56 protein-coding genes and 1 tRNA gene (1 of these 57 only partly in view) are annotated in these 56,364 nt (G+C 70.6%); 15 read left to right on the top strand and 42 right to left on the bottom strand.

Annotated elements, in window-relative coordinates; translation table 11 throughout:
• From IF89_RS0118600 to IF89_RS0118530, 15 genes are all read right to left on the bottom strand, one after another.
• Positions 1-507: the start of an MraY family glycosyltransferase gene (locus tag IF89_RS0118600; RefSeq protein ID WP_030768896.1), read on the bottom strand. It extends 828 nt beyond the left edge of the window; the window shows 507 of its 1,335 coding nt (coding positions 1-507); the start codon lies at positions 505-507; its stop codon lies off the left edge, out of view.
• A 116-nt stretch (positions 508-623) separates the two neighbouring features.
• On the bottom strand, positions 624-1,853 hold the full coding sequence (glyA, locus tag IF89_RS0118595; protein ID WP_030768893.1) for a serine hydroxymethyltransferase: 1,230 nt from the start codon (positions 1,851-1,853) through the stop codon (positions 624-626).
• 96 nt (positions 1,854-1,949) lie between these two features.
• Complete coding sequence (locus IF89_RS0118590; RefSeq protein WP_030768890.1) at positions 1,950-2,582, bottom strand: low molecular weight phosphatase family protein; 633 nt, start codon at positions 2,580-2,582, stop codon at positions 1,950-1,952.
• The gene (locus tag IF89_RS0118585; protein ID WP_030768887.1) at positions 2,579-3,226 is read right to left on the bottom strand and encodes an L-threonylcarbamoyladenylate synthase; all 648 of its coding nucleotides are present in this window, start codon (positions 3,224-3,226) and stop codon (positions 2,579-2,581) included. The genes IF89_RS0118590 and IF89_RS0118585 overlap by 4 nt, the downstream gene beginning before the upstream one ends.
• A 58-nt stretch (positions 3,227-3,284) precedes the next feature.
• Complete coding sequence (gene prmC / locus IF89_RS0118580; RefSeq protein WP_030768882.1) at positions 3,285-4,130, bottom strand: peptide chain release factor N(5)-glutamine methyltransferase; 846 nt, start codon at positions 4,128-4,130, stop codon at positions 3,285-3,287.
• A 47-nt stretch (positions 4,131-4,177) separates the two neighbouring features.
• Positions 4,178-5,257 carry a peptide chain release factor 1 gene (prfA, locus tag IF89_RS0118575; RefSeq protein WP_030768879.1) on the bottom strand — a complete coding sequence of 360 codons (1,080 nt, stop codon included), beginning with the start codon at positions 5,255-5,257 and terminating at the stop codon, positions 4,178-4,180.
• Between the two features lie 127 nt (positions 5,258-5,384).
• On the bottom strand, positions 5,385-5,603 hold the full coding sequence (gene rpmE / locus IF89_RS0118570) for a 50S ribosomal protein L31 (RefSeq protein WP_030008686.1): 219 nt from the start codon (positions 5,601-5,603) through the stop codon (positions 5,385-5,387).
• 172 nt (positions 5,604-5,775) lie between these two features.
• Positions 5,776-6,876, bottom strand: coding sequence for an LCP family protein (locus IF89_RS0118565; RefSeq protein ID WP_030768878.1), 1,101 nt, complete (start codon positions 6,874-6,876; stop codon positions 5,776-5,778).
• A gap of 300 nt (positions 6,877-7,176) precedes the next feature.
• Positions 7,177-9,294, bottom strand: a complete 2,118-nt coding sequence (gene rho / locus IF89_RS0118560) for a transcription termination factor Rho (RefSeq protein ID WP_030768875.1) — start codon at positions 9,292-9,294, stop codon at positions 7,177-7,179.
• A gap of 430 nt (positions 9,295-9,724) precedes the next feature.
• Positions 9,725-10,651: a homoserine kinase gene (gene thrB / locus IF89_RS0118555; protein WP_030768872.1), complete on the bottom strand. Its 927-nt coding sequence runs from the start codon at positions 10,649-10,651 to the stop codon at positions 9,725-9,727.
• A gap of 335 nt (positions 10,652-10,986) precedes the next feature.
• Positions 10,987-12,057 carry a threonine synthase gene (thrC, locus tag IF89_RS0118550; RefSeq protein WP_030768870.1) on the bottom strand — a complete coding sequence of 357 codons (1,071 nt, stop codon included), beginning with the start codon at positions 12,055-12,057 and terminating at the stop codon, positions 10,987-10,989.
• 6 nt (positions 12,058-12,063) lie between these two features.
• On the bottom strand, positions 12,064-13,353 hold the full coding sequence (locus tag IF89_RS0118545; protein WP_030768859.1) for a homoserine dehydrogenase: 1,290 nt from the start codon (positions 13,351-13,353) through the stop codon (positions 12,064-12,066).
• Positions 13,354-13,481: 128 nt separating this feature from the next.
• The gene (gene lysA / locus IF89_RS0118540) at positions 13,482-14,873 is read right to left on the bottom strand and encodes a diaminopimelate decarboxylase (RefSeq protein WP_030768856.1); all 1,392 of its coding nucleotides are present in this window, start codon (positions 14,871-14,873) and stop codon (positions 13,482-13,484) included.
• Between the two features lie 19 nt (positions 14,874-14,892).
• Positions 14,893-15,873, bottom strand: coding sequence for an ArgS-related anticodon-binding protein NrtL (nrtL, locus tag IF89_RS0118535; RefSeq protein ID WP_030768853.1), 981 nt, complete (start codon positions 15,871-15,873; stop codon positions 14,893-14,895).
• A gap of 729 nt (positions 15,874-16,602) precedes the next feature.
• Positions 16,603-17,100: a response regulator gene (locus IF89_RS0118530; protein WP_199820523.1), complete on the bottom strand. Its 498-nt coding sequence runs from the start codon at positions 17,098-17,100 to the stop codon at positions 16,603-16,605.
• A gap of 82 nt (positions 17,101-17,182) precedes the next feature.
• Here IF89_RS0118530 and IF89_RS0118525 point away from each other — a divergent pair.
• Positions 17,183-17,254: transfer RNA gene (locus tag IF89_RS0118525), tRNA-Arg, on the top strand.
• A 163-nt stretch (positions 17,255-17,417) separates the two neighbouring features.
• Positions 17,418-17,948: an HNH endonuclease gene (locus IF89_RS42160; protein WP_078628387.1), complete on the top strand. Its 531-nt coding sequence runs from the start codon at positions 17,418-17,420 to the stop codon at positions 17,946-17,948.
• A gap of 200 nt (positions 17,949-18,148) precedes the next feature.
• Here the strand turns inward: IF89_RS42160 and IF89_RS0118515 are convergent, their stop codons facing one another.
• From IF89_RS0118515 to IF89_RS0118450, 14 genes are all read right to left on the bottom strand, one after another.
• Positions 18,149-18,703 (bottom strand): hypothetical protein, encoded by a 555-nt coding sequence (locus IF89_RS0118515; protein WP_158717884.1) that lies wholly within the window; start codon positions 18,701-18,703, stop codon positions 18,149-18,151.
• A 125-nt stretch (positions 18,704-18,828) separates the two neighbouring features.
• On the bottom strand, positions 18,829-20,295 hold the full coding sequence (locus IF89_RS0118510; RefSeq protein ID WP_030768838.1) for a tyrosine-type recombinase/integrase: 1,467 nt from the start codon (positions 20,293-20,295) through the stop codon (positions 18,829-18,831).
• Positions 20,292-20,483, bottom strand: a complete 192-nt coding sequence (locus IF89_RS0118505) for a helix-turn-helix transcriptional regulator (RefSeq protein ID WP_078628386.1) — start codon at positions 20,481-20,483, stop codon at positions 20,292-20,294. The genes IF89_RS0118510 and IF89_RS0118505 overlap by 4 nt, the downstream gene beginning before the upstream one ends.
• Positions 20,484-20,803: 320 nt before the next feature.
• Positions 20,804-22,351, bottom strand: coding sequence for a YfjI family protein (locus tag IF89_RS0118500; protein ID WP_030768835.1), 1,548 nt, complete (start codon positions 22,349-22,351; stop codon positions 20,804-20,806).
• The gene (locus tag IF89_RS0118495; RefSeq protein ID WP_030768832.1) at positions 22,348-23,274 is read right to left on the bottom strand and encodes a bifunctional DNA primase/polymerase; all 927 of its coding nucleotides are present in this window, start codon (positions 23,272-23,274) and stop codon (positions 22,348-22,350) included. The genes IF89_RS0118500 and IF89_RS0118495 overlap by 4 nt, the downstream gene beginning before the upstream one ends.
• A gap of 84 nt (positions 23,275-23,358) precedes the next feature.
• Positions 23,359-23,865, bottom strand: coding sequence for a hypothetical protein (locus IF89_RS0118490; protein ID WP_030768830.1), 507 nt, complete (start codon positions 23,863-23,865; stop codon positions 23,359-23,361).
• Between the two features lie 11 nt (positions 23,866-23,876).
• Positions 23,877-24,326 carry a hypothetical protein gene (locus tag IF89_RS0118485; protein ID WP_030768827.1) on the bottom strand — a complete coding sequence of 150 codons (450 nt, stop codon included), beginning with the start codon at positions 24,324-24,326 and terminating at the stop codon, positions 23,877-23,879.
• Between the two features lie 12 nt (positions 24,327-24,338).
• Positions 24,339-24,533: a hypothetical protein gene (locus IF89_RS0118480; protein ID WP_030768821.1), complete on the bottom strand. Its 195-nt coding sequence runs from the start codon at positions 24,531-24,533 to the stop codon at positions 24,339-24,341.
• A 23-nt stretch (positions 24,534-24,556) separates the two neighbouring features.
• On the bottom strand, positions 24,557-24,808 hold the full coding sequence (locus IF89_RS0118475) for a hypothetical protein (protein WP_030768817.1): 252 nt from the start codon (positions 24,806-24,808) through the stop codon (positions 24,557-24,559).
• Positions 24,809-24,948: 140 nt separating this feature from the next.
• Positions 24,949-27,174, bottom strand: coding sequence for a cell division protein FtsK (locus IF89_RS0118470; RefSeq protein WP_234327803.1), 2,226 nt, complete (start codon positions 27,172-27,174; stop codon positions 24,949-24,951).
• Between the two features lie 92 nt (positions 27,175-27,266).
• Positions 27,267-27,650, bottom strand: coding sequence for an RRQRL motif-containing zinc-binding protein (locus IF89_RS0118465; protein WP_030768811.1), 384 nt, complete (start codon positions 27,648-27,650; stop codon positions 27,267-27,269).
• Positions 27,650-28,738 carry a hypothetical protein gene (locus IF89_RS0118460; protein WP_030768808.1) on the bottom strand — a complete coding sequence of 363 codons (1,089 nt, stop codon included), beginning with the start codon at positions 28,736-28,738 and terminating at the stop codon, positions 27,650-27,652. The genes IF89_RS0118465 and IF89_RS0118460 overlap by 1 nt, the downstream gene beginning before the upstream one ends.
• The gene (locus tag IF89_RS0118455) at positions 28,738-29,382 is read right to left on the bottom strand and encodes a GGDEF domain-containing protein (RefSeq protein WP_030768806.1); all 645 of its coding nucleotides are present in this window, start codon (positions 29,380-29,382) and stop codon (positions 28,738-28,740) included. Before IF89_RS0118455 ends, IF89_RS0118460 begins: the two co-directional genes overlap by 1 nt.
• On the bottom strand, positions 29,379-29,681 hold the full coding sequence (locus IF89_RS0118450; RefSeq protein ID WP_030768804.1) for a hypothetical protein: 303 nt from the start codon (positions 29,679-29,681) through the stop codon (positions 29,379-29,381). The genes IF89_RS0118455 and IF89_RS0118450 overlap by 4 nt, the downstream gene beginning before the upstream one ends.
• A gap of 270 nt (positions 29,682-29,951) precedes the next feature.
• On the opposite strand from IF89_RS0118450, the gene IF89_RS38090 reads away from it, so the two are divergent.
• From IF89_RS38090 to IF89_RS49355, 4 genes are all read left to right on the top strand, one after another.
• The gene (locus IF89_RS38090) at positions 29,952-30,329 is read left to right on the top strand and encodes a winged helix-turn-helix domain-containing protein (protein ID WP_158717883.1); all 378 of its coding nucleotides are present in this window, start codon (positions 29,952-29,954) and stop codon (positions 30,327-30,329) included.
• Between the two features lie 233 nt (positions 30,330-30,562).
• The gene (locus IF89_RS42155) at positions 30,563-31,981 is read left to right on the top strand and encodes a helix-turn-helix domain-containing protein (protein WP_043194109.1); all 1,419 of its coding nucleotides are present in this window, start codon (positions 30,563-30,565) and stop codon (positions 31,979-31,981) included.
• A gap of 37 nt (positions 31,982-32,018) precedes the next feature.
• Complete coding sequence (locus IF89_RS49360) at positions 32,019-32,702, top strand: RibD family protein (protein ID WP_030768789.1); 684 nt, start codon at positions 32,019-32,021, stop codon at positions 32,700-32,702.
• Positions 32,699-33,151: a deaminase gene (locus IF89_RS49355; protein ID WP_030768785.1), complete on the top strand. Its 453-nt coding sequence runs from the start codon at positions 32,699-32,701 to the stop codon at positions 33,149-33,151. The genes IF89_RS49360 and IF89_RS49355 overlap by 4 nt, the downstream gene beginning before the upstream one ends.
• 96 nt (positions 33,152-33,247) lie before the next feature.
• Here IF89_RS49355 and IF89_RS42150 read toward each other — a convergent pair whose 3' ends face one another.
• The 4 genes from IF89_RS42150 to IF89_RS0118425 all read right to left on the bottom strand — a co-directional run bounded on the left by IF89_RS42150 (position 33,248) and on the right by IF89_RS0118425 (position 38,340).
• Positions 33,248-35,188, bottom strand: coding sequence for a DUF3732 domain-containing protein (locus IF89_RS42150; protein ID WP_078628385.1), 1,941 nt, complete (start codon positions 35,186-35,188; stop codon positions 33,248-33,250).
• On the bottom strand, positions 35,185-35,691 hold the full coding sequence (locus IF89_RS46015; protein WP_158717882.1) for a three component ABC system middle component: 507 nt from the start codon (positions 35,689-35,691) through the stop codon (positions 35,185-35,187). The genes IF89_RS42150 and IF89_RS46015 overlap by 4 nt, the downstream gene beginning before the upstream one ends.
• The gene (locus IF89_RS46010) at positions 35,688-36,872 is read right to left on the bottom strand and encodes an ABC-three component system protein (RefSeq protein ID WP_158717881.1); all 1,185 of its coding nucleotides are present in this window, start codon (positions 36,870-36,872) and stop codon (positions 35,688-35,690) included. Before IF89_RS46010 ends, IF89_RS46015 begins: the two co-directional genes overlap by 4 nt.
• An 805-nt stretch (positions 36,873-37,677) precedes the next feature.
• Positions 37,678-38,340 carry a hypothetical protein gene (locus IF89_RS0118425; protein ID WP_030768782.1) on the bottom strand — a complete coding sequence of 221 codons (663 nt, stop codon included), beginning with the start codon at positions 38,338-38,340 and terminating at the stop codon, positions 37,678-37,680.
• Between the two features lie 211 nt (positions 38,341-38,551).
• On the opposite strand from IF89_RS0118425, the gene IF89_RS0118420 reads away from it, so the two are divergent.
• Together IF89_RS0118420 and IF89_RS0118415 are read left to right on the top strand one after the other, a co-directional pair.
• On the top strand, positions 38,552-39,550 hold the full coding sequence (locus IF89_RS0118420; protein WP_030768778.1) for an XdhC family protein: 999 nt from the start codon (positions 38,552-38,554) through the stop codon (positions 39,548-39,550).
• Between the two features lie 67 nt (positions 39,551-39,617).
• Positions 39,618-40,013 (top strand): DUF6479 family protein, encoded by a 396-nt coding sequence (locus tag IF89_RS0118415; RefSeq protein ID WP_030768775.1) that lies wholly within the window; start codon positions 39,618-39,620, stop codon positions 40,011-40,013.
• 102 nt (positions 40,014-40,115) lie between these two features.
• On the opposite strand, the gene IF89_RS0118410 is transcribed toward IF89_RS0118415, so the two are convergent.
• Together IF89_RS0118410 and ligD are read right to left on the bottom strand one after the other, a co-directional pair.
• Positions 40,116-41,030 carry a DNA ligase gene (locus IF89_RS0118410; RefSeq protein WP_030768773.1) on the bottom strand — a complete coding sequence of 305 codons (915 nt, stop codon included), beginning with the start codon at positions 41,028-41,030 and terminating at the stop codon, positions 40,116-40,118.
• Positions 41,030-41,926: a non-homologous end-joining DNA ligase gene (gene ligD / locus IF89_RS0118405; protein ID WP_030768771.1), complete on the bottom strand. Its 897-nt coding sequence runs from the start codon at positions 41,924-41,926 to the stop codon at positions 41,030-41,032. The genes IF89_RS0118410 and ligD overlap by 1 nt, the downstream gene beginning before the upstream one ends.
• A gap of 31 nt (positions 41,927-41,957) precedes the next feature.
• Here ligD and IF89_RS0118400 point away from each other — a divergent pair, with 31 nt between their 5' ends.
• Positions 41,958-43,103 (top strand): Ku protein, encoded by a 1,146-nt coding sequence (locus IF89_RS0118400; RefSeq protein ID WP_030768769.1) that lies wholly within the window; start codon positions 41,958-41,960, stop codon positions 43,101-43,103.
• Between the two features lie 637 nt (positions 43,104-43,740).
• Here the strand turns inward: IF89_RS0118400 and IF89_RS0118395 are convergent.
• A complete protein-coding gene (locus IF89_RS0118395; RefSeq protein ID WP_030768768.1) occupies positions 43,741-44,538 on the bottom strand; it encodes a nuclease-related domain-containing protein in 798 nt (265 codons plus the stop codon).
• A gap of 195 nt (positions 44,539-44,733) precedes the next feature.
• Between IF89_RS0118395 and IF89_RS0118390 the strand changes: the two genes are divergently transcribed.
• The 3 genes from IF89_RS0118390 (at position 44,734) to IF89_RS0118380 (ending at position 47,764) form a co-directional block, all read left to right on the top strand.
• Positions 44,734-45,366, top strand: a complete 633-nt coding sequence (locus IF89_RS0118390) for a hypothetical protein (RefSeq protein ID WP_030768766.1) — start codon at positions 44,734-44,736, stop codon at positions 45,364-45,366.
• Between the two features lie 257 nt (positions 45,367-45,623).
• Entirely contained in the window at positions 45,624-46,508 is an 885-nt protein-coding gene (locus IF89_RS0118385) for a hypothetical protein (RefSeq protein ID WP_199820522.1), read from the top strand.
• Positions 46,505-47,764 (top strand): sensor histidine kinase, encoded by a 1,260-nt coding sequence (locus IF89_RS0118380; protein WP_043194108.1) that lies wholly within the window; start codon positions 46,505-46,507, stop codon positions 47,762-47,764. Before IF89_RS0118385 ends, IF89_RS0118380 begins: the two co-directional genes overlap by 4 nt.
• A 228-nt stretch (positions 47,765-47,992) precedes the next feature.
• Here IF89_RS0118380 and IF89_RS0118375 read toward each other — a convergent pair whose 3' ends face one another.
• From IF89_RS0118375 to IF89_RS0118365, 3 genes are all read right to left on the bottom strand, one after another.
• Entirely contained in the window at positions 47,993-48,265 is a 273-nt protein-coding gene (locus IF89_RS0118375; RefSeq protein ID WP_030768759.1) for a hypothetical protein, read from the bottom strand.
• 10 nt (positions 48,266-48,275) lie between these two features.
• Positions 48,276-48,989, bottom strand: coding sequence for a TetR/AcrR family transcriptional regulator (locus IF89_RS0118370; protein WP_030768756.1), 714 nt, complete (start codon positions 48,987-48,989; stop codon positions 48,276-48,278).
• Positions 48,990-49,220: 231 nt separating this feature from the next.
• Positions 49,221-50,150 carry an AurF N-oxygenase family protein gene (locus tag IF89_RS0118365; protein WP_030768753.1) on the bottom strand — a complete coding sequence of 310 codons (930 nt, stop codon included), beginning with the start codon at positions 50,148-50,150 and terminating at the stop codon, positions 49,221-49,223.
• 168 nt (positions 50,151-50,318) lie between these two features.
• Here IF89_RS0118365 and IF89_RS0118360 point away from each other — a divergent pair, with 168 nt between their 5' ends.
• Positions 50,319-51,431: a ferritin-like domain-containing protein gene (locus IF89_RS0118360; protein WP_030768751.1), complete on the top strand. Its 1,113-nt coding sequence runs from the start codon at positions 50,319-50,321 to the stop codon at positions 51,429-51,431.
• A gap of 89 nt (positions 51,432-51,520) precedes the next feature.
• Here the strand turns inward: IF89_RS0118360 and IF89_RS0118355 are convergent, their stop codons facing one another.
• Together IF89_RS0118355 and IF89_RS0118350 are read right to left on the bottom strand one after the other, a co-directional pair.
• A complete protein-coding gene (locus tag IF89_RS0118355; protein WP_030768749.1) occupies positions 51,521-52,990 on the bottom strand; it encodes a penicillin-binding transpeptidase domain-containing protein in 1,470 nt (489 codons plus the stop codon).
• Complete coding sequence (locus tag IF89_RS0118350; RefSeq protein WP_030768747.1) at positions 52,987-54,357, bottom strand: FtsW/RodA/SpoVE family cell cycle protein; 1,371 nt, start codon at positions 54,355-54,357, stop codon at positions 52,987-52,989. Before IF89_RS0118350 ends, IF89_RS0118355 begins: the two co-directional genes overlap by 4 nt.
• A 106-nt stretch (positions 54,358-54,463) precedes the next feature.
• Here IF89_RS0118350 and IF89_RS0118345 point away from each other — a divergent pair, with 106 nt between their 5' ends.
• A complete protein-coding gene (locus tag IF89_RS0118345) occupies positions 54,464-54,871 on the top strand; it encodes a DUF6325 family protein (RefSeq protein WP_037850027.1) in 408 nt (135 codons plus the stop codon).
• On the top strand, positions 54,871-55,311 hold the full coding sequence (locus IF89_RS0118340) for an SHOCT domain-containing protein (RefSeq protein WP_030768743.1): 441 nt from the start codon (positions 54,871-54,873) through the stop codon (positions 55,309-55,311). Before IF89_RS0118345 ends, IF89_RS0118340 begins: the two co-directional genes overlap by 1 nt.
• A 57-nt stretch (positions 55,312-55,368) precedes the next feature.
• Here the strand turns inward: IF89_RS0118340 and IF89_RS0118335 are convergent, their stop codons facing one another.
• The gene (locus tag IF89_RS0118335; protein ID WP_030768736.1) at positions 55,369-56,010 is read right to left on the bottom strand and encodes a hypothetical protein; all 642 of its coding nucleotides are present in this window, start codon (positions 56,008-56,010) and stop codon (positions 55,369-55,371) included.
• Between the last annotated feature and the right edge of the window lie 354 nt (positions 56,011-56,364).

Genomic DNA, 56,364 nt, shown 5'->3' with positions numbered 1-56,364 from the left:
GGCGGCGAGGCCGTCGAGACCGTCCACGAAGTTCACCGCGTTGATGGTGATCACCACGAGCGCCACGGTGAGCAGGTTGCCCTGCCACTGGGTGAGCGGGACGGTGCCGATGAAGGGCACGGGAATCCACAGGATGGTCAGACCCTGCATGACCATCACGCCGGCGGAGATCATCTGCGCGCCGAGCTTGATCAGGGCGTCGATCTCGAACTTGTCGTCCAGTACGCCGATGAGCCAGATCAGGGCGGCTCCGGAGAGCAGGGCGCGCGGCTCGTTCGACTTCTCGAAGACCGCGTTGAGGTTCTGCAGGTGGTCGGCGACGAGCAGGCCCGCGCACAGGCCGCCGAACATCGCGATCCCGCCGAGGCGCGGCGTCGGCTCCCGGTGCACGTCGCGGGCGCGGATCTCCGGCATGGCCCCGGCCGCGATCGCGAACTTCCGCACGGGCCCGGTCAGCAGGTAGGTCACCGCGACCGTGACGCAAAGCGTCAGCAGATATTCACGCACTGGCTGCCCCAGATGTATCGCCGGCCATCTCAGCCCCACACATTAGCTGCGATGTCCCCACTCCCGAGGACGCGAGGGGCCGGCATACCGGTTCCACTACAGCCCTGTTGTCCGCTTTACTCCCCGTAAGGGGGAAATCCATCCGTGAGCTCGGCGACCTCCGTACGTGTCTTCGCCGCGTCGCCGTCCAGGGCGGCGGCGAAGAGCTCCGCGATCCGGAGCATCTGCTGCTCCCCCATCCCCTGGGTGGTCACGGCCGCCGTGCCCAGCCGGACGCCCCGCTGGTCCCCGTACGGCAGCACGCAGGTGTCCAGCACGATCCCGGCGGCGGCCAGCCGGCCGCGGGCCGTCGGGCCGTCCACGCCCAGCGCCGCCGGATCCGCGGTGATCATGTGCGTGTCGGTGCCGCCGGTGGTGATCGTGAACCCGCGCTCCTCCAGCGCCTGCGCCAGCACCCGCGCGTTGGCGACCACGCGGTGGGCGTAGGTGGCGAAGTCCGGCCCGGCCGCCTCGCCGAAGGCGACGGCCTTGGCCGCGATGGTGTGCATCTGGGCCCCGCCCTGGGTGAAGGGGAACACCGCCCGGTCGATGCGCTCGGCGAACTCGGCCCCGCACAGCACCATCCCGCCCCGCGGCCCGCGCAGCACTTTGTGCGTGGTGGCGCAGACGACGTCGGCGTACGGCACCGGACTCGGCGCGGCACCGCCCGCCACCAGCCCGATCGGATGGGCGGCGTCTGCGATGAAGTAGGCCCCGACCTCGTCGGCGATCTCCCGGAAGGCCGAGTACTCCATGTGGCGGGCATAGGAAATGGACCCGCACACGATCGCCCGGGGCCGGTGCGCCCGGGCGAGGTCCTGCACCTGCCGGTAGTCGATGAGACCGGTCCGGGCATCGACCCCGTAGCCGACGAAGGTGAACCACTGCCCCGAGAAGTTGGCGGGCGAGCCGTGGGTGAGGTGGCCCCCGTACGGGAGCCCCAGCGCCAGCACGGTGTCCCCCGGCCGCAGCAGCGCCGCGTACGCCGCCAGGACGGCCGAGGAGCCCGAGTGCGGCTGCACGTTGGCGTGCTCGGCCCCGAACAGCGCCTTGACCCGCTCGACGGCCACCTGCTCGGCGAGGTCGGCGTACTCGCACCCCCCGTGGTAGCGGGCGCCGGGATAGCCCTCGGCGTACTTGTTGGCCAGCGGGGACCCCAGGGCTGCCAGGACCGCCGTCGAGGTGAAGTTCTCCGCCGCGCTCAGCTGCAGCGTGGCGGCCTGCCGGCGGGCCTCCCCGGCCAGTACGTCGGCCATCTGCGGGTCCTGCCGGCGCAGCAGGTCCGTGGGCTGGGTGATGACGCTCATGGCGCGACTCCAGGGGTACCGGGTACCAGCCACTGTAGGCCCGCGGCCCCCGCGGCGCCCCACAACCGCCCCGCGGACCCGCCCGCGGGCCTGCGGTCAGCGGCGCGCCGCGACGCCCGTCAGCGCCGTGACCACCGGGTCCAGCGCCTGGTTGATCTCGTCGCCGATGGAGCGGAAGAAGGTGATGGGGGCCCCGTACGGGTCGTACACCTCGTCCGCGTCGGGCGACGGCGCCAGCAGCCATCCGCGCAGCGCCGCCGCGGCCCGTACGAGCGCCCGCGCCCGCTCGGCCATGCCGTCGTCCAGCGGCGGCAGCGTGGCCGGGTCTATGGCGCGCACCAGCCGGGTGAACTCCTTCAGCGTGAAGGTCCGCAGCCCCGCCGAGTGGCCCATCGAGATGACCTGCGCACGGTGGTCCCGCGTCGCGGTCAGCACCAGGTCGGCGCGGATGACGTGCTCGTCGAGCAGCTCCCGGCCGGTGAACCCGGACGCGTCGGCCCCGAAGTCCGCGAGGACGGCGGCCGCGTTCGCCTCCATGGGGGCACCCTCGTGGCCCCAGGTGCCGGCGCTCTCCACGATGAGGTCGCCGTCGACGGGGCCGCCGAGGCGGTGCGAGAGGGCGTGTCGGGTGAGCCGCTCGGTGATGGGCGAGCGGCACACGTTGCCCGTGCTGACGTGGAGTATGCGGAAAGTGCTTCCCCCTGCTATGCCACGCCCCTCAGGGCTCACGGGGCCACCTCGAGGTCGGGTACGACCTCCCGCAGCCGGTCGGCGCCCAGCGCTCCTTCGCGCAGCAGCACGGGAACCTTGCCCGTGACGTCGACGATCGACGACGGTTCGATGCCGGGCGTCGGGCCGCCGTCCAGGTACACGGACACCGCGTCGCCGAGCATCTCGCGCGCCGCGTCGCAGTCCTCGGGCGCCGGGTGCCCGGAGAGGTTGGCCGAGGACACCGCCATCGGGCCGACCTCGGTCAGCAGCTCGATGGCGACGGGGTGCAGGGGCATGCGCACGGCGACGGTGCCGTGGGTGTCGCCGAGGTCCCACGCCAGCGAGGGCTGGTGCTTGGCGACCAGCGTCAGCGCGCCCGGCCAGAAGGCGTCGACGAGCTCCCATGCCTGCTCGGAGAAGTCCGTGACCAGGCCGTGCAGGGTGTTCGGGGAGCCGATGAGGACCGGGGTGGGCATGCCGCGGCCTCGGCCCTTGGCGGCGAGGAGGTCGTGGACGGCCTCCGGGCTGAAGGCGTCTGCGCCGATCCCGTACAGGGTGTCGGTGGGCAGCACGACGAGCTCGCCGCGGCGCACGGCGGATGCGGCTTCACGCAGGCCCGTCTTGCGGTCCGTCGCGTCGTTGCAGTCGTATCGCCGGGCCATCAGCGGGCCTCCTCGTGCAGCAGGGGGGTGGCGGGGGTCGTCGCGCCGGTCGGGGCGGTCACGGCAGGGCCTTGCGGGCCGTGGCGAAGCGGGGACGCCGGTTGAGGTCGGGGTGGTCGGCCGCGTCGGCCCAGCCGCGCTCCTCGGCGAAGATCCACGGGACCTGGCCGCCCTGGGTGTCGGCGTGCTCGACGACCACGATGCCGCCGGGCCGCAGCAGCCGGTGGGCCGTGCGCTCGATGCCGCGGATGGTGTCGAGGCCGTCCTCGCCGGAGAAGAGCGCCATCTCCGGGTCGTGGTCGCGGGCCTCGGGGGCGACGTACTCCCATTCGGTCAGCGGGATGTACGGCGGGTTGGAGATGACCAGGTCGACCTGGCCGTCGAGCTCGGGCAGCGCGCTGAGGGCGTCGCCCCGGTGCACGGTGACCCGGGAGCCCTCGGCGTTCTTGCGGGTCCACCGCAGGGCGTCCTCGGACAGCTCGACGGCGTGCACGCGCGAGCGCGGCACCTCCTGCGCCATGGCCAGCGCGATCGCGCCGGATCCGGTGCACAGGTCGACGATCAGCGGTTCGACGACGTCCATCGCCCGGACGGCCTGTATGGCCCAGTCCACCACCGACTCGGTCTCCGGCCGGGGCACGAAGACGCCGGGTCCCACCTGGAGCTCCAGGTAGCGGAAGAAGGCGCGCCCGGTGATGTGCTGGAGCGGCTCGCGCGCCTCGCGGCGGGCGACGGCCTCCCAGTAGCGGGCGTCGAAGTCCGCGTCCTTGACGTGGTGCAGTTCCCCCCGTTTGACGCCGTGCACGAAGGCCGCGAGCTCCTCCGCGTCGAAGCGCGGTGAGGGCACGCCGGCGGCGGCCAGCCGCTGGGTGGCCTGGGCCACCTCGGCAAGCAGCAAGTTCACGCTGGTCCTCCGGGCTGCTGTCGTACGGGGGGTGGAGCGGGGTTCGGTCAGTTCGCGGCGGCGAGCTTGGCCGCGGAGTCCGTGTCCACGCAGGCCTGGATGACCGCGTCGAGGTCGCCGTCGAGCACCTGGTCCAGGTTGTACGCCTTGAAACCGGTGCGGTGGTCCGAGATCCGGTTCTCCGGGTAGTTGTATGTACGGATCTTCTCGGACCGGTCCACGGAGCGCACCTGGCTGCGGCGCACGTCGGAGGCCTCCTGCTCGGCGGCCTCCTGGGCGGCGGCCAGCAGGCGGGAGCGCAGGATGCGCATGGCCTGCTCCTTGTTCTGGAGCTGGCTCTTCTCGTTCTGGCAGGAGGCGACCACACCGGTCGGGATGTGCGTGATGCGCACGGCCGAGTCGGTGGTGTTGACGGACTGGCCGCCGGGACCGGAGGAGCGGTATACGTCGATGCGGAGGTCGTTCGCGTTGATCTCGACCTCGACCTCCTCGGCCTCCGGGGTGACGAGCACGCCGGCGGCGGAGGTGTGGATGCGGCCCTGGGACTCGGTGGCCGGCACGCGCTGGACGCGGTGCACGCCGCCCTCGTACTTCAGGCGGGCCCACACGCCCTGGCCCGGCTCGGTGGCGCCGTTGCCGCCCTTGGTGCGGACGGAGACCTGGACGTCCTTGTAGCCGCCGAGCTCGGATTCGGTGGCGTCGATGATCTCGGTCTTCCAGCCCACGCGCTCGGCGTAGCGCAGGTACATGCGCAGCAGGTCGCCGGCGAACAGGGCCGACTCGTCGCCGCCCGCGCCCGCCTTGACCTCCAGGAGCACGTCCTTGTCGTCGCTGGGGTCGCGCGGGACGAGGAGCAGGCGGAGCTTCTCGGTGAGCTCCTCGCGCGCCTGCGTCAGCTCCTTGACCTCGGCGGCGAAGTCCGGGTCGTCGGCCGCGAGCTCCTTCGCCGTTTCGATGTCGTCGCCCGTCTGCTTCCAGGCACGGAAGGTGGCGATGATCGGGGTCAGCTCCGCGTAGCGCTTGTTCAGCTTGCGCGCGTTGGCCTGATCGGAGTGGACCGAAGGGTCGGCGAGCTGCTTCTCGAGGTCGGCGTGTTCGCCGACCAGTTCCTCGACCGCCTCGAACATCGGGGGGCTCCTGTGGTGAAAGTGCGGGGGGACTGCACGGGGGGACGGGCTCGTACGACGACAAAGGCGCCGGTCCGGCCGCCCCCGAGTGGACAGGGTGCGGCCGGAGACCGGCGCCTGGGTCGCGCTACTTCTTGGCCGCGCCCTTGCCGAAGCGCGCCTCGAAGCGGGCCACACGGCCACCGGTGTCGAGGATCTTCTGCTTGCCCGTGTAGAACGGGTGGCACTCGGAGCAGACCTCGGCACGGATGGTGCCCTCGGTCAGGGTGCTACGGGTCGTGAACGACGCGCCGCAGGTGCAGCTGACCGCGGTCTCGACGTACTCGGGGTGAACATCGCGCTTCAAGGTGTCTCCTAGATTCGGGAGGGCGCCGGGTCGCAGGAGCCGAATTGCTGCTTGCGTGAACCGGGGCCGACAGACCAGTCTGCCAGGACCGGGCTGCCTGTCAAAATTCTGAGGACATCTCCCTCAACGGGAGGGGGTCGGCATCTATTCCGGAGGGCTCCGGAGCCCTCGTCTACTGGACGACGGTGCCGGCCGTGCTCTTGTCGCCGCTGGAGTTCGCGGTGGCCTCGGCCGGGACGGGCCGGTCGGCCAGCAGGGCGTCCCAGACCATCCTGGACTCCTTCTGCAGCGGTGTGACGCGGTTCGCGTCGAGGGGGTCCGCGGTCACGGGCAGGGTGAGCATCTGCATGTCCCGGGCGTCGATGCCCTGGAGGCTCTGGGCGAAGCCGGCGAGGGACTTCACGTCGCCGAGCGCCTTGTCGGTGGTGAGCGCCTTGGTCCCGGCGTCGGCGAGGTCGAGGAGCCTCTTGGGGTTGTCGAACACGCCGACGCCCTTGACCTGCTTGATCAGTGCCTTGAGGAAGGCCTGCTGGAGCTGTATTCGACCGAGGTCGCCGCCGTCGCCGACACCGTGGCGGGTGCGGACGAGGCCGAGGGCCTGCTCGCCGTTCAGCTGGTTGGGGCCGGCGGGGAGGTCGAGACGGCTGTGCTCGTCCTTGATCGGCCTGGTCGTGGTCACGGGGACGCCGCCGAGGGTGTCGATGATCTTCTTGAAGCCGGTGAAGTCGACCTCCACATAGTGGTCCATGCGGATTCCCGACATCTTCTCGACGGTCTTCACCGCGCAGGCGGCGCCGCCGACCGTGTAGGCCTCGTTGAACTGCCGGCGCTTGCCTCCGGGGTCGCTCCGGCCCTTGCCCGTGGGGCACTCGGGCCGGGAGGTCATGGTGTCGCGGGGTATGGACACCACGGCGGCCTTCCGACGTCCCTCGTACAGGTGGACGATCATCGCGGTGTCGGAACGGGCGGAGCCGCCGTCGTCCCGTCCGTACTCGCCGTTGGCGCCGCCTCGGGAGTCGGAGCCGAGGACGAGGAGGTCCATCGAGCCGTTGTCCACGTCCGCCGGGCGGTCCGTGCCCAGCGCCTGGTCGATGTCGACCGTCCTGAGGTTCCCGTTGAGCTTGAAGTAGAAGTAGCCCGCGCCCGCCCCGCCGAGCAGGACCACGGCGGCGGCGCACCACGCGGCCGTGGCGAGGGCCCTGCGGCGCCTCGCCGGTTTTCGCGGCCGGCGGCCCGCGGCCCGCCGGCCGCGGCCGTTGCTGTCCTCGGTCATGTCTTCCTCAGTCCTCGGCCGTCCTCGGTTTCTCCCACAGACGGGCGCATGCCCTGAAGGGTTCCACGGCACCCACCACCGCCCGTACGGCCACCACCGGCGTACGAACCAGGACGAACGGCGGGTGACTCGTCCCTCACCTGCGGTTTCCGGGCCCGGGGACGAAAGCCGCGCAGGGGGTGTGATGTGGCGAAGCTCGCACCGGTCCGGACCACGCACGGCAGCCCCCGCCGCGGGTGTGCGGCGGGGGCTGCTGCGGCGGTTGCCTCACGGCCGGCGCATGACGCCGACCGGCGGACCTCAGTCGTCGTTCTTGCCCGACGGGGTCGTCTTGGCGATCTGCATCAGGAACTCGGCGTTCGACTTCGTCTGCTTCATCTTGTCGAGGAGCAGTTCGATCGCCTGCTGCGAGTCGAGGGCGTGCAGCACCCGGCGCAGCTTCCAGACGATGGCGAGCTCTTCCGCGTTGAGGAGGATCTCCTCCTTGCGGGTGCCCGACGGGTCGACGTCGACGGCCGGGAAGATGCGCTTGTCGGCGAGCTTCCGGTCGAGCTTGAGCTCCATGTTGCCGGTGCCCTTGAACTCCTCGAAGATCACCTCGTCCATGCGCGAGCCGGTGTCGACCAGCGCGGTGGCCAGGATGGTCAGCGAACCGCCGTCCTCGATGTTGCGCGCGGCACCGAAGAAGCGCTTCGGCGGGTACAGCGCGGTCGAGTCGACACCACCGGACAGGATGCGGCCGGAGGCGGGCGCCGCGAGGTTGTACGCGCGGCCCAGACGGGTGATGGAGTCCAGCAGGACGACCACGTCGTGGCCCAGCTCGACGAGGCGCTTGGCGCGCTCGATGGCCAGCTCGGCGACGGTGGTGTGGTCCTCGGCCGGGCGGTCGAAGGTCGAGGAGATGACCTCGCCCTTGACCGACCGCTGCATGTCGGTGACCTCTTCCGGACGCTCGTCGACCAGGACGACCATCAGGTGGCACTCGGGGTTGTTGGTGGTGATCGCGTTGGCGATCGCCTGCATGATCATGGTCTTGCCGGTCTTCGGCGGGGCCACGATCAGGCCGCGCTGGCCCTTTCCGATCGGCGACACGAGGTCGATGATGCGGGTGGTCAGCACGCCCGGGTCGGTCTCCAGGCGCAGCCGGTCCTGCGGGTACAGGGGCGTCAGCTTCTGGAACTCCGGGCGGCCGCGGCCGGATTCGGGCGCCATGCCGTTCACCGAGTCCAGGCGCACCAGCGCGTTGAACTTCTCGCGGCGCTCGCCGTCCTTGGGCTGGCGCACGGCACCCGTGGTGTGGTCGCCCTTGCGCAGACCCGCCTTGCGGACCTGGGCGAGGGAGACGTACACGTCGTTGGGACCGGGCAGGTAGCCCGAGGTCCGGATGAACGCGTAGTTGTCCAGGATGTCGAGGATGCCCGCGACGGGGATCAGCACGTCGTCGTCGGCGACCTGCGGCTCGTTCGGCGCGAACTCGTCGCGGCCGCGACGGCCACGGCGGTCGCGGTAGCGGCCGCGACGGCCACGGCGGCCGCCCTCGTCGTCGAAGTCGTCCTGCGGCCCGCCGTCCTGGCGTCCCTGCTGGCCCTGGCCCTGACGGCCGCCCTGCTGCTGGCGGTCCTGGCGGTCGGCCCGGTCCTGCCGGCCGCCGCCCTGGCCGCCCTGCGCGGGCTGGCCCTGACCCTGGCCGCCCTGGCCCTGGTCGTCGGACTTGGCGCCGCGGTCGCGGCGGTCGCGCTGGCGGTCGCCGCGCTCCCGGCGGTCGCGGCGTCCGCGGCCCTCACCGTCCTGGCCCTGGGCCTGGCCGGCGGAGACGGCCGTGGCGGCCTCGGCCTTGGTCTCGGCGGGCGCGGTGGCCGTGGCCGTGTCGGCCTTCTGCTCGACCTGTACGGAGACGGGGGCCGAGCCCTCCGGGCTGCCGGAGGGGGCGGTGGCGCGCCGGCGGCGGCGCTCGCCGGCCGGGACGTCGTCTCCCCCACTCTCGGCTGCGCTCGAGCGGGAGGGGCCCCCTGCGGGCTGGCCCGGGATCTCGATCTGCGCCTGCGTCGCGGCGGGCTTCTCGGCGGGGGCCGCGGGGGCGGCCTCGGCCGCCTGCGGGGCCTCGACGGCGGCCGTACGGGCCTTGCTGGTGGCACGGCGCTTCGGCTTGGCCTCGGCGGTGTCCGCGGCGGCGGAGGCTGCGGCCTTGGGGGCACCGCCGCCCGCCTGCGCCTCCTTGATGACCTCGATCAGCTGGCTCTTGCGCATGCGCGCGGTGCCCCTGATGCCGAGGCCCGACGCGACCTGCTGCAGCTCGGCGAGGACCATGCCGTCAAGGCCGGTGCCGGTGCGGCGACGCTTGGGCGCAGCGCCCGCGGCGGGGGCGCTGGTGTCGACAGAGGTGTCGGCAGCGCCCATCAGATCGGTGGTGTCGCTCACGAAGGGTCCTTCCCTGGAGCGGACGTCGGCCTGTCTGGCTCGGCGACCGGTTGTGCTGTCCGACGACGGTCCTTGGTGTGGACCGTGCCGGGGCGGTGGTCCGCCGGTAGAAATACGGCGGAGAGAAAACGTACGTGGGTTCGGCGAGAAGCCCCCGAGCTGGAAAGCGTGGGAAATTCACGCCGATTCCGGAGCGTGCTCGAAACTGCTGGAAGTGATCAAAGCAGTCGGGGAGGCTCCCGGAAGAAAGGTGGTCCCGGATGGGGACACTGAGCACCGAGCCATGACGGCTTCCGATGCGCACTTGAGACTAACACTACCGGATCCAACAGATATTCCCCCTCTCAATCACCGGCAACCGCGCCCTTCCGCGCGGGCGGCCTGCCCCGGCCGCCCGCCCCTGGCCGACTGGTCCTGTCGGAGGACAGCCCTAGCCGCCCTGGGTGCCCAGCGGAAGCACGCTCGCGCCCGCGGCGTCGAGTGCGAGCCGGTTGGCCGCCCATCCCTCGCCCGCGAGCTGCGCGACCTTGTCGGCCGCGTCGTTGTCGACCAGCGCGAGGACCGTCGGGCCCGCGCCGGAGATGACCGCGGGGATGCCGTCCGCCCGCAGTCGGTTGACGAGTGCCACGCTCTCGGGCATCGCCGGGGACCGGTACTCCTGGTGGAGCCGGTCTTCGGTGGCCGGCAGCAGCAGCTCGGGACGCCTGGTCAGGGCTTCCACGAGCAGGCCCGCGCGGCCCGCGTTGACGGCCGCGTCCACGTGCGGGACGGTCCGCGGCAGCAGGCCGCGCGCCGTCTCGGTGAGGACCGGCCGGGAAGGTACGAAGACCACCGGAACGATGGAGTCGGCGGGCTCCATCCGGATGGCCCGGGCACTGCCCCCGTCCATCCACGCCAGGGTGAAGCCGCCGAGCAGGCAGGCGGCCACGTTGTCGGGGTGCCCCTCGATCTCGGTGGCGAGCTCCAGGAGCGCCGCATCGTCGAGCTTCGCCTCCCCGCCTATGGTGACGGCGCGGGCGGCGACGATGCCGGCGCAGATGGCGGCCGAGGACGAGCCCAGGCCGCGGCCGTGCGGGATGCGGTTGGCGCAGACGACCTCAAGGCCGCGCGGCTGGCCGCCCAGCAGGTCGAAGGCGGTGCGCATGGAGCGTACGAGCAGGTGGCTCTCGTCCCGCGGGAGGGTGTCGGCGCCCTCACCCGCGATGTCGATGTTCAGGCCGGAGTCGGCCACCCGGACGACGACGTCGTCGTAGAGGCCCAGGGCCAGGCCCAGGGCGTCGAAGCCGGGGCCGAGATTGGCACTGCTGGCGGGGACGCGCACCCGTACGGCGGCGGCGCGGAACGCTGGACCGGCCATCGTCCGATGACACTCCTTGTGACTGTGCGAGGACTTCGCTCTTCGCTGGCTCGCTGTGAATGTACTGGAGAACGTACGACACCCGAAGGCCCTCGGGGCAGCACCGCAGTCATATGCGCGGTGGCGGATGTAAGTACAGCCTATCGAAGGAAGGTTCTCTCGCGACATAGGGCGCACAGGAGGCGCACGATGCGTGTCGCGGATTCGACCGGGTTGGACCCGCTTCGGTTGCACTTGTGTCGTCGTACGGGGTGAGTTGCCGGGGCCCGCGAGGCCCTCGGACGCCCGGCTGGGCGCCCGGAGCCCTGCGGAACCCCGGCTCACACGGTCGTGCGTCAGACCAGGCCGAGGCGGACGGCGGCGGCTTCGGCGTCCACCGGAACCGTGACCGGCTGCGGAGCGCCGGCGACCGCCCAGTCGGGGTCCTTCAGGCCGTTGCCGGTGACGGTGCACACGATCCTCTGGCCCGGGTCGACCAGGCCCAGCTCGGCGGCCTTGAGCAGACCGGCCACGGACGCGGCCGAGGCGGGCTCCACGAAGACGCCCTCCTGGGAGGCCAACAGCCGGTAGGCGGCCAGGATCTGGCGGTCCGTCACCTCGTCGATGAAGCCGCCCGACTCGTCACGCGCCGCCAGCGCGTGGTCCCAGGAGGCCGGGTTGCCGATGCGGATCGCGGTGGCGACGGTGTGCGGCTCCTTGACGACCTCGCCCCGCACGATGGGCGCGGATCCGGAGGCCTGGAAACCCCACACGCGGGGCGTACGGGAGGCCAGGCCGTCGGCCTTGTACTCCTTGAACCCCTTCCAGTACGCGGTGATGTTGCCCGCGTTGCCCACCGGCAGCACGTGCACGTCCGGGGCGTCGCCGAGCGCGTCGACGATCTCGAACGCGGCCGTCTTCTGGCCCTCGATGCGCACCGGATTGACGGAATTGACCAGCGCCACCGGGTAGTTGTCGGACAGCGCGCGGGCGAGGTCGAGGCAGTCGTCGAAGTTGCCGTCCACCTGAAGGATCTTGGCGCCGTGCACCAGGGCCTGGCCCATCTTGCCGAGCGCGATCTTGCCGCGGGGCACGAGCACCGCGGAGACCATCCCGGCACGCACCGCGTAGGCGGCCGCGGACGCCGAAGTGTTGCCGGTGGAGGCGCAGATGACCGCCTTGGCGCCCTCCTCCTTGGCCCTGGTGATGGCCATGGTCATGCCGCGGTCCTTGAAGGACCCGGTGGGGTTCGCCCCCTCGACCTTCAGGTGCACCTCGCAACCGGTGCGCTCGGACAGCACCTGTGCGGGGACGAGGGGAGTGCCACCCTCGCGGAGCGTCACCACCGGGGTCGTGTCCGTCACCGGCAGGCGGTCCCGGTACTCCTCGATGATGCCGCGCCACTGGTGGGTGCGATTGCTGCTCATGGGTCCTTACTCCCCTTCAACACGCATGATGCTGGCGACACCGCGCACGGTGTCCAGCTTCCGCAGCGCCTCGACGGTCCCGGAGAGGGCGGCGTCGGGCGCGCGGTGGGTGACGACGACGAGGGAGGCCTCGCCGTCCTTGCCCTGCTGGCGGACGGTGTCGATGGACACCCCGTGCTCCGCGAACGTCGTCGCCACCTGGGCGAGGACGCCCGGCTTGTCCGCCACATCGAGGCTGATGTGGTAGCGGGTGACGACCTCGCCCATGGTGCTGACCGGCAGCTGGGTGTACGCCGACTCGCCGGGCCCCGTTGCCTCGGCGAGCTTGTTGCGGGCGACGGCGACGAGGTCGCCGAGGACCGCGGACGCGGTCGGGGCACCGCCCGCGCCGGGACCGTAGAACATGAGCCGCCCGGCGGCCTCCGCCTCGACGAAGACCGCGTTGTACGCCTCGCGGACGGAGGCGAGGGGGTGGCTGAGCGGGATCATCGCCGGGTGGACGCGGGCGGTGACGGACTCGCCGTCCGCGGCGCGCTCCAGGATGGCGAGCAGCTTGATGGTGCAGCCCATCCGCTTGGCGGAGGCGAAGTCGGCGGCGCTGACCTCGGTCATGCCCTCCCGGTACACGTCGTCGAGGCGGACGCGGGTGTGGAAGGCGATGCCGGCCAGGATCGCGGCCTTGGCGGCGGCGTCGTAGCCCTCGACGTCGGCGGTCGGGTCGGCTTCGGCGTACCCGAGGGCGGTGGCCTCGTCCAGGGCCTCCTGGTAGCCGGCGCCGGTCGAGTCCATCTTGTCGAGGATGAAGTTCGTCGTGCCGTTGACGATGCCCATCACCCGGTTGATCTTGTCGCCGGCGAGGGACTCGCGCAGCGGCCGGACCAGCGGGATCGCGCCGGCCACGGCGGCCTCGTAGTACAGGTCGCGGCCCTGCTGCTCGGCGGCGGCGTGCAGCGCGGCGCCGTCCTGGGCGAGCAGCGCCTTGTTCGCGGAGACCACCGAGATGCCGTGCTCGAAGGCGGTGGTGATCAGGGTGCGGGCCGGCTCGATGCCACCGATGACCTCGATGGCGATGTCGATGTCGCCGCGTTTGAGAAGGGCGGTGGCATCGGTGGTGATCAGGGCCGGGTCGATGCCCTCGCGCACCTTGGAGGGACGGCGCACGGCCACGCCGGCGAGCTCGACGGGCGCGCCGATCCTCTGCGTGAGGTCGTCGGCGTGCGTCGTCATGATGCGAGCCACCTCTGAGCCGACCACTCCACAGCCCAGCAGCGCCACCTTCAGCGGACGCGTACGCATCATTCGACCTACGCCTTTCGATCTTCCATCAATACCCCGCGCGCGGTTTTGCGCGCGGGATGTGAACCAGTCTCACTCAATGGACAGCACTTTCCATCCTCGGTCCATTCAGTGAGATGCCTATTTCATCATCCGAGGTCGAGACGCAGGAGATCTTCCTCCGTCTCGCGGCGAACGATCACTCGGGCCTGTCCGTCACGCACGGCGACGACGGGCGGGCGGAGCGCGTGGTTGTAGTTGCTGGCCATGGAGCGGCAGTACGCGCCGGTCGCGGGCACGGCGAGGAGGTCGCCGGGTGCCAGGTCGGCCGGCAGGAACGCGTCCTTCACGACGATGTCGCCGCTCTCGCAGTGCTTGCCGACGACGCGCACGAGCATCGGCTCGGCGTCGGAGGTCCGGGAGACCAGCGCGATGGAGTACTCGGCGTCGTAGAGGGCCGTGCGGATGTTGTCGGACATCCCGCCGTCGACGCTCACGTAGGTACGGAGCCCCTCCAGCGGCTTGATCGTCCCCACCTCGTACAGGGTGAACGCGGTCGGGCCGACGATGGCGCGGCCGGGCTCGACGGAGATCCGGGGGGCGCGCAGTCCGGCGCTCTCGCACTCGCGGGCCACGATCTCGGTGAGGGCCTTGGCGATCTCGTGCGGCTCGCGCGGGTCGTCGTTCGAGGTGTAGGCGATGCCGAGGCCGCCGCCGAGGTCGATCTCGGGCAGTTCGACGCCGTGCTCGTCGCGGACGGCGGCGAGCAGGCGCACGACGCGCTTGGCGGAGACCTCGAAGCCGGCCATGTCGAAGATCTGCGAGCCGATGTGGGAGTGGACGCCCAGCAGCTCCAGCGAGTCGTGGCCGAGGGCGCGGCGCACGGCCTCGGCGGCGGACCCGTCGGCGACGGCGATGCCGAACTTCTGGTCCTCGTGGGCGGTCGCGATGAACTCGTGCGTGTGCGCCTCGACGCCGACGGTCACCCGGATCTGCACGGGCTGCCGTACGCCGAGCTCGCGGGCGACGTGCGCGACGCGGGCGATCTCCTGGAAGGAGTCCAGGACGATCCGGCCGACCCCGGCCTCGACGGCCCGGCGGATCTCGGCCTCGGACTTGTTGTTGCCGTGGAAGGCGATCCGCCCGGCCGGCATCCCGGCGGCGAGCGCGGTCGTCAGCTCCCCGCCGGAGCACACGTCGACGTTGAGCCCTTCTTCCGCGAGCCACTTCACGACGGCCTTGGACAGGAACGCCTTGCCGGCGTAGAAGACGTCGGCGCCGGGGCCGAAGGCGTGCGCCCAGGCGCGGCAGCGGGTCCGGAAGTCCTCCTCGTCGAGGAAGTAGGCGGGCGTCCCGAACTCCTCGGCGAGCTTGGTGACGTCGATGCCGCCGACGGAGACGACCCCGTCGTCCTCGCGCCGGACGGTACGGGACCAGACCTTCGCGTCGAGCGCGTTGAGGTCGGCGGGCGGCGGGGAGTAGTGCCCTTCGGGCAGGACGTCGGCGTGGCGGGGGCCGGCGGGGTGCGCGGAGCGGCTCATCGGTTTCTCTCTTCGCGGTTCATAGGCGTTCGGGTGCGTCCATGCCGAGCAGGGCCAGGCCGCCGGCCAGCACCGTCCCGGCGGCGTCGGCGAGTGCCAGCCGGGCGCGGTGGGCGGCCGAGGGTTTCTCGTCCCCCTGGGGCAGGACGCGGTGCTGGAAGTCGAGCAGCGCGTCGGCGAGCTCGACGAGGTTGCGTACGAGCCGCTCGGGCGCGCGGTGGTGCGCGGCGGCTTCGAGGACGAGGGGGTGGTCGGCCAGGAGGCGCAGCAGGGCGGGGGCGTCGTCGACCTCGCCCGCCTCCGGGTGGAAGCCCAGTTGGGCGGCGTTGCGTACGAGGGCCCGGCTGCGGGCGTGGGCGTAGCGGACGCGGAAGAACTCGCTGGCCTCGCCCTGGTGCAGCAGCGTGGCGCAGAAGGAGGGGGTCTCGCGGGCGGGCACGGCGAGCATCGCCCAGCAGGCGGCATCGGCGCCGTAGCGGGCGACGACGTCGCCGTCGCGCCGGGCGACGGGGGCTGCGGCCAGGGTGTCCGGCAGGTCGCGCTCGGTGCCGCCCTCGGCGGCCACGAGCCGCAGCACGCTGCGCCGTACGACCCGCTCGCGCAGCCCGAGCCCGCTCTCGTCCGCGGGCAGGACATGGGCCGCGCCGCCGCGGACGTCCCGGATGGCGATGTCGCGGACGATCACTTCGGTGATGACGGCGGGCGCGGAGGGGGCGGGCAGCACGAAGTTCAGGAATCCGGCTCCGGTGACCTCGACGCTCTCGATGCCCGGCTCGGCGCCGAGCCGGCGCGCCAGTACGCCGGCCACGTCCCGGGTCGGGCATCCGGCGGCCCTGGCGATCTGGAAGGCGACGGGGGTGGCGTAGTCCCCCACCCCGCCGGGCCGGGTCCGCTCGACGACGACCCGCCCGGGCGCGACCGCCCCGACGGCCAGCTCCCCGTCGGCGACGGCGTGGCGCACGGCGCGTACGACGCAACGGGAGAGGTCGGCGGGGGTCACGACACCCAGCCTAGGCGAGACGCCACCCCACCCCACGAACGGTTTCGCCATGTGAACACCACCTGGGGGCCCCGCGCGACGGAACCCACGGGCCGGGGCCCGCGGGGCGCGCGCCGGAGCACACCACCGGCAGGGGCACCGGGAGGCCTGCGGACAGGGCCCGGCGGACAGGGCCCGCGGGAGCGCGAGGGAACACACCGGCCGGGACATGGGGCGCCCTGCGGACGGGACCCGGGGGGGTGCGGGGGGGGGAACACACCAGCGGCCGGGGCACCGGGAGCCCTGCGGACAACGCCCGGCGGGACGCGCGACGGAACACAACTGACCCGGGCACCGGGAAAGCGCCGCCGGCGCTACCCGCCGCGGAGCACGGCGTAGGCCGCGGGCCATACGACCGCCGACATCGGCGGCCGATCACTGCGGAGCGCGCGGTCTTCCCCCGCTGTGTCGGCAGGCGCGACTGCCCGGGCGCAGTTCGGCTGTGGCCCCGCAGGGCGGGAAGCGCCCGGGAACGCGACCAGGCGGCGGGGACCACATGAGCAACGCCCCCGCGGTCGGCCGCTGCAGCGCTACGTGCAGCTGTGCGCCGCAGACGCGGCAGGGCGGCAGGCTTGGCCGGACGCCGACGCAAACAGCAATGCCCCCTCGTCGGGGGCAAGCACCCCGGAACCCACACGGGCGCGGGACGCCACAAGCACGGCACACCCGGCCGGCCCGGCGGGACACGGCTCAGCCGTGACCTCTTCCCGCAGGAGCCCCTTTCCTCCCGTCGCGCTGGTCCTTGCGCTCGGCGAGCCGGCGGACGACGCGTACGAGCTCGGTGGGCTCGAAGGGCTTGGCGAGGAAGGCGTCGACCCCGGCGGCGATCCCGGCCTCGACCTCCTGCTGCGAACAGGCGCTGACGATGGCGACGGGCACGTCGCGCGTCCGCGGATCGGCCCGCAACTGCGCGACCGCCCCGAACCCGTCCAGTCGCGGCATGACCACATCAAGGGTGATCACGTCAGGACGCACCCGATGCACCACATCCAGGCACTCGGCACCATCGTTCGCGGTCACGACCTCGAAGCCCTCCAGCTCGAGATTGACCTTGATCAGCTGCCGGATGACCTTGTTGTCGTCGACAACGAGGACCCGACCCGAGACGCCTGGCACAACTCGAGAGTAGGTCCGCCCGGGCCCCCGCGTCCGGGTTTTTGCCACTTCCACCCCGTGCGGGCGACCCACTCCCCCGTCCTCCACAAACCGGTTCCTGATCACCCCATGGAAGCTGGTAGTGTTCAACCCGTCGCCGCACCACAAGCGACACGCCCCCGTAGCTCAGGGGATAGAGCAACGGCCTCCGGAGCCGTGTGCGCAGGTTCGAATCCTGCCGGGGGCACTCCAGCAGAGACAGCGCGATCACGCCGCTGACCAGCTGAAGTGCCAAGCATGAAGGCCCGAACTCAGTCCCACTGAGTCCGGGCCTTTGTCGTTGTTACGCACTGGTCCCGTGTGAGGAGCGTGTGGGTACAGCGCCAACCGAACCCTATTCACCCGCCCGCATGAACAGTCATCATGATCCGGTGCGCTCGTTCCTCCCCAACCTGCCAACTTCGCCCAGGCGTCTGCCGACCTGGGTTCGTCGTGTTGTGCTCTCCGCCAATGGTGGCTACTGCACGTACTGCAGCAGCGATGGAACTCGGGCAGAGGTCGTTGACCACGTGGAGCCCTTGGAGTGGGGCGGGGCGAACAACATCACCAATCTCGTCCCCGCCTGCCGTCCCTGTAACGCCAGCAAAAGTGATCGCACGCCTCTTCAGTGGCGCCGGAGCCTGGAACGCCGTCACTACGACCCGAGGTGGTGGGACGATCCTCCCTTCCCTGATTACGTCTTGTCGTTGACGGACGAAGGCCTACTCAAGCTGCTCGCAAGGGTGCAGTCCGAAGTAGCGGAGTTGGCCCGCCCCTACCAGGAACGGGCCGCTGCGAAAATGAAACGACAAGCCGCCATCCTGGCCGAGGATCTTCTGCACCTCAGGGATAGCCAGCAGGCCGAACTTCGCAAGGCGATGCTTTCGCTGCTCTCCGGCTAGCGGTACCCCGAATACGCGATCACGCCTTCCGGGGCCGTACGCACAGGTTCGGATACTGCCGGGGGCACTCCAGCAGAGACAGTGCGAGCACGCCGCTGACCAGCTGAAGTGCAGGCACGAAGGCGAACTCAGTCCCACTGAGTCCGGGCCTTCGTCGTTGTCACGCACTGGTCTCGGGTGAGGGGCCTGCGGGCCACACGTCAGTCGGACGCCTCCCTGATCACCCGCCGCGCCCGCTCGTAGTACTGCTCCCGGGTCCCGTCGAGCCCACTGGCATCCGGGCGCGTCGTGAGATTCGACAACGCCTCAGCTGTTCCTTCCGCCCACCCGCCGTAGGCATCGAAGACGGCGTTGGCCCTCCGCCGGAGCTCCAGGTCCGGCATGACCTCGATGACGGGCAGGGCGTCGTCATGGTGCCGGCGGACGACGGCGGCGCACTCGTCGTACAGGAGCGTGGCGGCCAGGGTGTCGGCTGCCTCCGTGGCCTCACCGATCTTCGCCCGGAAGTCCTGGAGCATCTTCGAGATGGTCGTAGAGGTGGCGACCACCTGCTCCCGAATTCGCTGCTCGTGCGACAGCTTGGCCTCGTGCTCGCGCTTGGCCGCCTCCTGGGTATCGGCGTGCTCTTGCCTCCTCCTCTCAGTCCGTCCCGTGAAGTAGTGGGTGATCCAGGCCGCGGCGGCCGAGCTGATGAGCACAGCTCCGGCAGAGATCGCCGCCGTGACCCACTGGCTGTCCTGCACCACCGTGGTCACGGACCCCGTCGTGGTCGTCGTCTGCCGGCCGCCGCACCCGGATATGACCAACAGGATCCCCAACAGCCCTAACCGGCTCGCCACTTGTCGCATGAGCGCAGATTAGTGTGAGCCATTCCTCGTGCTCACAGAGGTTCTGCCCATCCCATGGCTTTCGCGATCTTCGCGTTGTTCAGCTCCTCGTGGCCGTCGATGCAGCCTTCGTATCGCCGGTGAATGACCTCTGGCGAGTTGCCGGCACGGCGGGCGACCTCAGCCACCGGAACTCCGGCGTTCAGCCAGTTCGTGATGCAGGTGTGCCGCAGGTCGTACGGCCGCCGCGCGAGCGGCGAGGCGGCTCGGTCGGGAGGCAGGGCGAATGCCCGCGCCTCCTGCCAGACCCTCCAGTAGCTGGACGTCCCCAGCACGCCGCCTCGCTCGTTGGCGAAGAGCCGGCCACCCTGAGCCGTGCCGAACTCCTCGATGTGCTCCCGGAGCATCGTCACCAGGATCGGCGGAATGGGCACCGGCCGGTCCGCCTTAGCCTCGCGCGACTTGAGGCCGCGCTTGTCGTGGCGCTTCCCGGAGTCGGTCCACTTCTTGCCAGATACAGGCAGCGTCTCCCTGAGCGTGAGCGTGCCCCACCCCGTTTCGGGAAGGTGGCAGTCCTGCTCCCTCAGCCCGACCGCTTCCGCCGGCCGCATCGCCGCGTAGAGCTGGCAGGCGAAGAACGCGACGAGCCGCCGCCCGCGATTGCGGTGGACTGAGCCGACGTAGGAGACCGCGGTCAGGAGCTGGGTTCCCTGGACGGCATTGACCAGAACCCTGGGGTCCACCGCGTCGCCACCTTTGGGCCCCGCCCGCTTCACCCCGACGAGAGGGTTCGCGTCCAGGTAGCCCGATTCGATGGCGTACTCCATGGCGGTGTTGAAGCCGCGGCGGCGGCGCTTGTAGGTCTCCCCCGCCGCCGGGGTGTCGTCCAGCTTGAACGAGAGCCGGTACTGGACGTCCCGGAGCACTCTCGGGTCCTCTAGGTCCGAGAGAGGCCGGGAGCGCTGCGAGAGCCACGTACAGGGCTTCACGAGCTCTGGCGGAGGCTCCTCGCCCTTGTGGGCCGGTACGACGGCCCAGCGCACCGCCAGGCGTACCTCTTCCGGGGTGGGCGCCTTGGCACCGTCGCCCATCATCGCAATGGCCACCGTGGCGAGGCTGTCCGCCAGCCCCTCGCGGGTCTTCGCCGCGGCTGTCCGCCACCGGACGGCCATGTACTCGCGGCTGAAGTCCCACCAGGTGGGATCAGGGCGGACGTTCTCTTTGGCGGCGGCTTTCCGGACCTCGGATTCCGGTAAGCCCGATTCGACGTCGAACGGCTGCCCTTTTGTCATCGCGTTCCAAAGTTCGGAACGCCGGCTTTCGGCGAGCGCCACGGTCGCGAACGTGGCGTGCCGAACTTGCCCGGCCACGACCCATCGCAGCTGATAGGGAGCGGACTTACTGGAAAGCCTGCTGATCTTCCAAATCCGGACGTCCGTTGTCAGGGTGAGTTCCGCCGTAGGGGCCGGGCCCCTGCTGCTGCGGGGGCCCGGCACGTTCGCGGTCTTGCGGTTGGTCACGCGGCCTCTTCCAGGGTTGCGATCCAGCGCTCAAGCTCAGACCGCCGGATTCGCACCGAGCCGTTCGGGAGCTTGATGGCCTTGGGACCCTTCCTCAGCTGCCGCCAGCGGTAGAACGTCGCCAGCGGTACGCCGATCTCTTCGACGACCTGGGGGATGGTCAACATCTCGTCACGCGGTACAGCCACGGATCCTCCGGGACACAGTGGTGGGTGAAGGACGACGATGAGCGCCACACAAACCGCAGAAAGGCCGCCAACCCGATCTGACCTGCACGTCTGCGATGCGGGTTTGTGCGGTGGACACCTCCGCGGAACTTCGCGAAATTCCGCGATATTCAACGGGCCAGCTCGGCTCGTGAGGGGCGCAGGATTTTTGCGGATTGTCTGCGACTTGTGCGGCGATCCCAGCCGGATGCTCTGATGTCGCGTTTATGCAGGTCAGAGGCAGGTGGCAGGAGTTTCGCGATTGTGCGGTTTGTGCGGGCGGGGTGAGGGATGGCGGCCGCTCACCCCTCGTCCTTCCGGAGGGAGGGGTGCAACTGGTAGCGCAGTGCTGGCGGCCGGCCGCGGGCTCCAGTGCGCTGGGGCTGGTAGGAGCGGAGGTAGCCGTGCTCTTCCAGCAGCGCGGTCGTGGGTTCGAGATCGGCGATGTTGGGGAACTCCGACCGGGACAGCTTGGTGAACAGATCCCGACGGCTCACGTCCTCCCAGCCGCCTGCCCGCAGCGTCTCCAGCACTGAGCGGGCGCGCCCCACGGTGGGATCCGCGCCCATGACGTCGAAGACCCCAAGGGCGTGGGCGGTGAAGTACTCCCCCAGGGTGATCGCCGCGCGCATGGTGGCTTCGGCCACCGGCTTGGTGTGTCCACCTTCGAGGTGCTCGGCGAGGTGCAGCAGAGCTGCCATACGCACCACGGCCCCAGCGAGCTTGCCCGCCCAGTTCGCGATGTGCCCGAGCGCCCCACCGCGGGCCGCGAGCTGCGGCTCTACCCGCTGCTGGTAGATGATCAGCGCCGCGTCCGCCTCAGGGCTGAGCTGAATGACGGCCGGGTCGGTCCACTCGGCCAGCCAGAGCGTGAGCGAGAGAACGTTGCTCGCGTAAGCGGCCGCGGTCTCTTCGGGGATCGGGGCGGTGATGACCTCGCGCTCACCGACCAGGGAGCGGGGCATGGAGTACAGGAAGCGGGCCAGGAGTCCGCGCCCATCGAAGCCCTTGACCTTGGCGATGTCTCGCAACACGTCCGGCTGGACGGCCAGCCCGATCGTCAGGGCCGGGTGGTCGATGTACTCGCGCCGGGTCTGCCGGTTGACCCTCAGCCGGTCCCCCGCATGCCCTTTGAGGAACACCTCCATGTTGGGGGCCCCGGAGTAGCGTCCGGCGATGATGTCGAAGATCCCGCCCTCGGCCGACATCACGGCGAGCCTGCCGCCCTGCTCCGCGATGAGCGAGGTGACCGTCTCCGAGGTGGAGTCATCGGCCAGCAGCAGAGGTTCAACCGGCACCGCCACCGATTCGGCAGTCTGTGCCAGCCCGATCGCCTCGGCGATCAGCTCCTCGCGCTTCCCGCCGTCGGCCTTCACGGCCTTGGCCGCGGCGTTGTCAGCCGCTTCCTTGGCCAGCCGGGCGGTCATCGCCGCTTCCACGATGGCCGGAGCCATCGTCACCCGAAGCTTCTTCTCCGCCTCGTACAGCGGATCTGTCAGCAGCGCGAAGACGGCGGACTTGCGGTTGGCCGGGGGCAGCGCACAGACCACGTACAGGTTGGTGGGCTCCCTCCAGCTCCCTCGGACGTGAACGACCGACCGCCCGCCGGCCGCTGCCGCAAGTACCGACAGGGCGATCGACCCGGCCAGGTCGATGGGTGTCTGTGTCTCCTCGGCGACGGCCTTCACGAACGAGCCGAGCCAGGCCGGAAAGACGTGCGCGGGGAAGGCGGGAAGCTCACGACGCCCGCTGAGCGGGATGGGCTCCTCCCACACGGGCTCGGTGGGCTGGGGTTCGTCGGTCGCGTCCATGCCCGCCCACAGGTCGCCGTCCACGGGGTGTCCGGTCATGCCGCGTCTCCCGTGGTGTTGCGGAAGCTGCGGTGAATGCCGTCTCGGATGCTGGCAGCGATCCGGGAGGGGGCGAGCCCCTTCGGTGCGGCAGCGGTGAGCGCGTCGGTGACTTCCGTCTCGGTGAGGGTGCCTGCGGCGATCAGGCGGCCGAGGGCGTAGGCCGCGTTGTAGAGGGTGGTGTTCTGGGTGCCGGTGACAGCGGCGGCGACCTTGGCGACCTCACCGTTCAGGGCGGCCGCCGCGTACCGGTCCGCTTTTCCGATCCGGGAACGGAGAACGGACACGGGGACCGGGGCGGGTGCGGGTGGCGTGGTGAGCAGGTCACCGAGCCACGTGGGGAGGGGGGCCGGGGGCGAGTCGTGAATGATCTCGTACGACCCGGTGCCGACGGTGCTGCCGGCGGCGACCACGTACCCGCCCCAGGCTCGCGTGTCGACCTTCCACCCCAGCCGCCCTGCGCTCCCACGTAGCCGCATTTCGACAGGGGCGGTGAAGTACAGGTGCTGTCCGCCACGGCGGGTGCGCACCGTAAACGTCTCGGTCGGCAGCCGCTCACCCGCGCGCTCGCAGATCATGGCGAACACGTCCAGGCCATCGGTCGCCCCCGCCCAGTCCTCGGGCGCGGGTCCGTCGTGGTCCTTGGGGACGTCGAGGTCCACGACCAGGAGTCCGGCCGGGCCGGTGGCGATGCCGACGTTGTACGGGGCCGCCTGCCAGCACGCAGTGATCTGCCGGTGGTCGAGGGTGGCGCGCTGCTCGGGGGTGCGGTGGCCGTCCGTGCAGCGGCCGATGCCGGGGCAGTTGCGTTCGGGGTGACCTGCGGGCCGCTTGTCCCCAGGGCGCAGGGGGAAGACGGGCCAGCCGCGCTCTGCGGCGGCCAGGGCGGCGCACAGCAGCGCCGGGATGGGGGTTGGTGTCATGCTGGGGATCTCCTGTTTCTGTCGAAGGGACGGAGAACCGGGGCGGCCGCGGTCTTTGGCGAGAGGCGACCGCCCCGGGCACAGCTAGTGGTGCCGCTTCCAGAGGGCGTACTCCTGGCGGACGTAGCCGCGGGGGTCGCGGATGCTGTCCGGGTGATCCGGGGTGTACGGACCGTCGGCGTAGCCGCTGGGGCCGAGGCCGGCGGTCTGGTCGATGTCCATGAGGCGGCGGGCCGCTTCGACGGCGAGGGTGGCGGCGTCGCCGCTCACGGGGTCGTCGTCGGTGAGGGCGATCCGGTCCAGGAGCGCGGCCTTGCGGAGCCAGAACTCGCGGACATGGACGCCGTGCAGGCAGTCGCGGACGCCTCGGGCGGTCCATCCGATCTCGCTGATGACGCTCGGCGCGGCGGCGTAGGCGGTCACGGGTGCGGGCCAGTGGCTCGGCTGCTGCTCGGCGGTGACGTACAGCCGGACGCGCTCGCCGTCGCGGGTGGGGTGCCGGCGGACCGGGCCGGTCGTGAACGTCTCGGACAGGGCCTTGGTGATCTCGGGTGCCTCAGCCGGACTGCAGATGACGCGGATCTCGAACATGGCTGGCTCCTTCACCCTCGGAAGTTGTTGCGCTTGAATACGGCCCGGCGGATGTTGACGACCGTCCCGCCGTTGCCGCGGCCGTGGTTGGTGCCGAGGACCTGGGTGGCGATGAAGCCGCCGAAGATGACGGCGGCCAGGATGACGAGTTGCTGGATGAGCGCGGCAACGGCGGCGATGAACGTGGTCAGGAGCATCAGCCCGCTGCAGGCCGCGGCGAACCCGATGCCACCGAGGGCGATGTTGACGGCGAGCGGGTTGATGGCCGGCCGTTCCGGGACCGGCTCGGGGGCCTTGGTGAGGGCGATGGCGTAGCCGGTGATGATGCGACCGTCGGGGAGCTGGATGGTCTGGACGTCCGGAACGGCGTGCGGGTGGTGGACGGCCAGCGGGGCGGGCGTGAGGGGGACCGGGTGGTGGGTCTCGGTGGTCTCCCAGCGGGCGGGGTCATGGTGGTTCACGGCGGTGCCTCCTTACTCGGCGATGTCGGTGACCGCGACGGCGGCGGACTTCACGAGGTTGGTGATGGGCTCGTAGGCGCCGGTCCCGGCGGTGAAGAAGCCGAAGAGGAACAGGACCATCGCGGCTCCGGCTCCGGCGGACTTGGACTTGAGGACGAAGAACGATCCAGCGCCGAAGAGCAGGACGGCGGAGATGGTGAAGGTCATGGCGACTCCAGTCGGTGTGGGGTTCAGCGGGTGCCGTTGCGGTAGGTGCGGGCCCACAGGTTGTAGAGGTGGCGGCCGACCCGGATGCGGATGCCGTGGCCGTCGCAGCGGCGGCAGTGCTTGCCGCGCTTGGGCCTGCCCTTGCGGTCGTGGGTGAGGGCGAAGCCCAGCCCGTTGCACTTGCGGCAGCGGCCGAACGGCGAGGCAGCACACAGGCCCGCGTAACCGAGCGTGAACAGCAGGGCGAGGACGCTAGCGAGCAGGAAGAGGGTCACAAGAGGCCTCCAGGGCGGGATTCGACGGTTTCCGCAGGTGGGCCGCTATCCGCTAGCGACCTGATCAGATGGCATACGGGCCGCTAGCGGGGTCGCTAGCGCTAGCGACGTCCGCTGCTAGCACTAGCGGCCCCATGCGGCTAGCCCGCGTCCCGCTTCTTGTTGCGTTCTGTAATCGCCTTGGCGATGTGTGCGCGTTCGATGCCGCGCTTGTTGACGGTCTTGCCGTCGATGCGGCGGCCGATCTGGTCGGTGCCGATGCCGTACGGCTTGAGCGCCGCGGTGAGCTGTTCGGCCTTGGGCTTGGGATCCATCTCGGCCCACGGCCCGTAGACCTCGGGGCGGTGGTCGGCGAGCCGGTCCACGATGGTTTCGGACCAGATCTTGGCCTCGCCCTTGCCGATGACGGCGGCGATGTCGTCCAGGATCGTGGCGAGCGCGGCATCGGCCGGCGCCTCTCCGGCGGCGTCGCCGGAGAGCGTGCCCTCCGACTCCCGGAGGGCCTGAGCGCGGGTGAGGATGGTCTCCGCGTCGCGGCCGTCGGCAAGGTAGGTGCGGACGATTCCGGCGTCGTCGGACATGCCCTTGAGCAGGCCGACTCCCTTGTGGGACTTGAGGAGGCGGGAGGCATCCAGGCCCTCGCCGTACGATCCGGCGCCGAGGATGGTCTCCGAGACCTGGTAGGCGCCGACCCGCAGGGCGAATCGGGCCTGGTGCTGGTCGCGGAGCACGGACGGGCAGGCTGTGTCGTCGGGCTTCTGAGTCGCGGTCATCACCGAAACACCGACGGCCGGCGCGACGCGTGCGAGGAAGACCAGCAGGTCAAGGATGGTCTTCCCGTGGACAGGGTGCATCAGGTACTCCTGCACCTCATCCACCACGAAGAGCACGAGCGGCATGCCGTACTTCTTGTCTCGCGCGATGGTCGGGGTGAGCTTGCCCTCCGGGCAGACGTGCAGCGGGAGTTCGGAGAGCCGGTGGTAGCGGTCCTCCACATCGGCCTTGAGCTCCTGGAGCGAGTTGACCAGATGCATGACCGGGTCCACCCCGCCCTGCGGCACCGTGCCGAAGCCAACCCGATGGGCGACCATCGAGAACTTCCTCCAGTCCGGGGATGCCTTGCCGTCGAACACGTACAGGCGGACGTACGGGTCCAGGGCCGCGGCGAGCGCGATGGTGCGGGCGGAGAACGTCTTGCCCTGGCGAGGGACGGCGCCGACGAGGAGCGAGAGCCAGAGCATGCTGATCTCGACCTCGACTCCGCGCTCGTCCCGACCCCACGGGAAGGGCTTCCAGAAGTCCACCCGGTCCGCGCCGAGGAGCGGGGTCCGGCCGGTCGGAACGGCGAGCGGGTCGCGGTTGGCCACCCACATGGAGACCCGGCGTGAGCTGGTCGTATCGCGGTCCAGGAACACCTGGGTCTCGGCGACATCGATGCCCGAGGCGAGCGCGTCGCGCTTCTTGACCGCGTCGGAGAACGTCTTGCCGTACGGGAGGTCCACGACGACGCGCCAGCCGTCGCCGTCCTGCCGGATGGGCTGCGGGAAGGCGATGCCCTGATCCGGCTTGGTGAGTCCGGCCGCCAGGAAGGCGCGGGTCACGATGTCCGAGGTCAGCTTGCGGTGGCGGAACTTCACCTTCGCCGCATCGATCAGCGGCCGGTCCGCCGGCGCGCCCACCCAGCCGAGCGCCCCGGTCAGGGCGATCAGGGCCAGGGTGAGGAGCCAGGCCGGGGCGAGCACCCACATGGCCAGAGCCGCGCCGAGGCCGATCACGTTGGCCAGGGTGGCGATGATGCTGCGGAGCTTCACCCGGGCGTCCCGCTGCCGGGAGAGCTTGAGGTACTCCCCCGCGTCCTCGGTCCGGACTGCGGCGAGGCGGACCGGAAGGCCCTCGGCGTCGGAGACCCAACGGCCGGTCGCCCCCACCCAGCGGAAGGCGCCGCGCGGGGCGTAGGCCAGCAGCTTCGCCGAGTACACGGGGGTCCGCACCAGGTGGTAGGCGGTGGTCTGGCCGTAGTGGCCGACCGCCCACTTGGCGACGGCGGCTCGCTGCTTTGCGCTGGTCAGCCAGTCCGGAAGTACCGGCCGGCGGGCCTTGTCCTTGGCCTCGATCACCTCGGCGATCGAGGGCGGGAACTCGTGCTTGGGAGGGTCGACCGGATCGCCCTCCGCGACGGTCCCGCTGTCGTCCGGCTGGTCATCGGGGAGTTCGGCCTCCCACTCCCCCGGCCTGGCCTCGCCCGGGGCCAGCGGCTCGGTCTTGCCCTTCTTTGCGGGGAACGGCAGGACCGACGCCGACCCCGGGGAGTTCTGCGTGCTGTCCGGCTCTTCGTCCGGCTGCTCGATGAGGTGGATCTCAGACACGGTGGGTCTGCTCCCTCTGTAGCGGTGGGAAGGGGCCCGGACGGCGCTGTGGGCGGCCGACCGTCCGGGGTTGTAGCTCGCGATCTGTGCGGTCAGGCGGCGCGCTGTTCTTCGGGGTAGGCGCAGGGGACGCACATGCCGAGCGAGGCCGGAATGACGTATCCGGCGTCGGTGGTGCACTGGGGGCAGGTGCGGCGGGCGAGCATCGCCAGAGCGAGCGCTCCCCACTTGCGCGAAGTCATGGGCCGGACCGGCTTGGCCAGGTCAACGCGGTACAGGTAGGCCACCAACGGCTCACGCCGGAACCGGGGCCGCAGGAGCTGCGCGGCGATTGGCTGGCCACCGGGCCGCAGTCCCTCGGCGCGGAGTTGGCGGCGGGTGGCCAGGCCCTCGGGGGCCAGGCGCCACGGGTAGGTCGGTATCCCGAAACGGGCGCCTTCCGGGTCGAAGCACTTGGCGAACCTCAGCGAGGCCATCAGGCTGCCTCAGGCTCGGCGCGCTCGGCTTTGAGCGCGTCTCGCAGCGTCCGGCCGTTGGCGGACGACGTACGGACCGCCTTGCGGATCCCTTCCGCCGTCAGTCGGGCGTCGGGCCAGTCGGCCGTGACCGACCGGGCTTCGGCGAGGAGTTCGTCCGGGGTGCGAGTCGGTCGGGGCGTACGAGCCGACTGCGGCACCCGACCAGTCGCCCGACGGGGAGCGGACTCGGCGGCCGCGACTGCCCGCGCAGGAGTCGACTGGGGAAGCTCGACCGGCACGGCTGCCGGCACCGACTCGCCCCGTCCGGCCGCCTCGATGGCGGGAACCGGGTCGGCCGACTCGGGCAGGGATACGTCGGCAGCAACGGTCGGGCTCTCGGCAGTCGACTTGTGCAGGTCAGACCCCAACCGATTTTCGGTGATATCAGGCGTTACATCCCGATCTGCGGTTCCGGTGAACATGGCGGCGAGGGCGGCGTCCGCGCCGCTGGTGAGCCGGTCGCGCTGAACGTCCAGGAGCCTGGCACCCAGCGACGCGTCGCCCAGCCCCACCTTCCTGGCCAGCCGCCACGATGTCCGGTCGGACCACTTCCGCACCCAACCCGACGGATGGTTCGCGGCACGACCCCGGTGGTACGCCAGGGCACGTACCACGGCGGCCGCTTTGGCTTCGGCCTCGGCGTCGCGGCCGTCCTGGTGGACCACGATCCGCCGGGCCAGGAACGCCATGCCCTCGGCCGATACGCACATGCCCATCGGCGTAACGGCGTAGATCACCGTGCGGCCCGGTCCATCGGCGGCCATCGCGGCCATGACCGAGGCAGCGGCGGGCAGGGCCCACAAGCCCACCCGGATGATCCCCGGGGAGGACTGCCCCAGCATCGTCAGGCCGAGCAGTACGAGCGCCAGCACGGCGGTCGCACCCTCACCGGCCGCCACCGCTCCTACCGCCGTACCCGAACCGTAGGCGCGGCGGATGTTGCTGAAGGTGCCCGCTCCACCAGCGACGCCGGTGGCCACCATGGGCACGAACGCGGCCGTCAGAACGACCCTCTGCACCTTGGTCAGCGACCTGCGAGACGTCATCACGCCGCCTCACCACCGGTGCCACGTCGGCCGTCCCGGCGGCCGTTGACCGTACGCAGCTCCGGCACGGTCAACCGCTGCGCGATGCGCCAGCCCCCGCCGCGCTGCTTGGCCCGGTACATCTGCTCATCGGCACGGCGCAGCAGAGTGGAGAGCTCCGCGGCGCCGGCGCGGTAGTAGGCGGCCCCGATCGACGCGTGCACCTCGACCAGGTGGCCGTCGAACGGCACCGGCCGGTCCAGTCGAGCGGTGAGCATGTGCAGGTCTGCGCGGAGCTTGTCGACGCCGTAGCCGGGGATGACGGCGGCGAACTCGTCTCCGCCCAGACGACCGGCCACACCGGCGCGCTCCTCGGCCCACCCGCCCAGACGCCGGCCGGTGGCGCGAATGATCGCGTCTCCGGCCGCGTGGCCGAGGGTGTCGTTGATCTCCTTGAACCGGTTGAGGTCCAGGACGATAACGGCGAGCTGGCACTTCCGGGCGAGGCTCTTGCGAGCGCGCTCCTCGAACGGGTCCCGCGTCCACAAGTCGGTGAGCGGGTCGCGGCGGGCGGTCTCGATCCGGCGCCGCATCCATAGGCTGTGAACCGACCAGCCGGATGCGAGCGGTAAGGCGACGGACAGGGCGGTCAGGGTGTGGCTCATGCCGCGGCCCCCTTGCCGCCCTTGTGCGACGGGCGGCGGCTGGCGGGCCGCCGCACCAGCGGGCTGATGTTGAACAGCTCCGGGGCGTTGGCCTCGATCACCAGGGCGGCGATCCAGCTCACGTCGTCGGGCAGGTTGGGGTTCTCGGCGAGGATGTCGCGGGCCGCGTCCAGGCGGGCCGCGCGCTCCTCCTCGGTCTCCCCCTCCACCCCGAGCCAGAGCTCCAACGGGGTGCCGAGGGCCAGTTCGATGAACTCCTCGACATTGGCGGCCTCCTGGCCGCCGATGTACGTACGCATCGTCGTTCTCCTGAAGTCGAAGGGATACCGAGGCGGTCGCGGTCTTTGGCGAGAGGCGACCGGCCCCGGGGATAGAGCGGGCCTTCCGGGCAGGGCAAACGAGGGTCGATCGCAGCTACCGGCAGGGCAGTTGCGGCCTGTTGATCCGCGCTTCCGCGACGCTCAACTCTGCCTCAGAGTGCACTGTGAGGCAGAGTTGCGCAAGCCCTTCTCCGGGGAAGAGCGGGGCGGGCGCTAGCTCTCCCTGGGCCGCTTGGGCACACTGAGGCAGTGACGGCGAAGAGACATGAGGTGCAGATGGTCGAGTGGACCGGCAAGCCCGCCTACCAGCAGGTGGCGGAGCAGCTGCGGCGGAGGATCGCGGCCGGCGAGTTCGCGGAGTCCCGCAAGCTGCCGTCCCTGGCGGACCTCCAGGCAACGTACGGCGTCACCGTGACCGTGGCTCGCGACGCCATCCGCCAGCTCAAGACGGACGGCCTCGCGGTCAGCCACCAGGGCAAGGGGGCGTTCCTGACCGCGGAGGCCTCCGACGCCGCGAAGCTCGCCAGCCCCGAGAACGCGATCGCTGAGCTCCGCGACCAGGTTGCCCGGCTCCAGGGCGAGGTCGCCGAACTCCGCGAGCGGGTCGTGGGGCTGGAGGAGAAGTAGATCCTGGCGCCCGCCGCGCCGGCCGTCGCCGGCGGGCCGCGCGATGGGTTCACGAGCGGCAGTTGTTGTCACGATCTTGCCCCCTTCGTTCGGATCGAATGGAGGGCTCCGACCTGCGTCGCTAGGCTGTCGTCCGCCCCTCTGCACCCTTTGTAGACCGGGCAGTTGAGTGACCGACAGGTCTGCTATGTGGCCGCCAGGAGGCGGCCACATAGGCCGCATGAGGGGGACGAGTGGGGCAGCGACCGAACGACCTGACACCGCATGCAAGCCCTCAGCACTACCTCGGCGCCGAGATGCGCGCCTGGCGCACGCAGCGGGGCTTATCACTGGGCAAGCTCAGCCGATCGATCCTGTTCAACACCAGCTACATGGCCCGTGTGGAACGCGGCGGGCAGGCGGCGTCGGCCGACCTGGTCAGGGCCTACGACGACGCGCTCGGCGCCAGCGGCTCGCTCGTACGGCTCCACTCGTCGATCCTCGAAGGGGCCAGCCTGGAGGCCCTTTCCACGGTGGATGTGGCTAAACGAGGGCCCCATGTGGCCAACGGCTCTGTGGCCCTGGCTGAGGAACCGGAGACTCAGGCAACGTCGGAGGAGGGGATGTCTGTCCCCGTTCGTTCCGATGACGGAAGGATCATCTTCGTGTCCCTGTCCCGAAGGGCTCTGATCGGCGCGCTCGGCGCTGGTGCCGCGATCGCTGCGACCTCCGACTTCTCCGCAGCGGCGAGCCCTGCCCCGCGGTCTGACCTCATCGCCTCCGGGGCCGACCCGATCGAACTTCTCCAAGCCACCCGACGGGTGCTGATCGACAACGACAACCTCTTCGGCCCCCATCGGGTGATACCGACAGTCCAGCAGCAGATCGCCGCCATCAAGGAACTGCGTGCGGACCGCCGCGGCACCGACCGCCGGAAGCTCCTCCAGCTGCAGACCCAGTACTCGGAACTGTGCGGCTGGCTCTACCAGGACCTCGGGGACTTCCGCGCCGCCCAGCACTGGATGCGCGAGGCCCTGGAGGCCTCCCACATGGCGGGCGACGACGAGCTGACCACGTACATCCTGGCTCGCCGCAGTCAGCTTGCCGGCGACATGAACGACCCGATCGAGGCGGTCGACGTCGCTGAGGCCGCGGAGGACCGAGCCGCGCCGAGGAGTCGCCTGGCGGCGGTGGCTGCAACGTACGGGGCCCACGGGCACGCTCTCCGGAAAGACCCGGTGATGGCTCAGCGGGCGTACGAGCACGCGCGGGAACTCCTCGCCCGGATGGACCCGGATCCCACCTCCCCGTGGGGTGTGTGGCTCGATGGCGCGTACATAGACGTGCAGCGGGCGCACAGCCTTGCCGCACTCGGTGACCATCACGGAGCGGCTGCAGGGTTCCGCGATGCCATCAGCCGACTGCCCGCCGGCTACCACCGCGACCGCGGCGTCTACCTGGGACGGGAGGCCGTCTCCCTGGCCCGCGCGGGCGAGGCCGAGCAGGCAGCTTCCGCGGGACTGCAGGCCTTGGCCGTCGCGAAGGAAACCGGGTCCGACCGCATCGCGCGGGAGCTGGCCCAGCTCGATGGAGTACTTGATCAATGGCGTACGGTCCCTGGCGTGAGCGACTTCAAGGACGCTCTGACCGAGGCAGTACTGCGCCAGGCCTGAACTCCCTCCGCCCTGACCAGCACATGAAGGAGACCCAATGCCCCGCCCGTACGTCCTCCTGAGCGTGGCCACATCCGTGGATGGCTACATCGACGACACCAGCACCGAACGACTCCTGCTGAGCAACAGCGAGGACTTCGACCGGGTGGACCAGGTGCGCGCCGAGTCCGACGCCATCCTGATCGGCGCTGGCACGATGCGGTCCGACAACCCGCGACTGCTGGTGAACAGCGAAGAGCGACGCGCGGCACGGGTAGCCGCAGGAAAGCCCGCTTACCCCCTGAAGGTCACCATCTCGGCGAGTGGAGACCTGGAGTCCGACCTGAAGTTCTGGCACCACGGCGGAGAGAAGCTCGCCTACACCACGGACGCGGGCGAGGAGAAGCTCCGCGAGCGCCTCGCCGGCCTCGCGGACGTGGTCTCCACGGGCCCCGCCATCGACTTCGGCGCCCTGCTGGACGACCTCGGTGCCCGCGGCATAGAACGGCTGATGGTGGAGGGCGGCGGACAGATCCACACCGCATTCCTCTCCCAGGGCCTGGCCGACGAGATCCACCTCGCCATTGCCCCCCTGGTCGTCGGCGACCCGGGCGCCCCCCGCTTCCTGAACCCCGCCACGTACCCCGGCGGGTCCACCCGCCGAATGCACCTCGCCGAAGCCAGCACGATCGGCGACGTCGTTCTTCTCCGCTACCTGCCCAAGCAGGAGGGCTCCGCATGACGCACGCCGATGATGTGACCTGGATGGAGCGGGCCATCGAGCTGTCCCGCAAGTGCCCGCCGGCCGAGGGAGCCTTCTCCGTCGGCGCCATCATCGTGGGCGCGGACGGCGAGGAGCTGGCCAACGGCTACTCCCGCGAGACGGACGCCCACGTCCACGCCGAGGAATCGGCCCTGTCCAAGCTCCCGGCGGACGACCCCCGACTGGCCGGCGCAACGCTCTACAGCACGCTGGAACCTTGCTCGGAGCGCAAGTCCCGCCCCCTCACGTGCACCCAGCTGATCCTCCACTCCCCCATCCGCCGGGTGGTTATCGCCTGGCGAGAGCCGAGCCTCCTGGTAGCTGACTGCGTGGGCGTGGAAACCCTCCGAGCAGGAGGCCTCCAGGTGGTGGAGCTCCACGACCTAGCTGGCCGTGCTCGGTCGGTGAATGATCACCTGCTGGCGTAGCTGACTCCATCCCAAGACCGAGTTAGGTGGTGCGCCGAATGACAAGGAACAACCACCCACACTTCAACTGGAACGCAGGTCTCACCCCAAGGCCGACTACCAGTCTTCTGGAATCAAAGCCTTACCATTTCGCCATTTTTCGCGCACGCAGTCTTGGAACCACTGTTCATCGAAATCGGCATGCTCGGCGATGATGATCTGATAGGGACGTTCAGCGCGCTCTGCGGCATCAACGATGAACCGGAAGGTGTCTGCAATGGTCGTTCTGTCACCCGAAGCCGCATCGTGATCTCGATATTCCGAGTCCGCAGGGAATCCGACCTGTGACGGCTGATCAAAGAATACGAATCCTGGAACTGGCCTACCGTGTTCAGCAAACCATTCATGGAGTGCCATGTGCACAAGCAGATGGTACGCAACCCAACTCTGGCCACTGCCGATTCGAGGCATGGCGAGCGGCCCAGTTGGGGTGTCAACAATGACCTGAAGCTTCTTGAGGTCGAGCCTCATCGGATCCGCTGAATGCTCGATAGGGAGCTGGTTGGACCAACTGGTCATCAGTTGATTCAACCTCGACAGAATAGAGATAGTTCTATCGCGGATCACATCGGAGTCGATTTGCCCCTCTGCTACCTCAAGTTCAATTCGCAAAGAATCCAACTGCTGCTTGAGAAGCCTGAGCCGCTCATCCCCACCGACGCCCTCAAGGTAAAAATCGATCCGGCCTAGCACCGCAGCCTGAACGCTTTCCTGCAGGGCCAGATCCCTGACACGCTCACTCGCCCGTTCTATTGCCTCAAGTTGGGCCGAATTCTCCCTGATCGCTTGCTGGCATTCCTCGATCTCTCGCCTAAGCGAGTCAGCAAGGCCCTTCAGCCGTGGGGATTCAGCTGGCAGAGCCTGACGCACCTGATTCAAGGATGCAAAGTGGTCACGCATACCGGAAACTTCATCGCGATGCCCGTCAACCGAAGAGCCGCACAGAGGGCAATCATCTGTCGCAGAGTCCGGAATTAGCTGAACGAATGAGAGCCTAGCCCGCTGTTCCGCCACCTCTCTCTCAAAGTTCCTCCTATCTGCCAGTACCGTAGTAATGGACTCAAGGGAACTCTGAGCCAGCTTAGACCTGCGGCGAATATTCTCACGTTGTTCGAGGAGGAGCTGGCGCGAGCTGCCGGCACCGTCGATTTGACGGATGGACAACTCGCCTGATCCAACAGAGACGGCCTCACGCAGTGCCAAAATGGTTCGCAACTCAGCCATCGCGTTTACGCTTGCCATGCTTCCCCCAGCAGAATTGATCGTTGTCAATCCTGCACTCGCCGCCTCCGCTAGAAGCTGCAACGCTCGCGCGCCGCCGCGGTCTGCCGCCGCCTCCAAATCTGCCACTTCCTTAGCTGCATCCTTAATGCGCTTCTTAAGTCGGCCGATCCGACGCGCAGCAGTCACATCGTCTGCGGTAATAGCCCCCAGGAAGAACGGCAAAGTCTCACGAATGGCGTTCGAAACGAACGGTTCCCCCTGACGATGGAATAGGCGTTGTCGACTGATAATCTCGTCCTGCTGCTGGTATAGAAAGAACGCAGCATGACGCACAGTTACGGAGTAATTGGGAATACCCTGAAGGTTCGAATTTCCGGTATCAGGCAGTTCAAGAAGCCTGGATAGGAGGCCAATCAGACCATCAACATTTGTCGTGGGCGTGACTTCAGGGTACTCGGGAACCCCGACCACCCGACCTTGCTTAACGAAGACTCGCTGCGACGATTGAGCCTTCTCCTCCGGGGCCTGCCGGGCAACGAAAACCTGAAAGTCGTTAACTTGGAGAAGCAAGGCGTACCAGGAGACAGTTTTCGTGATCCTCCCCTGCGGAACCTCGCACGTGCCGCTGCCGAGACAGTAATCGATGATATCCGTTAGGGCGGTCTTGCCCGTCGCCGAATCTCCCGTGATGATATTTACCGCATTCAACTTCAATGGGAGCCGTCGCACTTGACCGGTCCAGGAGTACAGAACAATCTCGCGAATTTGCATCATCCTGCCGCCACTCCCCAGATCGAAAAAATAGAGGCCACATCGCCTGATCTTGCGAAACTCTTACCCAGCCTCTCGGCGACCTTGAGAACCTCCTTCACTTCAGAAGAACCCTGCGACAGACTGACCAAAGATCTGATTCCGCGTGCCGGATTCGCCTGGATTCTGGATCCAGGGAACTCGAACAGCTTCATTTGCGAGCCGAGGATCAGAGCCCTGCGCACAGCTGGCGCTAGAGCGGGTGCGTTCTTCTGAAGAATCAAGCACTCCCTCTCGTGTGCCTCGATCCACACCAGGAGCGATGTCGTCTTAATGACTGGGAAAGTGTCGCGGATTTGCTTACTCATAGCTGCTGGCACCACAAGGAACGCCAAAGAAATCGGCATCTGCACACCGACTTCAGACTCGTATGATTCGGCTGCCTTTCGAATTACGACCGCGAGGAACGCTGGATTGAAGAGCGCGGCCTCCTCTTGGCTACTGAACTGTTGAAGCCACTCGCTCATGCAGGCTCACCCTCAAGCAGGGCTGCCAGCCTTGCCTCAAAGTCTGGATGCCATCCGACGTCAAGTCGGTCGGCCAAGCCATGATAGGTGCCTTGCATCACGAACGATTCGCGACACATTTCTCGAATTCTGATGTCGGCTTCTTGCTCAACCCACTTATAGAGCGCTCGCGCCATTTTTACTTTTTCGGCCTCAGCGGCAGACTCCCCGAGCTCCTCCCGGGACTCCCAGAAACGCACGCCCCAGGCTTCCTTCAGCCGCTCTTCATATCTAGAAAGCTCACCCGGCGTGAGCAGGTCGTCCCGCACCCACTCCGACCTTTGCGCGAAAGCTCGGATGTAAGATGAGACAGCACCAGCCAAACGAGGCCCGGTTACACTAATTAGTTGAAGCTGGCGCACAAAATCACGGCGACTCGCCTCTTCTTCGACAATATCGAAGACTTCCGGGTTGATCGGCAAATTATCCCGCCTGAACTCCTCCCTGATCAATTCAAGCTCTTCTTGGATCTCTCCAACTGTAATCGGGGGCGCAACTTTATGGCGGAGATGCTGAACACATCGCTGAAACCACCAGCCTTCCAGTCTCCTCAGGAAGGCTGGCCTCTTGTCTGACGAAGCCGCGAAGTACAGCTTCTTTTGCAAGTCAAGCTCAAGGTCTTCCAGGAGTGGTTCACTATCAACCACAATTAGGGTTGAAACGAGAGCAAGTCTCTCTTCCGGGATCAGACCAAGAAACATGCGATACACATCCTGCTGCTCTTTATTCTCAGAGGTCTGTGCAGTCTTGGTCAAAATTTCCAGAGCTTTACTCACATCGCGATCGTGATCGCGCAGGTAATAGGTTGCCGACCCTTTTGCCGCCCTGCCTGTGGTGATGAGATAACGAGAAACAGGGCTTTCCCCTGAGAACGAATATCCATCGCCCTGATCCAACCAGACCCGCAGGGTTTTCCAGACATCAGCCGATGCGTTGGGTAGGGTTGTCGACGGATCGGTATGATATTTGAGCTGGAGGAGTTCTGTCGGGGTTCCTGGCGCATCAAAACTGACGTCGTCTAGCTGTTCGATTCGAACGTTGGCGCTGGATCCTGCCTCCATCCGGCTCAAGGCAGCATGCAGGGCGTACCGCGCCTGATAGAGATACCCGAGCATGGATTCGTTGGCAGAGTAGTCGGCCATGTGCCCCCCATGTGTCCAACCACCGAAATATATGGTGGCTAGATCCTAGCCAGCGTAATTACCCCTTGTGAAGCTATATGTACGGACTGGTGCCGAGCGGATCGTGGTGGCTGGTCTGTACGGCTCAGGTTGGGACCCTTCCGGGCATCCCGAGAGGATCCTGCCAGCCAAGCCACTGGCGTGTGAGCAGCGCGTGAGGACGTGGCTTGGTCGAGCCGCGCTCCTCGTTTCCGCAGGTCGGTGCCATTTCGAGCCACATCGGCCGATGCCCTCCGGAGCCGTGTGCGCAGGTTCGAATCCTGCCGGGGGCACACTGTGCAAGTGTGTCCAAGACCCCGCCGCCAGCGCGCATGCTGGAGACGGGGTCTTCGCGTATGCGCCGCCGAGCGCCGCGGGTTCACTGCTACTTCAGAGCCTGTGGACTACTCGCGCACAGGATCTTGACGGATGGTCCCAGGCGAGTCCGAAAGCGCCGAAGCCCCTCGGGCAGGCAGGCACCCTTGCGCCGTCGCCTTCGCCCCGGTGGCGGCGTCGTTGAGCTTGGTGAGGTCGTGGGTGAGTTCGGTTCAGGTGAAGGTCGCTTCACCCACTTCCGTCTCTCGACGAACGGCGTGGCCGAACCTCCCCGGTGGCGCAGAGCGGCGAAGGTCTCGTCGTGGCGGGCGTGGGCCTGCTGGGAGTGGTCGAGGTGCTTGGAGATGTGCGCGTACCTCTGCAGAACCGTCTTGACCTGATCCTCCGGAAGCGGTCGTTCGAGGCGAAGGTGAGAGCCGCCACGTCGTACGGCGTCGGTTCAGCGCCGGCGTTAGGCCTTCCAGATGGCGTGGTCCAGTTCCCATGGGGTGCAATTCAGGCTCGCTGACGCCTCTTTGAGGAGGTGGATCGCTTGCTGTGGGGTCACCGGGCGGTGCAGGGCGGCTTCGAGCCAGCGGAGGATCATGCGGTCCGGCTTGATGCGGTCGTCGGCGCCGAGCAGCATCCACAGGTAGGACAGGCGGGCGCCCGAGCCGTGGCCGGGGATGCCGGCCAGGGCGTGTTCGACGGTTTTCAGGCGGTCCGCGTCCGCGAGGAGGGCGTCGGCGTCGGCGAGGGTGTGCACGCCGTGGAACGTCAGGGTCTCGGCGTAGCGGAGGGCCGCTTCCGTCTTTCGGGGGGCCATGGGGTGCGCCCGTGTGCGCTGGAGGTTCCGGAGGACCTCTGCGGAGAACGTTTCCGTGCCCGCCTTGCGGATGTCGGCCACGAGTCGGCCGAGGGGCTGTTCGTCGGGGGCCGGGAGGTGCGGGGGGATGCGGGCCCAGGTGGCGTAGCGGTGGCAGGTGGGGGCCGTGTGGCGGTCGTAGTCGGCGTTGATCGAGAAGACGGCGTCCAGGACGCACAAGGAGGTGTGGGCCCATCGGCGGCCACGTCGTTCGCGAGGGAGTCCGCTTGCTGCGGCGACCAGTTGGCGCACCTCGTCCGCCTCGCCCACCGGGCCCACGTCCCCTCTGCCGGAGTCGGCCGCCAGTGTGGCACGCAGGAGGCTTCGGGTTCCGGGTTTCCGTACGACGCCCGCTCCAGGGACTCTGTGGGATCGGCGGGTGGGGAGCGGAGGGGCGCGCTGCCTAAGGTGGGAGGGAGGCCGCAGGGTGTCGCTGACCTGGTGCTCTGCGGGAGAGCTCGGAGTGGATGGGGCGGCACGGATGCGTGAGCTGGTGGAGACGGCGAAGCAGTGGGTGGCCGAGGGGCGGGCGGGGTATCTGGCCCGGCCCGTGACCGAGCAGGGGTTCGGGCCGCGGGATCCCGCGGGAGCCGTGCTCGTCGACGTGCGGGGGGAGTGCGTGGGCAGCCTGTACCGCGGGGTCTTCGACGCCGAGCTGGTCGCCGAGGCCGGTGCCATGGGCGCCGGGGCCATGGGGGCCCGGGCCACCGCGCGGGTGTGCGAGGTGTCCGTGGGCGGGGACGAAGCCGTGGCGGCGAAGTTGACCTGCGGCGGGCGGGCCGAGGTGCTGCTCCAGCCGCTGGAGGCGATCCCCGCCGAGTGGTGGGAGCTGCTCGGGGCGGGCGTCGGGGTGGCATTGGTGACCCGGTTGAACGAGGCCGCCGACCAGGCGTCCAGCGAGGTCGTACGGGCCACCGAGGTGCCGGGGGACGACGCCGGCCGGCGGGCCGGCGAGCTGCTGGCCACCCGGCGGGCCGGGCGGGACGCGTTGTACGGGGAGGCGGGCCTGGTGCTGGTGGAGGCGCAGCCGGCGACACCGTACGTGGTGATCGGCGGCGGCGGTGAGCTCGCAGAGGTCATCGAACGGCAGGCGCTGCTGCTGGGCTGGGACGCCGTACGGGTGGAGGCCGCCGAGCCGGCGGCACGGGAGATCGAGGCGCGCCGGGACGCCGCGTGCGTGGTGATGCTGAGCCACGACGAGCGGTTCGACGTGCCGGCGCTGCGGGCGGCGCTGGCCGCCGGGGTGCCGTACGTCGGGGCGCTGGGGTCGCGGCGTACGACGGCGCGGCGCCGGGAGGGGCTGCTCGCGGCCGGGGTCACGCAGGAGGAGCTGGCCCGGGTGCACGGGCCGATCGGGCTGGACCTCGGCGCGCGCACCCCGGCGGAGACGGCGCTGGCGATCTGCGCCGAGATCCTGGGGGTACTCGGGGGGCGCACGGCGGGGGCGCTGCGGGACGCCGACGGCGCGCTGAACTCCTGACCTGTCCACCCCCGCCACTGGCGCCCGAAATGCGCATGCCGGGTGGATGTGGGGGAAAATGCTCCGTATGGACATGATCCTGAGCGTGGACTCGATCCTCACGGATGTCGCGTGGTTCCCGATCATCGGACTGGCCGTCGTCGCCCTCCTGCTCGGCGGCTTCAAGTTGGGCCAGCTGGTCCGGGCGAAGGAACCGCCACCGCCCGCCGCCGAGGAGCAGCCTCACCTGCCGGACGGCGGAGCCGTCTTCGAGGTCCGCGAGGAGCGGGACCAGGTGGAGATCCCGGAGGGCGGCCTGCGGCCCCACGAGATGCAGGGATACGGGAACTTCGGCTCGACGACCTCCAGCCACCCGGACGAGGTCCGCAGGGAACGGGAGTCCGGCTACCGACGGCCCGAGGGGCCCGGGCCGCACCCTCAGCCCGGCGCTCCCCCGGACGCGGGGCGCGGCGCCCACTCCTGACCGGCGCGGCGCCCACGCCCGCCCCAGCCGCACACGGCTGCGGACGCACCACGCCGGGGCCCTGCGCCCCGCGACGCTCTCTGACCCGTACCTCCGTACGGGTCAGAGGTCTGTCCGCAGCCGGAGCACCTCCGGCGGCGGGTGCCGGGCCGAGGTGCACCGGACCTCGGCCGTGAGGGGCGGGTCGAGGGCGCGGTACGGGACTTCGCCGAGCCCGATGGCCGTCACCGTCGACACCGGCTCGCCGGACCCGGGGCCCGCCGCCCCGGCTCCGGCTTCGGCTCCGCGCGCGGCCGTCGCCTCCACGACCTCCCGGCGCAGCGCCGCCGTCAGCGGGCTCGACACCAGCGGGGTCTCGTCCCCGATCGGCAGGACGAGTACCAGGGCGAGCGGCCGGCGCGGGGTCCCGGTGTAGCCGACGACCGCTGCGTCCCGCACGTCCGTGTGCCGCAGCTTCTGCCAGCCGCGCCGTCCCGCCGGGTAGGACTGGTCCAGCCTCTTGACGACGAGCCCCTCGATGCCGTTACCGGGGAGGGTCTCGTACCAGGTGGCGGCCAGTTCCGGGTCGGTCGTCATCGGGACCGGCTGCAGGGGCGGCCCCAGCGGCAGCAGCAGGTCGACGAGGAGGGCCCGGCGTCGCTCGTACGGGCGGCCGCGCACGTCCAGCCCGGCCAGTTCCAGCACGTCGAAGGCGGCGTAGGACGCGGGCAGGCTCTGTGCGAGCACGGCGGCGCGGGCGGCGGTGGCCGCAGCCCGCCGCTGCACCAGGGCGAAGTCCGTGCGGCCTTCGTGCCAGACCACCACCTCGCCGTCCAGGACGGTACCGGCGGGCAGCTGCAGTGCGGCCGCCGCCAGGTCGGGGAACGCGCTGGTCACGATCCGGCCGGAGCGCGCCTGGAGCGTCACGTCGGCCGCCGAGCGCACGACGACGAGCCGGTGCCCGTCGAACTTCGGCTCGTACGCCAGCCCTGCCCCGCGCGGCAGGGTGCGTACGGCGGCGGCCAGCGCGACGCGGATCACGGCCGGGCCCTCGGGAGCGGGCGGCCCTGCGCGGGGTCGGCGAGCGGGGCGAAGAGGTCTCCGTCGCGGTCGAGCCGCGGACCGATGTCGTCGGCGAGAAAGACCAGGTCGGCGGGGGTGCGGCAGGCCTCGACCTCCGTCCAGGACACGGGTGCGGACACGGTGGGGCGGGCCCGCGCCCGCAGGGTGTAGGCGGCGGCGGTGGTCTTGGCGGCGGCGTTCTGGCTGTGGTCGACGAAGACCTTGCCGGGGCGCAGGGCCTTGGCCATGCGGTGGACCACGAGGTCGGGGAGCTCGCGTTCGGCTTCCTGGGCGAGCCGTTTGGCGTACGCGGACACCTGCGCCGAGGGGGTCGGCTCCAGGGGGACGGACAGGTGCAGGCCCTTGGATCCGGAGGTCTTGGCGTAGGCGTCGAGGCCGTCGGCGGCGAGGCGCTCGCGCAGCCACCGGGCGACGGTGCAGCACTCGACGACGGTCGCGGGGGCGCCGGGGTCGAGGTCGAGGACCATGCGGTCGGCGACGGCGGGACTGCCGGCCGGCCACTGGTGGATGTGGAACTCGACGACGAGGTTGGCGGACCACATGAGGGCGGCCATGTCGGCGACGACCACCTGGACGGCGGAGGGGTCCTCGGAGCGGGGTACGGGGCTGGTCCTCACCCAGTCGGGCGTGCCGGGCGGCGGGTTCTTGGTGAAGAACATCTGGCCGTCCGGCCCGTCGGGGTAGCGCAGGAAGGACACCGCCCGGTCGTGGATCTGGGCGAGCAGGGGCCCGGCGACGGTGGCGTAGTAGTGGAGGACCTCGCCCTTCGTGAAGCCGGTCTCCGGATAGAGGACCTTGTCGAGGTTGCTGAGCGCGATGCGACGGCCCTCCACCATGGTGATCGGCGTCATACGATGAGATTGCCACGAAACAGGAGGAACCGTGCGATCCATCTGGAACGGAGCGATCTCCTTCGGCCTCGTCAGCATCCCGATCAAGCTGGTGAACGCCACGGAGAGCCACTCGATCTCCTTCCGTCAGATCCACCTCGCCGACGGCGGGCGGATCCGCTACCGCAAGGTGTGCGAGCTGGACGGGGAGGAGGTCTCGGGCGCCGAGATCGGCAAGGGGTACGAGGAGGCGGACGGGTCCCTGATCCCGATCACGGACGAGGACCTGGCGCAGCTGCCGCTGGCGACCGCGAAGACGATCGAGATCATGTCGTTCGTACCTGCCGAGGAGATCGATCCGCTGCAGATGGACGCGGCGTACTACCTGGCGGCGAACGGGGCGACGGCGGCGAAGCCGTACACGCTGCTGCGGGAGGCGCTCAAGCGGAGCCGGAAGGTCGCGATCGCCAAGTACGCGCTGCGGGGCCGGGAGCGGCTGGGCATGCTGCGGGTCGTCGACGACGTGATCGCGATGCACGGGCTGCTGTGGCCGGACGAGATCCGGGTGCCGGAGGGGGTGGCGCCGGACGTGGAGGTGTCGGTACGAGATGCAGAGCTGGACCTGGCGGACGCGCTGATGGCGACGCTCGGGGAGGTGGAGATGGCGTCGCTGCACGACGACTACCGGGACGCCGTGGAGGCGATGATCGCGGCAAAGGCGGGGGGCGCGTTCGAGCCGGCGGAGGAACCGGGGAAGCCGGCCGGCGGGCAGGTCATCGACCTGATGGCGGCGCTGGAGAAGAGCGTGCGGGCGGCCAAGGCCTCGCGGGGCGAGGTGGCGGACGAGGACGCGGACGCGGGCGGGGAGGAGTCCGAGGCCGGCGCCGCGGCGGGCGGGGCCCGGGTCACGCCGATGCGGCGGGGCGGGACGGGCGGGCGGAAGTCCACGGCCTCGCCGAAGACGGTGGGCGGGAAGAAGTCGACGGCGGAGTCGGCGAAGAAGACGGCGGCGGCGAAGACCGCGTCCGCCGCCTCGAAGAAGAAGGCGACCACCGGCAAGACGGGGACGTCGGGCCGATCGGGGGCGGCGGGGAAGTCGGGTACGACGAAGTCCACGTCGGCGGCGAGCGCGAAGAAGGCCGGGTCGGGCACGGGGGCGAAGAAGGCGGCGACACCGCGCAAGCGGACCTCGGCCTGAAGCCGTACCCCTGCCGGGGGGCGAAGCATGGCCTGTGCCCGGGGGCACGGAGCAGGCTCTGAGCGCGGTGGCGCGAAGCACGTTCGGGCGCGGAGGCGGCAAGAAGGCCCCGGGCGCGGAGTCGAACCCGGGTGGCCCGGCGCGCGGAGGCCGGGCATCGGCCCCGAAGCCCGAGGCGGGAGCCGCGGGCGCGGAAACCTCGGGGACGGAGTCACCGGCACGGAGCCGCGGACCCGGAAATCCACGCGCCGAGACGGAGCGACCGCAGGCGTTGACGCGTGGCGGAGGCAGAACAACGAAAAGGTGGCGCGGAAGCCCGAGGCACGCAGGCCGCAGGCACGCGGAGGCCGCACCTCGGCAGCCGCAGACCGGGGCAGCGAAAGCGCGAAGCGGCAGGCCGGCAGCCCCGGGCAAGCAGCCGCAGACGGGCGGCCGCGGGCCGGGAAGCCGAAGGCGGGCAATGGGCGGGCGGAAGTACGGAGGCCGCAGGGCGCACAGCCGCGGGTGGGCGCACAGGCACGGGCCCGCAGGCGGGCCACGGGCGGCGGAGGCAGTGAGGTCGCGGGCAGGCGCAGGCAGGCAACCGCAGGCAGGCAGGCACGCCTGCGGCGCCCCCGGGTCGCCCCCGTCCGCGGTGTCAGGGGAGCCAGGTGCGGGTGTCGCGGGCCTGTGCGAACAGGGCTTCGACGTCGGGGGGTTTGAGGGTGGTCGGGGACGCGACGAGGTCCGGGGTCGCCGTCGGCGGCTGCAGGACGCGGATGTCGCGGAGCGTGGGCGCCGTCTCCAGGCGGGAGGCGTCGACCACTGCCAGGGCCGGGGTCACCTTCGCGGCCAGCAGCGCGGTCGCGCGGGCCGCGGCGCCGCGGATCCAGCGGGGGTCCGGGCGGGGTTCCGACCGGCCCACCGTGAGCAACAGGTCCCCCACCACGGCTCGTTGACGGCGGCCCGGCACCGTACACACGCAGAAGACCCCGGCCGGCCCGACGACCAGGTGGTCGATGCGCCCGAATCCCGGGAGCGGGACGCAGTGCAGGGTCCGCCAGCCCTCCGCCTCCAGGGCGTCGAGGGCGTCGCCCATCCGCTGCTGCGCGGCCAGGTCCTGGCGCAGCCGGTGCCGGGCGCGGGTCCCCGCGGCGCCGTGCTCCAGCTCCGCGAGGAGGGTCTCGCCGGGGCGGTTCGGTGCAAGGTCGGCGTCCGGCGGCATGGCGAGGCGGCGCAGGTCGGCCGCGGTGGGGACCGGCGGCGGCCCGATCGTCACGGTGCCGCTCAGGTAGGGGCGCAGCACGGCCAGGACGGCCTCGCGCTGGTCGTCCGCGAGGACGCTGATCCGGTTGGCCTGGCGGTCGTACCAAGCGACCGCCTGACCGTCGGGCAGATTGACGTAGAGCCGGCCGCGGCCGGGCCGGCCACTGGGCAGTACCTTGAGTCCGCGCATGCGCCCTCACCCCCGCCGTCCATGGGAGCAGCCGGGGCGCCGCTCGGCAATCCCTCGGTTGTGTAACGACTCCGACGGAACGTTGCGACTCCGCTGTTACACGAACGGGGTGTCGCCGCAACGGCCGGCCCCTAGGTTTGTGGCACCTGGCGACGTCCAGGCCCTGACCAGCAGACCACCCTCGAAGGACTTCCCGTGAGCACCGTCCGCCGCCGCACTCTCGTTCGCGCCGCAGCCGTGACCGCCTGTGCCGGCAGCCTGCTGGCGCTGCCCACCGCCGCCGCTCTGGCGGAAGGCGTACCGGCGGCCTCGTCCGCGCGTTCCGCGGCCCCGCAGCGGACCCTGGTCAAGACGCTCTCGCTCGCCGACGGGGTGTCCACGGCGAAGGTCTACCGGACGGCCAAGGGGACCTACCAGGCGGACATCCTGGCCGCCGACGGCGCCAGGTCCACCACGTTGACCAGCTATGACGGAGTGACCGTCGTCGGCGGTACCGGCGAACTCCACGCGGCGCTCGATGCCACGGGCCGGCTGACGTCCTGGATGGGTGACACCTCCGCGCAGGGCGGCGGCCAGGCCGTGACGGGCGAGGGGCACAAGACCGGAACCCGCGACGGGCGGGTCGTCCCCGTCTCGGCCGACCAGCGGGCCGCCGCCGGCGACACCCGTGCCCTGGAGGCCGTGTCCGCCGAGGGGCGGCGGCTGAGTACGCTGGCCGACGGACCGGGGGACGGCGTCCTGCTGCTCGCCGCGGGCGGCGGCATCGCGGCGGTGGGTGCGGCGGGGCTCGGCTTCGCCATGCTGCGTCGGGGACGCACGGACGGCTGACCGTTCGGCACGGACGGCCGCCGCGCGGCACGGGGGCACCGGCAGATACCGAAACGGATGTAGGGGCGCAGGTCTGCGCTCACGTACAGGCATATGTACGGACACACCGATAGTGCAGGGAACAGGGACAGGTCGGGTACCGGCACGAGGAGCCGCACCCGCATGGGCAAAAGGGGCGGACCTCTGCATAGGGTGGGCGTGATCGCCCGTCGACGTCGCGCGGGCAGAAGGGCACGGGGGCTGTGAGCAGGGGGGCCGTGAAGAGGTACGTTTTCGACGGCTCCGGGCGGCGCCGCTCCCCGGCTCGTGTCCTCGCCCCGTTGCTGGCCCTGGCCGTGTTCCCGCTGCTGGCCGGGTGCGGAGACACCGGCGGGCTGGTGGCGGCCGGGGCGACCGCGACGGCGAGCGGGCCCGTGCACCTGTGGCCCGACCGCCAGGGCGCGACCGTACCGCCGCCCGATCCGGCGGGAGCCCCGCCCGAGTACGTGAAGGGGATCCCGCCCGTCCACGACGAGGACGTGCACGCGGTCGACCCGGTGGCACTGGTGCAGGCGGAGCTGCGGGCCCACCCGAAGACGCGGAGCGGGGCCGACGGGATACCGGCCGAGACGGCGGCGGCGATCACCACCTGCAAGCCGGGGGTCGCGGAGCAGCAGCCGCCGTCGTGCCCGGTGCTGGCGCCGTACTACCGGGACCTCACGGGCAACGGCAAGGACGAGCTGATCCTCGGCATCGAGTTCCCGGACAGGATGATGTCCGTACGGGTCTACACGGCGGACCGCGACGGGCGCCTCAACCGGATCATGGCGACCACCCGGACCGTCGTCTCGGTGGAGCTGGCCGGGCGGGACGTGGTCCTGCGGGTGCCCAGCGGCAACCGCGGCTACGAGCTGATCACCGCCTGGTCGTGGGAGGAGAAGCAGCGCACCATGCTGCCGACGCGCGAGCAGATCGTACGGGTGCCCGCGAACCCGCCGGGGCCGGCGGACCGCGGGCCCGGCCCGGGTCCGGGCCGGGGGGCGGGGAGCGGCCCGGGCCCGGGCCCCGGAACAGGGTCCGGTCCTGGGGTCGGTCCGGGAACCGGCCCCGGTTCGGGCCCGGGCACCGGCCACGGTCCCGACCCGGCCGCGGACCGGCCGTGAGCGAGGCCCCCGCGCGGCCCCGGCGGCGGCTGCGGCTGCCGTCCTGGACGGCGACGCTCACGTGGAAGTCGGCGTGCTTCATCGTGGTGATGTGCTGCTCGCTGGCGGCCGTGCTCGGCGCGCTCGTGCACGTGGAGGTGACCCGCCAGACGGTGGCGACGGCGCGGGAGAAGGCGCTGGGCAAACTGAACGACGTCGCGCGCGCGTACGAGGCGGGCGAGAACCTGCCGCCCGGTTCCGGCCTCGATCCGGTGGGGTTGCCGCCCGAGCTGCGGGCGCTCGCGGTCGGCGGCCACCGGGGGACGGTGGTGGCGGAGCACCGCGGCCGCCCGATGATGTGGGCGGCGGCCCCGGCGGACGGCCGGGCCCTGGCGACCGCCGTCGACTACGGCCAGAGTGCCGGTACGATCCGCGGGCTCGACAATGCGATCATCGGGTCGTCGGTGCTGGCGATCGGCGGGACCCTGCTCGTGGGCGCCTTCTCGGTGACCCGGGTGACGCGGCGGCTGCACCAGACGGCGACCGTGGCGCGGCGGATCACGCAGGGCGACCTCGATGCCCGGGTGGACGACCCGCGGACGAAGGACCCGTCGCGACACCAGGACGAGGTGGCGACGGTGGCCGGGGCGCTGGACACGATGGCCGGGAGCCTGCAGGCGAAGCTGGAGAGCGAGCGGCGGTTCACGGCGGACGTGGCGCATGAGCTGCGTACGCCGCTGACGGGTCTGCAGGCGGCGTCGGAACTGCTGCCGGACGGCCGGCCGACGGAGCTGGTGCGCGAACGGGTCCGGACGATGCGGCAGCTGACGGAGGACCTGCTGGAGATCTCGCGGCTGGACTCGGGCAGCGAGGCGGTCGAGACGGACCTGCACCAGTTGGGGCGGCTGGCCCGGCGCGTGGTGCGGGCCTCGGGGACGGACACGGAGGTGGTCGTCCTGCGGGACGCCCACGTGGAGACCGACCGGCGCCGGCTCGAACGGGTCCTGGGCAACCTCGTCGCCAACGCCCACCAGCACGGGCGGGCGCCGGTGATCCTGACGGTGGACGGGCCGGTGGTGACCGTACGGGACCATGGCGACGGCTTCCCGGACTACCTGTTGGCGCACGGCCCGCAGCGCTTCCGCAGCGGCGGGAAGGGGCACGGCCTGGGCCTGACGATCGCTGTGGGCCAGGCCGAAGCGATCGGGGCGGCACTGCGTTTCCGCACCGCGGCGACGGGCGGCGGCCTGGCGGTCCTCACCCTCCCGGGCTCCTAGCCCCGCCCCGCCCCTGCCCCTGCCCTTGGCCCTGCCCGCCGGCTCAACGGCGGGCTCGGCTCGCCCTGCCGCTCCCGGTCCCGGGTCGGGTGCGTCGAACCGTCGCCGCCCGGGCGGGGCCGAAGTCGCGCCGGCCGCCCGGGGGTGGCGGGCGGACGCCCGCCCCGCGCGGCCCCCTCACTCCTGCGGGCCGCCGGAGGCGGAAGGCGGTTCTCGCGGGGCCGGGGGTCAGTTCTCCGGGCGCGGGGTCTTCGTCCAGGGCCAGCGCGGGCGGGGTTTCGTCCCCGAGGGGCGGAAGGCGTACTTCCAGCCCTTCTGCAGGCCCAACCGCTTCGAGTAGCCCGCCGGGACGCGTTCGTAGAGCAGTACCGTCGGCGGGCCGTCCGGGGTCGGGACGGGGATCTCGTACCACTTCGGCGGGTGTCCGGTCGGGCCGGTCAGGACCGGGAGGACCCGGCCGTCCATCGGGCCGCCCTCGAACGGGGTCGGTTCACTTCTCACCCCACCAGTGTCACAGCAGGTGGGCGGCCTCGGAGACCACCGGCATCACGCGCCGGGCCAGGGCTCCGACGGGGCCCTCCGCCGATTCCATCGCCAGGGCGGCCCGGGCGGCCTCCGCGGTCTCCGGATCGGTGGCGGCGGTGGCCGTCAGCAGCGCGATGAACTGGTCGAGCAGCCAGTCCCGGAGGGTGTCCACTTCAGGCTGCTTGCCCTCGTCGATCCATATGAGGGAGGCGGCCTCGACCGCCGTGATCCATGTGCGGACCATCATGCGCAGCCGCGGCCCGGGGGCCGGGACCCCCAGGTGGAGGAGGATCTGGTCGGCCGCGGACCGGCGGATGCCGTCGACCGTCGCCGTGGTCCGGGAGGTCTCCACGACGCTTCCGCCCTGGAGGAGGGCCGCGAAGCCGGTGTCGTGCTCGTCGACGAAAGCGAGGTAGCGGTCCAGCGCCCGGGAGAGCCGCCGGGTGAGGGGGCCCTCCTGGGGTTCGGCGAAGCACAGTTCGAGGAGGTCGGCCGCGGAGCGCAGGGCCGCCTCGTAGAGCTGCTGCTTGCCGCCGGGGAAGTAGCGGTAGACGAGCGGGCGGGAGACCCCGGCGGCCTCCGCCACCTCGTCCAGCGAGACCTCCTCCGGGGCCCGGTGCGCGAACAGCGTGAGGGCCGCGTCGAGGAGTTGGGCCCGCCGCTCCTCGACGCTCAGCCTGCGGTACGCGCGTACGGTCATGTCCGCAGGGTAGCCCGCGACCGCCCGGCAGCGGTCGGCGTCCGCGAAGTCCCGGCCCGATCCGCCCTCCGGCCGTCCGTCATCCGTCATCCGTGACCGCCGTCCGCCGTCATCCGCCGTCCGCCGATTCCCCATCCGGCATCCCGCATCCGGCATCCGCCTCTGCAGCACCCGGCGAGCCGGCACCCGTCCCCCGCCGCGCCCGCACCGCACCGCGTCCGGGCGCCCGGGCTACGCCAGGAGTCCGGAGCTCTGCCACAGCCTCCGCCCGACGCCGCGCAGCACCCCGATGTCGTCGAGGAAGTCGGTGAGCCGCTTGGCGCCGGTCTGCATGACCTCGCCGCGGTGGCCGCTGGCGCGGACCTGCGCGACCGCTTCGCGGCGGTCCAGACCGACGTTGTCGTAGACGGCCGGGTTGACGAAGGCGAGGGAGAAGACGCGGGCGGCCTCGCCGCAGCTGATCCGGGTGAGCTCCTGCTCCCAGCGCGGGGCCGTCAGCATCTGGCGGCGCAGCTCCTCCCGCGCGTACCGGACGTGCCGGGCCTCTTCGATGACGTGGATCCGGGTGACGCCGCGGACCAGCGGCTGGATGCGCTCGTCCGGGAAGGTCAGCCGCTGCATCCAGTCGAGGATCTCCTCGCCGAGCAGGGTGCAGGCGAAGGAACCGGGGGTGGTGGAGATGGTCTTCAGGATCCGCGCGAGGTTGTGGTTGAGCCGGGAGACGGGGTACGCGGGGCTGCCGCTCTTCTGGATCATGCGGGCGAACATCATCGAGTGGCGGCACTCGTCGGCGATCTCGGTGAGCGCGTAGCGCACGTGCTTGCTGGTCAGCGACTTGTCGTAGATGTGCCGGACCATCAGCTGCATGAGGATGATCTCGAACCAGATGCCGAGCGACCCGAGCGCCGCCGCCTCGTGGCGGGAGAGGTCGATGCGCTGCTCCTCGCCCATCTTCTTCCACAGCGGGGTGTCGTAGAGGGAGAGCAGTTCGGGCGGCCAGTAGTACTTGCCCTCGACCATGGGGGCGTCCCAGTCGAGTTCCTTGTCGGGGTCGAAGGAGTGCTTGGCCGAGGATTCCAGCAGGCGCTCGGCTATCTGCTCCCGGTCCTTGAGCAGGCCGAGGGCGTCCCTGAGCGCGGCTCGTTCGGTCACGGTCGTCATGGCTTCGGACACCTCGTCGTCGAGTTACCGGCGGTCACTGGTTATGAGACTGCCTGTCAGCAAGCTCGTCAATCCCCCGCGCACGACTTGTTGACCCCGCGTCTACCAACGTGTGACCCTGCCAACTGTCCGGTCCTGCACCGCAGTACGTGAGACGAGGGGGCGCCCGTGTCGACGCACGAGCTCTACACCGAGGACCCGGCCGAGGCCGTCTGGCAGATCCCCGCCTCCGGCGCAGCCCGCTTCACCTGGGAGTACGACGACGGCCGCGCGCGCCTCCTCGCCCTCTACCAGAAGGGCAAGGACAAGCAGTGGGACGGCGCCAAGCGCATCGACTGGGACATCGAGGTCGACCCGTACGATCCGCTGGGCACGCCCGACGAGGCCCTGCCGCTGTTCGGGACCCGGCACTGGTCCCGGCTCACCGCGAAGGACAAGGGCGAGCTGCGGCGCCACTACACCGCGTGGAACTTCAGCCAGTTCCTCCACGGCGAGCAGGGCGCGATGGTGTGCGCGGCGCGCATCGTGGAGTCCGTCCCGGACCTCGACGCGAAGTTCTACTCGGCCACGCAGACCATGGACGAGGCCCGGCACGCCGAGATCTTCGGGCGCTTCCTGCACGAGAAGGTCGGGATGCTCTACCCCGTCGACGAAAGCCTCCAGGGGCTGCTCGGCGACACCCTGCGCGACTCCCGCTGGGACATGCCCTACCTGGGCATGCAGGTGCTCATCGAAGGGCTGGCGCTCGCCTCCTTCGGCCTGGTCCGGGACACGACCGCCGAGCCCCTGCCCAAGCAGCTCCTGGCGTACGTGATGCAGGACGAGGCCCGGCACGTGGCCTTCGGGAGGATGGCGCTGCGCGACCACTACCGGCAGCTGACGGACGCCGAGCGGCGCGAGCGCGAGGAGTTCGTGATCGAGGGCTGCTACCTGATGCGGGACCGGCTGCTCGGGACGGAGGTGCTGGAGAACTTCGGCATCGCACCGAAGGAGGCGCGGGAGCTCAGCGAGCAGTCGGAGTTCCTGCGCCTGTTCCGCAGGCTGCTGTTCAGCCGGATCGTGCCGTGCGTGAAGGACATCGGGCTGTGGGGAGAGCGGCTCCAGCGGGCGTATGTGGACCTGGGCGTCCTTCACATGGGCGACTCCGATCTGGACCTGCTGATGAGCCAGGACGAGGAGATCGCGGAGAGGCTCGACCGCGAACGCTTCGCGGCCGAGGAGTCGGCCCGCGTGGCCGAGGTCGAGGCCGCCGTCCGGGAGGGCGCAGAGGCGCCCCGGTGACGTCCGAACCGACGTCCGTATGGAACCGGATGTCAACGCCCGGTCCCGGGCCGACCCCCTCCTGCGCCGCGCCCCGACGCCCGGGCGGCCTACTCCGCGGGCTTGGCGGCCAGCGCGGCCTGCATCACCGCTCGGGCGATCGGGGCCGCCGCACCGTTGCCGCTGATGCCGCCGCGGTCCGCGGAGGCATCCTCCACCACGACCGCGACGGCCACCGCGGGCTGAGCCGCGCCCTCGGCGCGGGCCCAGGCGATGAACCAGGCGTACGGGGTGCCCGCGTTGCCGACGCCGTGCTGGGCGGTGCCGGTCTTGCCGCCGACCACGGCGCCCGGGATCGCCGCGTTCCTGCCGGTGCCGTTCTCCACCACCTTCACCATCAGCTCCTGCAGCCGCAGCGCGGTGGCCGGGTTCATGGCCCGCCCGAGGCTGCGCCGGTCGCCGCGCCGGACCGGGGAACCGTCGTCCTGCGTGGTCCGTTCCACCAGGTACGGCGAGGCCAGCTCGCCGCCGTTCGCCACGGCGGCGGCCACCATCGCCATCTGCAGCGGGGTCGCCGTGGTGTTGAACTGCCCGATCGAGGACAGGGCCAGCTGGTCCAGGCTCATGTCGGTGTCGAAGTTCGACCGGGACACCCACGAGGGCACCCGCAGGCCCTCCGCGTTGAAGCCGAAGCGGCGCGCCGCCTCCACCATCCCGCGCAACCCGACCTGGACACCGATCTTCGCCATCACCGTGTTGCACGACCACTGCACCGCCTCGGCCATCGAGGCGTCCTCGCAGCCGGTGGCCGCGTTCGGCAGCAGGGTGCTGGTACCGGGCAGCGGGTAGGGGTCCGGGGTCCGGGTCGGGGCGTCCACATCCGTGACCACCCCCGCGTCGAGGGCCGCGGCCGCCGTCACGATCTTGAAGGTGGAGCCGGGCGGGTACGTCTCGCGCAGCGCCCGGTTCAGCATCGGCCTGGCCGGGTCGGCGTTCAGCGCCGTCCAGGCCGCCTCGGCCCTCGTACCCGTGCCGGAGAGCACGGCGGGGTCGTACGAGGGGCTGCTGACCAGCGCGAGGATCCTCCCGGTGGCCGGTTCGAGGGCGGCCACCGCCCCGCGCTTGCCGCCGAGTCCCGCGTAGGCGGCCCGCTGCAGGGCGGCGCGCACAGTGGTCGCGGCGTTGCCGCCGGCCGGGCGGCCGCGCGCCAGGTCGTACCAGAGCGGGAACGCCGACAGGCCCGGGTCAGTGCCCGACAGGACGGCGTCCTCGGCGCGCTCCACGAAGCTGGTCCCGTACGTCTGGGAGGAGAAGCCGGTGACGGGCGCGTACAGCGGGCCGTCGGCGTAGGTCCGCTCGTAGCGCAGCAGTTGGCGGCTGTCGCGGGAACCGGTGACGGGCCGGCCGTCGACGAGGATGTCTCCGCGCGGTTCGGCATAGCGCTCGATGGCCGCGCGCTTGTTGGCCGGGTTGGCACCGTAGGCGGCGGACTCCCAGACCTGCACGCGGGCGACGTTGACCAGCAGGGCCAGCAGCAGCAGCGCGCAGAAGTACGCGCACCAGCGGATGTAGCGGATCACTCGGCCGCCTCCTGCGCGGGACGGGGTCTGCGGGCGCTGTCGCTGAGCCGCACCAGCAGCGCGACGATGATCCAGTTGGTGACGACGGAGGAACCGCCCTGGGCCAGGAACGGCATGGCCATGCCGGTGAGCGGGATCAGCCCGGTGACACCGCCGGCGATGACGAACACCTGGAGCGCGATGATCGAGGCGAGGCCGGTGGCGAGCAGCCGCCCGAAGGGGTCGCGCAGGGCCAGCCCCGCGCGGAAACCGCGGGCGACGAGGAGCCCGTAGAGCAGCAGGATCGCGGTGAGCCCGACGAGCCCGAGCTCCTCCCCCGCGGTGGCGAGGATGAAGTCGGACTTGGCGGCGAAGCCGATGAGGAAGGACTGGCCGTGGCCGAGCCCGGCCCCGAGGAGGCCGCCGGCGCCGAACGCGAAGAGGGACTGGGCGAGCTGGCCGGGGCCCTCGCCGCGCTCGATGGAGGCGAAAGGATTCAGCCAGTCGTCCACGCGGCTGTTCACGTGCGGTTCGAAGGTCCCGACCGCGTAGGCGCCGAGGGCGGCGAGCAGCAGGCCGATCGCGATCCAGCCGATCCGCCCGGTGGCGGTGAACAACATGATCACGAACAGGCCGAAGAACAGCAGCGAGGTGCCGAGGTCCCGTTCCAGGACGAGAAGACCGACGCTGAGCAGCCAGATCGCCAGGATCGGACCGAGCACGCGGCCGGGCAGGAGGCGCAGCTTCCAGAAGAGGCGGCGGCCCGTCAGGGCCAGGGCCGTGCGGTTCGCGGCGAGGTAGGCGGCGAAGAACACGGCCAGCAGGATCTTGGCGAACTCCCCCGGCTGGAAGGAGAGCCCCGCGAAGCGGATCCAGATGTGCGCGCCGTTGACCGCCGGGAAGAAGACGGGCACCAGCATCAGCACCAGGGCCGCGGCGACGGAGAGGTACGCGTACCGCTGGAGCACCCGGTGGTCGCGGAGCAGGGCGACGACGAGGACGAAGAGCACCAGCCCGAGCGCGGACCACAGGAGCTGGTCGTCCGCGGTGGGGTGACCAGGGGTGGTCGCGTCGAGGCGCTGGATGAGGACCAGCCCGAGGCCGTTGAGCAGGACGGCGATGGGGAGCACGAGCGGGTCCGCGTACGGGGCTGCGAACCGGACGGCGAGGTGCGCGAGCAGCGCGGCCACGGCGAGGCCCGCGGCGTAGCGGTCGGCGGGATCGGGGATCCGGCCGGTAGTCGCGAGGCCGACCTGGAGGTGACCGAGCACGGAGATCAGGACGGCACCCGCGAGGAGCGCCAGCTCCACTCCCCGGCGTTTGGGCGCGCCGGCTGCGGGTGGCGGGGGCGGGGCGGGCTCCGCCACCTTCGCCGTCAGAGCGGTCATACCCCGAAACGTAGCAAGGGGACGGATGGTATGTCCGCTTATGTCATAGTGTGCCGAAGAGTCGTCACAAACGGTCGAAAGTATCGAAAGTGAGGAGCCGAGGCGCATGGGACCTGTGGAGTTCATCGTCCTCGCCTTCCCCGAGGAGCAGCTGCGGGTGCCGGCCGTCGAGGCCGTGATGGGCCTGCGCAAGACGGGGGTGGTACGGCTGATCGACGGGCTCGTCGCCACGAAGACGGCGTCCGGCGAGGTCCTCGCGGCCGAGTTCGACGAGTTCGTGGAACTGCACGGCCTGCTGACGGGACGGGACGCGGCCCGACTGATCGGCCCGGAGGACGTGCACGAGGCGGCGGACCTGCTGGAGCGGGGCAGCTGCGCCCTGCTGCTGGTCGTCGAACACGTGTGGGCCGAGGACGCGGCGGTCGCCGTACGGGCGGCGGGCGGCCGGATCGTGGGCTCGGTCCGCATCCCGCCGGACCGGGTCCCGGCGGACCCGCGGGCGGGGGTGGCCTGATGTTCATCCGCCCGAGGGGAGTGACCGTACGGCCCGCCGACCGCCCGGCGGGATCCCCGCTGCTGCGCGGCCTGCTGGCCCGCGCTTCCGGTACGGCGCAGGACACGACGGGCGCGGTCCGCCCGGAACTCCCCCGGCACCGGGGCCCGCGGACCAGGGCCCCGGAACGGGAACCGGAGCCGACGGAGGAGCCGGAACCGTACCCGGCGGACGAGCCGGATCCGATGGACGACCCGTCCCTGATGGACGAGCCGGACCTGATGGACGAGCCCGAGCCGATCGACGCGCGGTACTGGGACACGGAACCCCACCCGGAGCCCGGCCCGGCGCCCCCCACGGGCCTGGCGGCCGAACTGCGCCAACTGGCCGACCTGGCCCGCGAGGGCATGCTCACCCCACAGGAGTTCACGGCGGCGAAGGCCCGCCTGCTGAACGGCTGACCACCGGACGGCCGCACCCGGACCGGGGCACCCGGCCCCCTGGGGGCCGGGGGGCCGTTACTCGCCGGGCGCGGTGAAGGTCTCGACGGGCCCGAACTCGCTGAAGTCGACCTTGTTGACGGCCTTCGTGCCCCGCATGTCCATGCGCTGCTCGAAGCGGACCGTGCGGCCCTGGCTGTCGATCCACTGGTCGATGTCGAAGCCGGTGACGCCCTTGGCCTTCATGGAACGGTGGGTGCGTGGATCGATCGAGGCCACCTGGTCGAGGCTGAGGTGCCCGGCGAGGTGGTACGTGGGAACCCCGCCCCGGGTCTCCATGCCCTTCTTGGCGGAGGGGCCGGAGGCGAGGAGCAGCTTGCCGTAGCCGGCGTAGTTGGCCTCGTTGTCCGGCGAGCGCGGCGCCTTCACCCAGCCACTGCCCTCCTTGGCCCGGTTGCGGACGTAGTTGGCGTCGGCCGTCGTGACGGTTTCCATCCACATGCCCGGGGAGCGGAGCTCGGCCCGGCCGGTGAACACGGTGCCGAGGTTGGACCGACCGGTCATGGTCGAGAGCTCCGTCCCGGCAGCCTCGGTGACGGCCTTCATGGAAGCCGCGTAGGACGACTTCTCGGCCTGGGCCAGAGCCTGCTCGGGCTCGAACGCCCCCGCGACGGGCCCGCCGGAGGCGGCGGGCGCGGCGGAGGAGGCAGAAGCGGACACCGGCGCTCCCGCGCCGGTGGAGCCGTCTTTGCAGCCCACCAACACGGACACCCCGACCGCGACGACAGCAACGGCGCAGACGGCAGGACGACGTACAACAGAAGTGATCATCGCCGAGCAGCATCGCACGGAAACCGCGCCGAACCGGAATCGTTTTCGGGGCGGGGCGGGGGCGGGGCGGGGCGGGGCGAGAAGGTTGGGCGGGGGTTTCGGGGGCGGGCTTCGATGAATCGGTGTCGGGGAGGGTCTGGGGGTTTCCCGTCAGTCCCATCGTCCTTCCGTGCCGGGCCGGTCCGTCAAGGGCGCTCCCTTCGGTCGCGTCGCTTCGCGATGGAGCTTCGCTCCACCCTTGAC

Source organism: Streptomyces sp. NRRL F-2664 (assembly GCF_000719345.1).
In the GTDB taxonomy this organism is placed as follows: Bacteria; Actinomycetota; Actinomycetes; order Streptomycetales; family Streptomycetaceae; genus Streptomyces.
Note: the sequence above shows the minus strand (reverse complement) of the source record. Positions and strands in the feature narration are given on the sequence as shown.

Coding starts and splice junctions, on each gene's coding strand:
- glyA (WP_030768893.1), bottom strand. CDS start 1,853: ATGAGCGTCATCACCCAGCCCACGGACCTGCTGCGCCGGCAGGACCCG.
- IF89_RS0118585 (WP_030768887.1), bottom strand. CDS start 3,226: ATGGCCCGGCGATACGACTGCAACGACGCGACGGACCGCAAGACGGGC.
- prfA (WP_030768879.1), bottom strand. CDS start 5,257: ATGTTCGAGGCGGTCGAGGAACTGGTCGGCGAACACGCCGACCTCGAG.
- IF89_RS0118565 (WP_030768878.1), bottom strand. CDS start 6,876: ATGACCGAGGACAGCAACGGCCGCGGCCGGCGGGCCGCGGGCCGCCGG.
- thrB (WP_030768872.1), bottom strand. CDS start 10,651: ATGGCCGGTCCAGCGTTCCGCGCCGCCGCCGTACGGGTGCGCGTCCCC.
- thrC (WP_030768870.1), bottom strand. CDS start 12,057: ATGAGCAGCAATCGCACCCACCAGTGGCGCGGCATCATCGAGGAGTAC.
- IF89_RS0118545 (WP_030768859.1), bottom strand. CDS start 13,353: ATGCGTACGCGTCCGCTGAAGGTGGCGCTGCTGGGCTGTGGAGTGGTC.
- lysA (WP_030768856.1), bottom strand. CDS start 14,873: ATGAGCCGCTCCGCGCACCCCGCCGGCCCCCGCCACGCCGACGTCCTG.
- IF89_RS42160 (WP_078628387.1), top strand. CDS start 17,418: ATGAACAGTCATCATGATCCGGTGCGCTCGTTCCTCCCCAACCTGCCA.
- IF89_RS0118500 (WP_030768835.1), bottom strand. CDS start 22,351: ATGACCGGACACCCCGTGGACGGCGACCTGTGGGCGGGCATGGACGCG.
- IF89_RS0118495 (WP_030768832.1), bottom strand. CDS start 23,274: ATGACACCAACCCCCATCCCGGCGCTGCTGTGCGCCGCCCTGGCCGCC.
- IF89_RS0118490 (WP_030768830.1), bottom strand. CDS start 23,865: ATGTTCGAGATCCGCGTCATCTGCAGTCCGGCTGAGGCACCCGAGATC.
- IF89_RS0118480 (WP_030768821.1), bottom strand. CDS start 24,533: ATGACCTTCACCATCTCCGCCGTCCTGCTCTTCGGCGCTGGATCGTTC.
- IF89_RS0118465 (WP_030768811.1), bottom strand. CDS start 27,650: ATGGCCTCGCTGAGGTTCGCCAAGTGCTTCGACCCGGAAGGCGCCCGT.
- IF89_RS0118460 (WP_030768808.1), bottom strand. CDS start 28,738: ATGACGTCTCGCAGGTCGCTGACCAAGGTGCAGAGGGTCGTTCTGACG.
- IF89_RS0118455 (WP_030768806.1), bottom strand. CDS start 29,382: ATGAGCCACACCCTGACCGCCCTGTCCGTCGCCTTACCGCTCGCATCC.
- IF89_RS0118450 (WP_030768804.1), bottom strand. CDS start 29,681: ATGCGTACGTACATCGGCGGCCAGGAGGCCGCCAATGTCGAGGAGTTC.
- IF89_RS49360 (WP_030768789.1), top strand. CDS start 32,019: ATGCCCCGCCCGTACGTCCTCCTGAGCGTGGCCACATCCGTGGATGGC.
- IF89_RS49355 (WP_030768785.1), top strand. CDS start 32,699: ATGACGCACGCCGATGATGTGACCTGGATGGAGCGGGCCATCGAGCTG.
- IF89_RS42150 (WP_078628385.1), bottom strand. CDS start 35,188: ATGATGCAAATTCGCGAGATTGTTCTGTACTCCTGGACCGGTCAAGTG.
- IF89_RS46015 (WP_158717882.1), bottom strand. CDS start 35,691: ATGAGCGAGTGGCTTCAACAGTTCAGTAGCCAAGAGGAGGCCGCGCTC.
- IF89_RS46010 (WP_158717881.1), bottom strand. CDS start 36,872: ATGGCCGACTACTCTGCCAACGAATCCATGCTCGGGTATCTCTATCAG.
- IF89_RS0118420 (WP_030768778.1), top strand. CDS start 38,552: ATGCGTGAGCTGGTGGAGACGGCGAAGCAGTGGGTGGCCGAGGGGCGG.
- IF89_RS0118415 (WP_030768775.1), top strand. CDS start 39,618: ATGGACATGATCCTGAGCGTGGACTCGATCCTCACGGATGTCGCGTGG.
- ligD (WP_030768771.1), bottom strand. CDS start 41,926: ATGACGCCGATCACCATGGTGGAGGGCCGTCGCATCGCGCTCAGCAAC.
- IF89_RS0118395 (WP_030768768.1), bottom strand. CDS start 44,538: ATGCGCGGACTCAAGGTACTGCCCAGTGGCCGGCCCGGCCGCGGCCGG.
- IF89_RS0118370 (WP_030768756.1), bottom strand. CDS start 48,989: ATGACCGTACGCGCGTACCGCAGGCTGAGCGTCGAGGAGCGGCGGGCC.
- IF89_RS0118365 (WP_030768753.1), bottom strand. CDS start 50,150: ATGACGACCGTGACCGAACGAGCCGCGCTCAGGGACGCCCTCGGCCTG.
- IF89_RS0118350 (WP_030768747.1), bottom strand. CDS start 54,357: ATGACCGCTCTGACGGCGAAGGTGGCGGAGCCCGCCCCGCCCCCGCCA.
- IF89_RS0118345 (WP_037850027.1), top strand. CDS start 54,464: ATGGGACCTGTGGAGTTCATCGTCCTCGCCTTCCCCGAGGAGCAGCTG.
- IF89_RS0118340 (WP_030768743.1), top strand. CDS start 54,871: ATGTTCATCCGCCCGAGGGGAGTGACCGTACGGCCCGCCGACCGCCCG.